This window comes from Silvimonas terrae, assembly GCF_014202765.1.
GTDB classification, from domain to species: Bacteria; Pseudomonadota; Gammaproteobacteria; order Burkholderiales; family Chitinibacteraceae; genus Silvimonas; species Silvimonas terrae.
The window spans coordinates 56,246-113,916 of the sequence record NZ_JACHHN010000012.1; the positions used below are offsets into that span (position 1 = coordinate 56,246).

Genomic DNA, 57,671 nt, shown 5'->3' on the forward strand with positions numbered 1-57,671 from the left:
CCTGAAACCGACTACGGAAAACTGCCAACACTGGCAGGGTGCCAGTTGTCGGATTGCCACAAATAAAAAGCCCCGCAGTGCGGGGCTTTTGCATTTTTGCCAGATATTTGCCGTGTCAAATAAATGCTCAGGCAGCGGCCTTGCGAGACGCCGTTTTGACGGCTTCAGTCGTCGCGTTGGTCGCCGCCTTGACCGAAGCATCGGTAAATTCAGCCACTTGCTTGGCGGCTTTGGTCAGGCTATCGACCGCAGCCGCGGTAGCCTGGGTGGTGGATTTGAATGCGGCAACGGCAACATCTGCACCCGCCGGGGCCGATTTGGCCACGCGATCCAGACCGCTCAACAAGTCCTTGTTGAAGGCAATGGCACGTTCTTCATACAGTTTGGAAATCTCGCCTTGCGCTTGCGAGGCAATTTCAAAAATGGCGCGCGAGAACGTGGTGGCTTGTTCTACACTGGTTTCAATAAGCTTCTGACGCAGAGCCAGTGCTTCTTGTGCATCTTTTACCGACAGCAGTGCGCGCGCATTTTTAACGTTTTCTTCCAGCGCGGTACGGGTGGCTTCAACCTGCACCTTGAACAGGCGCTCGCTGCTATCCAGCGAGAGTCGCGCAAAACGCAGCGCTGTTTCGATCTGGCCGGTAGCCAGTTCGGCAAATTGTTGTTGAGCTTGGGACATGATTCACTCCTGAATGATCCATCGGTGGTCGTGCAGGCGCTATAAACATTACTTGCTTCAAACAACCATGATGCGCTGCACCATTGATTTTATTGTGGAATCGTCAGAAAGCAATGTCAAACATTTTTTTGTGCAGTGCAGCATGACCGGTTGCGTAGCGGATAAACGGGCGCTACTCTTGGCAGCACTTTCGTAATATTGCGAAAATCACTACAACCCGCAGTCACCTTATCAGGGGAAATGCATGAGTGTTGAAAAACGGGTGATCAAGAAATATCCCAACCGGCGGCTCTACGACACGGCCACCAGCTGTTACATCACGCTGGCCGATGTCAAACAACTGGTACTGGAACAGATCGACGTTCAGGTGCTGGACGCCAAGTCGGGTGAGGACATTACCCGCAGCGTGTTGCTGCAGATCATTCTGGAAGAAGAATCGGGCGGTATCCCGATGTTTTCCTACGATGTGCTGACCCAGATCATCCGCTTCTATGGCCATGCCATGCAGGGCGTGATGGGCAACTATCTGGAAAAGAACATGCAGTTGTTCACCGAGATGCAAACGCGGCTGCAAGATCAGGCCAAAACCTCGCTCGGTGGCGAAAACCCCATGCTCAACCCCAATATCTGGGGCGATTTCATGAAGTTCCAGGGCCCCGCGCTGCAAAGCATGATGGGCAAATATCTGGAAAGCAGCACTGCGCTGTTTGTGGATATGCAACAGCAACTGCAGGATCGGGCCAAGCACCTGTTTACCGGCTTTGGCATGCCAGGCTATGGCCGTGATGGGGGCAAGGCTGATCCCAATGAACCCGAACCTTCCTCGCCGCCTGCCAGCGACGAGCCGCCGGAAAGTCCGGCACCCAAGCGCCGTACGACGCAGAAATAAACCATTGAAATAAAAATTGATTTAAAATACTCGGTTGTCCATGCGGGCGTGTTGTGGGAGCCCCTGAACAAATCCCTTCCTGGTGAAGTTTGCCTGTGGAAGACTTGTTCAGAGCCTCCTGACGACATGCCCGCTCTGTTTTGGTTTGAAGGCTGACGCCACTTTGCCGCAGCCTGCTGGAGAGTAAGAATGTCTGCTGCTGCGCCCAAAGTGGGTTTCGTAAGCCTTGGTTGCCCAAAGGCACTGGTTGATTCCGAGCAAATCCTGACCCAGTTGCGGGCCGAGGGTTATCTGATTTCTGCGTCTTATGACGATGCAGATATGGTCGTGGTCAACACCTGTGGTTTTATCGACTCCGCCGTGCAAGAGTCGCTCGATGCGATTGGTGAGGCGCTGGCCGAAAACGGCAAAGTGATCGTCACCGGCTGTCTGGGCGCCAAGGCCGATGGCGGCCTGATCCGTGACGTCCACCCCAAAGTGCTGGCCGTGACCGGCCCGCATGCCAAGGACGAAGTCATGGAGCAGATCCACGTGCATCTGCCCAAGCCGCATGACCCGTTTGTCGATCTGGTGCCGGCTGCCGGTATCAAGCTCACGCCCAAGCACTATGCGTACCTGAAGATTTCTGAAGGCTGTAATCACCGCTGTACCTTCTGCATTATTCCGTCCATGCGTGGCGATCTGGTGAGCCGTCCGGTGCATGAAGTGCTGCGTGAGGCAGAGAACCTGGCCAAGGCTGGTGTCAAAGAGTTGCTGGTGATCTCGCAAGACACCAGTGCCTATGGCGTGGACGTCAAATACAAGACGGGCTTTCACAACGGTCGCCCGGTGAAAACCCGCATGACCGAACTGGTAGAAGAACTGGGCCGCCAGGGTATCTGGACCCGTCTGCATTACGTGTACCCGTACCCGCACGTGGATGAGGTCATCCCGCTGATGGCCGAGGGCAAAGTGTTGCCGTATCTGGATATCCCGTTCCAGCATGCCAACCAGCGCATCCTCAAGCTGATGAAGCGCCCGGCCAGTTCTGCCAATGTGCTCGAACGCATCAAGGCATGGCGTGCCATTTGCCCGGATCTGGTGATCCGCTCGACCTTCATTGTGGGTTTCCCGGGCGAAACCGAAGCCGAATTCCAGGAACTGCTGGATTTCCTGGATGAAGCGCAACTGGACCGCGTGGGCTGTTTTACCTATTCGCCGGTCGATGGCGCTACTGCCAACGACCTGCCGGACCACGTGCCGGCGGATGTGGCGGAAGAGCGCAAGCAGCGCTTTATGGAAAAGCAGGCCGAAATCTCAGCCAACCGGCTGGCTGCCAAGGTAGGTCGCGAGTTCACCGTGCTGGTCGATGAAGTCGATGAAGAGGGCGCTGTTGCCCGTACCTATGGCGACGCGCCAGAGATCGATGGGCTGGTGTACTTTGAGCCCACGGCTGACGTGAAGCCGGGTGATTTTGTGAAAGTACGTATTACCGATTCGGATGAACACGACCTCTGGGCTGTCCAGATGTGAGGAGTGAGGCGTGAGGAGTGAGGTGATTCTTGTGCCATCGCTCCTTACGCGTTCAGCCGCCTGGATTTACACCTCACCCCTTACACCTCACGCCTCACGCAAAATGGATACCTCATTCGAACGCCGCTTTGGCGGCATTGCCCGCTTGTATGGCACAGCCGCGCTGGAACGCTTTCGCCGCGCGCATGTGTGCGTGATCGGTATCGGTGGCGTGGGCACGTGGGTGGTTGAAGCGCTGGCGCGCTCCGGCATTGGCCAACTGACGTTGATCGACCTGGACGACATTTGCGTGTCTAACACCAATCGCCAGTTACCTGCCCTGTCCGGCCTGTTTGGCCAGATGAAGGTCGTGGCGATGAAAGAACGCGTGCTGGCGATCAATCCGGACTGTGTGGTCAACACCATTGAAGACTTTGTGGCAGAAGACAATCTGGAAGCCATGCTGGGGCAGGGCTACGACTACGTGGTCGATGCCATTGATAGCGTCAAGACCAAGGCGGCCATCATTCATTGGTGCCGTCGCCGCAAAATCCCCTTGATGGTGACCGGTGGTGCCGGCGGTCAGACCGATCCCACCCAGATCAAGATCGACGATTTGTCCCGCACCACGCAGGACCCACTGGCGGCCAAGGTCCGCAACATCTTGCGCAAAGATTATGGTTTTCCCAAACCGGGCAAGAAGTTTGGCGTGGATTGCGTGTACTCGACCGAGGCGCTGGTGTATCCGCAGGCGGATGGCAGCGTGTGTGGCACCAAACCTGAGGCTGGCGACAGCCCGGTACGGCTGGATTGCGAGGGCGGCTTTGGTGCGGTGACGCCCGTGACTGGTACCTTTGGTTTCGTCGCCGCTTCACGCGTGCTGCGCAAGCTGGCGGATTCGGCCAGGGTTTGAGAGAGAAGGTGGCTTGACCAACAAAAAACCGCGCTCAAGGCGCGGTTTTTTATTTTCCACAATATCCAGCACCCATTCATTCAACGGCTGGCGTCGCCGCGGCGTCCTCTGCTTTTTTGACTGGTTTGCCGCACTGATGGCAGAACGGGAAAAACGCAAAATTGCGCCCGCCGCATGCGCAAACCCGAAACAGTTCCAACCCGCAGTGGATGCAGAAACTGGCCTGATCACCCGCCAGATTCCATGGCTTGTCGCAAGATGGGCAAATCTTTTTCTGATACGAGCTGATGGCTTTTTCATAGACCACGGTGCGGGCACGCTCGCTCTGGCTTTGCTGCATCTCCAGCCGTTTGCGTTCCACATAGCGCTGGAACGCCCGCAGCATGTACACACCGGCAAACACGGTGAGGATAATCCCCACCACCACCCGGATATAGCCACCAAAGCTGGGCAGATAAGGCACCAGTTCCACAAAGAACGCGGTCAGCGCAAACAGCCCAAAGCCATAGATAAACGGCCAGTAGCGGTGCTTGCGGAACTTGATAAACAGCCAGATCGCCAACAGCAACAGGGGCAGGGTGAAGGCCAGTCGCCAGAAGAAGATGCGCAGGTCATACTTTTGCAGGGCCTGCTCGTAGGTCTTGCTGCCCTGATCCAGCAAGAGGCCAAGGCGACCCTGGGTCTGTTCTTGCTGTTTTTCGACGGTGCGCAGCTGGTCGGCCAGTACATCACTCTGGCGCTGCCAGTTGCTGGCCCCGGCTTGCAGCGCATCCAGCGCGTGCGTACGGTTCAGGACTTCCGGGTCCTGGCTGCTGTTACCCGTCGCCTGGCGGGTTGCCAGCCAGTTGCGGAAGGTCTGGTTGGCGGCGTTGTATTCGTCATGCGCGCGACCAAGGGCGGTATCGGCGGTTTCTTTCTTGTCGGCCAGCACGGCATGTTGGCGTTCCAGCTGTTTTTGCTGCTGTTCCAGTTGTGTGCGGGCGTTCTGGTCAATGAAGGCGTCCGGCTGCGGCGGGCCGCCAGCGGGTGCGTAAAACAAGTCGCGCATGACCAGATCGCCTAGCGTATTCAACAGGCCGGCAAAGACCAGCACGACGATCCATGAGGCAATGCGCAACAAGCGTTCGGGGCGGGAGTGGGCTTGCGTGGTGGCCATCCGGTATTCCTTGATCGCGACAAAGATGATGCATCATTGCATGCCGTGGATATCGCTGCATTGTGTGAACCCCATAGACAACAAAAAACCGCCAGAGCGGCGGTTTTTCCGGGGTGAACGCAGGGGCTGCTTAATGGCGTTTGGGTTGCGGGGCAATGGCCAGCACCACGCCCAGCACGCACAGCGCCGCGACGTAGTGGGCGGGCGCCTGGTGGTCAAACTTCAACCAGGCGCTGATGGCAACCGGCGTCAGACCACCAAAAATGGCATAGGCCACGTTGTAGGCAAACGACACGCCAGAGAACCGCAAGGCCGGCGGGAAGGAGCGCACGATCAGGTAGGGCACCACGCCAACCACGCCGACGAAAAATCCGGTAATGGCGTAATTGAGCATCAGCGTATCTGGCGCCACCGGCTGGTTAAAGTAGAAGTTGTAACTGGTCAGCAGCAAGCCGACGCTGCCTGTGGCCAGCGTCAGGCGGCCACCAAACTTGTCTGCGCAAGCCCCGAACACCACGCAGCCGATGGTCAGGCAAAAGGTGGCCAGGCTATTGGCCTGCAAGGACAACGCCGGGGCCACGGCCTGTACTTTCTGCAGCCAGTTGGGGGTGAGCAAGATGACGACCACGATGGCCGCCGACAGCACCCAGGTCAGCAACATGGCTTGCACGGTGCCGCCCGGATGGTTGCGCACGGTTGCCGCGACAGGCAGACCCTCGGCCAGCGCCTTGCGTTGATGCAGTTCTTTGAAGATAGGGGTTTCTTCCAGGAAACGGCGCAGGTAAACGGCAAACAGACCAAACAGCCCACCCAGAATGAACGGAATGCGCCAGGCAAAACTGCTCACTTCATCCTTGCTGTAATGGGTATTGATGACGGTGGCAATCAAGGCCCCCAGCAAAATGCCAAAGGTGAGCCCGGCCGTCAGTGAACCTACCGCCAGACCAGTGCGACTGGGGGGGACGTGTTCAGAGACAAACACCCATGCGCCAGGTACCTCGCCACCAATGGCCGCGCCCTGCAGGACCCGCAACACCAGCAACAGCATCGGCGCAAATACGCCCAGCGTGGCGTAGGTGGGCAACAGGCCCATAAACAGGGTAGGCAGCGCCATCAGGAAGATCGATAGCGTAAACATGCGCTTGCGGCCCAGCTTGTCGCCATAGTGGGCAATGATGATGCCCCCCAGCGGGCGGGCCAGATAACCCGCCGCGAAAATGCCGAAGGTTTGCAGCGAGCGCAGCCAGTCTGGCTGTTCGGGCGGGAAAAACAGGTTGCCGATCACGGCAGCAAAGAACACGTACACCACGAAGTCGTAGAACTCCAGGGCGCCGCCGAGGGCGGAGAGGGTCAGGGTCTGGATGTCGCGGCGGTTCAGTGGCCGATGTGCGCCCGTCAGGGGCAAGGAATCCGTATTGGTTGTCATGTTGTTATCGGTCATGGGCTGAAATCACAAAAAGGCGCAATGCGCAGAGCAGAGCCGCTGTGACCGGGTGAGGACAGCATGCACATCACCCGGTCTTGATTGACTGGGTGATCCTCGCCAGACAAGACCGGACACGGATTGGTGTGCGGTAGACGGTCTGGGGCGGCGGATCGCGCCACCCTTACCGCTTAAGGCGATGGGCTCTTTTATCAGTTTGTGCCGTGTTGGGGCAAGCGGCATCTGCTTTTTGGGGTAAAACCCAGGCGGCCTGGCGGGCGTACCACGCCGGCTATGCCATTCGCCTGGATCGCTACCGGAAAAAGCCGACTTCTACCGTATAATCCGGCCACCAAAAACAGCTTCATTTTCAGGACTTTCAAGGACACCCGGACGGGAGCATGCGCAAATCCTGGATCATTGCACTGCTGGTTGCACTCTGGGCCCCTGCGGTGCTGGCACGCGACACCATTACCTGGGTCATTTTTGACTGGCCGCCGGTGTTCATCCTGCAAGATCGCAGTAGCGAGTCGGTGCAGCAATTGGGGGACGGCATTGGCGACCATCTGGTCAAGCTGTTGATACAACGCTTGCCGCAGTATCAGCACCGCGTGGTGGTCATGACGCCCAAGCGCGCGTTTGCGCAGATGAAACAAGGCGAGAACCTGTGTGTGCCCTCCACCCTGCGCACGCCAGAACGCGAAAACGTCGCGGTGTTTACTCCGGCGTTGATTACCATGCCCATCCAGCTGGTGACGCGGGAAGACCTGTTGCAAACGCATCCGGACTGGCGTGACGGCGTGGACCTGGAAACCCTGGCCGCAGATCGCACGCTGGTTGGCGGCTATGAGGGGACCCGTTCTTACGGTGCAACCATTGATAAAGTGCTGGCTGATCCAGCCAATACGGGTTTACGGCCGGTATCGGGCGGAGAGCCCGGCAGCCTTTATCAGATGCTGGCGCTCAAGCGTATTGATTACACCCTGGAGTATCCGCAGATTGTGACCTGGCTGGCCGAGCGCAAGCAGTTGCCGGCGGGGATCACGGTCGTGCCTTTGCGTCAGCCCGATCCGTGGCTATTGGGTAATGTGGCGTGTACCAAAAGTGTATGGGGCGGCAAAGCCATCCACCAGATCGACGAAGCCTTGCGAGAGGCGGCCCGGCAGCCGTCTTATCGTGATCTGATGACGCGTTGGGCACCGGTCCATTTGCGGGATGCCCAGCGCAGAGAGCTGGATCGGTTCCTGCATGATCGTTCGACCCACAACTACGTGCCGTGAGGCGACAACAAAAAAGGCAGCGACGGCTGCCTTTTTTGTTGTACCCAAGCCCTGCGCAGCGCTTAACCCAGCGCCGCCTTGAGCTTGTCCCGGTCCAGTTCTTTTTCCCAGTGCGAGACCACAATCGCGGCCACACCATTGCCGACAATATTGGTCAATGCACGTGCTTCGGACATAAAGCGGTCCACCCCCAGGATCAACGCCAGACCGACCACCGGAATACTCGGCACCACCGCCAGTGTGGCGGCCAGCGTAATGAAACCCGCACCCGTCACGCCAGACGCGCCTTTGGACGTCAGCATGGCCACAATCAGAATCGACAATTCCTGGCCCAGCGAGAGGTCGATATTCATGGCCTGCGCCACAAACAGTGCAGCCAGCGTCAGATAGATATTGGTGCCATCCAGATTGAAACTGTAGCCGGCTGGCACCACCAGACCCACCACAGGTTTGCTGCACCCGGCGTCTTCCATTTTCTTCATCAGTTGCACCAGTGCACTTTCAGAAGAAGATGTCCCCAGTACCAGCAGCAGTTCCTGGCGGATGTAGTTCAGGAACTTGATGATGCTAAAGCCGGTGAACCGGGCCACCGTGCCCAGCACAATCAGGATGAACAAAATGCAGGTCAGGTAGAAGCAACCCATCAGGCTGGCCAGCGGCAACAGTGCCTTGAGGCCGTATTTGCCGATGGTAAATGCCATGGCGCCACCCGCCCCCAGCGGGGCCAGCCACATGACGGACTTGACCATGCCGAAGAAAATATCCGACAAACCTTCGACAAAACGCAGCACCGGGGCGCCTTTCTCGCCAATCTTGTTCAGCGCAAAGGCAAACAGAATGGCCACCAGCAAGACTTGCAACAAATCGCCGCCACCCGTGAAGGCGTCTGAAAACGTCTTGGGGATGATGTGCAGCACAAAGTCGGTCACATGTTGTTCATGCGCCTTGGTGGCGTATTCGGCCGTCAGTTTGGGGTCCAGCGTGGCCGGGTCCACGTTAAAACCCTTGCCCGGTTTGAGCAGATTGGCGACCAGTAAACCAATGGCAAGGGCAAAGGTGGAGATGACCTCAAAGTACAACAGCGCCTTGCCGCCCACCCGCCCGACCTTTTTCAGATCGCCCGCATTGGCAATCCCCAGCACCACCGTACAGAAAATCACCGGGCCGATCAGCATCTTGATCAGCGCTATAAAGCCATCACCCAGTGGTTTGAGCGCGATGCCAGCCGCGGGGTCGACATAACCCAGGATGCCGCCGGCCACGATGGCCACCAGTACCCAGAAATACAGCGTTTTATGCATGCGTTTCATACAGTGTCTCCCCTTCGTATTTTATTTTCGAGCCTCTTGATCAGGCCCTGAACCGGTTGTTGCAATGCACAAAAACAACTTGTGCATCAACGTGTTGTGGCACTTGCTCAGCTAATCTAGAGCCGACTGCGATCAGCGTCGACCAGGGGATTCCGCGTCCGGTGTATCCCTTACGGCAAGTCCTTACGCATTGACGCCAGGGCGCATGAGTTCTAGCCTGAACCTCCTTGACCCTGGCAGGCAGCACCTCATGGCAAAACAAGAGACACCCGCGCACAGTGGCGTGCGCGTTGATAAATGGCTCTGGGCCGCGCGCTTTTACAAAACGCGCTCGCTGGCGACGGATGCGGTAGAGGCGGGCCATGTCCACTTGAATGGTCAACGCCCCAAACCGGCGCGTGAACTCAAGGTGGGTGACCTGCTGCGGGTGCATACCGAGCATGGCGAGTTCGAGGTCAACGTCACGGCGCTAAGTGACAAACGCGGCCCGGCCGAGGCGGCGCGCGCGCTCTACACAGAGACGCCAGAAAGCCAGGAAAAGCGTGAGCGGGTGGCAGAGGCTGATCGGCTGGCACCGCGCTTTGAACATCCGCAGGTCAAAGGCCGGCCAACCAAGAAGTTCCGCCGGCAGATGAACCAGTTCGAACGCGGCTGATTGGCCGCCTGGAGACCCGTATGAGCCAGTTCCGCAGCGAAACCGATTCCATGGGCGCCATTGACGTGGCGAACGACCGTTACTGGGGCGCGCAAACGCAGCGCTCGGTGGGTAATTTCCCCATTGGTGTGGCGCGTTTCAAGTGGCAACGGCCGGTGATCCGCGCGCTGGGTATCCTGAAAAAGGCCGCCGCGCAGGCCAATGCCAGGCTGGGCGAACTGCCCAAAGACGTGGCCGAACGGATTGTCAGCGCGGCCGATGAAGTGATCGCCGGCAAGCTCGATAGCCATTTCCCGCTGGTCGTGTTCCAGACGGGTTCCGGTACGCAATCCAATATGAATGCCAATGAGGTGATCTCTAACCGCGCCATTGAAATGGCCGGCGGACAGATGGGCAGCAAGACGCCAGTACACCCGAACGATCACGTCAACCGTGGGCAGTCTTCCAACGATACGTTCCCGACCGCCATGCATATTGCCGTGGTGGAAGAACTGCAACAGCGGCTGTTCCCGGCCATCGCCACCTTGCGGACCACGCTGGCAGACAAGGCCACGGCCTTTAGCGGCGTGGTTAAAACCGGCCGCACCCATTTGCAGGACGCCACCCCCATTACGCTGGGGCAGGAGATTGGCGCGTGGGTGGCGCAGCTTGATTTTGGCATTGAAGCCGTGCGCGCCACCTTGCCCGGTTTGTATGACCTGGCCATTGGCGGCACGGCGGTCGGCACCGGGCTCAATGCCCATCCGCAGTTTGGCGAGAAAGCCGCCGCGCAGATTGCCACCATTACCGGGTATCCATTCCGGGCCGCGCCCAACAAGTTCTTTGCCCTGTCCGCCCACGATGCACTGGTCCAAACCTCTGCTGCGTTGCGCACGCTTTCCGGCGGCCTGATGAAGATGGCCAACGATGTGCGCTGGCTGGCCAGCGGGCCACGTTGCGGGATTGGCGAGTTGCGCATTCCGGAAAACGAACCGGGTTCCTCCATCATGCCCGGCAAGGTTAACCCCACTCAATGCGAAGCCATGACCATGGTGTGCGTACAAGTGTTTGGTAACGATGCCGCAGTGGCGTTTGCCGGTACGCAGGGTAATTTTCAGCTCAATGTGTACAAGCCGGTGATGGTGCATAACGTGCTGGAAAGCATCGCCCTGATCAGTGACGCGGTGCTGGCATTCAATGATCATTGCGCGGTGGGGATTGAGCCTGATCTACCGGTGATTGAATCCAACCTCGCCAAAAACCTGATGCTGGTGACGGCATTGAATCGCCATATCGGCTACGACAAGGCGGCGAAGATTGCCAAGAAGGCGCATCACGAAGGGCTGACGCTGAAACAGTCAGCGCTGGAACTGGGGTATCTGACTGAGGAAGAGTTTGCGCAGTGGGTGGTGCCGCTGGAGATGACCAAACCGTCGGTTTGAATAGGGTTGGGTTGCTGTTCGGGCATTCTCACTGACTCGTCATTCCGGTCCTCGGCGGCCCCCTTGAGGCGCAATCCAGTCTGGCTGCCGCGGGTGGTCCTCGCCTGTGAGTGCGTGTTTGCATGCACACCACTTCGTCATTCCCGCGGAGGCGGGAATCCAGTAGGCCGCCGAAGGTGGCCTTTGCGAAAAAGAACCATCCCGTAGCCCGGATGGAGGCCATCAGGCCGGAAATCCGGGGGTGGCGGCATTGGTTCATATTGTTGTCGGGTGTTAGCGCCTTGCGGCGCAGGTTTGAAAGGCATTTGATACCGGGGGTGCCCGGACCACGTCACTTTCTTTTGCCTCGCCAAAAGAAAGTAACCAAAGAAAAGGCGACCCCTGCGACAGCGCCCTGCGGGTTCCCTGCGCTTCTCGCAAAGTCCGGCTGGCTCCAGGGAACTCGCTACGCTCAAACACCCTTGCGCCGAAACCCCGGACTTCGCTGCGATGCTCGGCGCTGCCGGAGGGGAGGAAAGTCAACGGCAACATCAAAAACAGCCTCAATCCCACAGCGCCTCCAGTTGCCACTCGCCTTGGTTGGGCTAGGCAGCGCAGCAATAAAAAAACGGCAGCCAAAGCTGCCGTTTTTTCACCAACCGCCACCCGCCAATTACTTGGCCGGTGCTGCGCCACCCACAATCTCCAGCACTTCCCACTTGCCACCCTTGACGGTGTAAATGGTGATCGCGCCGTTCTTGATGTCACCCTTTTCATCAAAGGTGATCGGGCCAGTGACGCCTTGATAGTCGATCTTGGCCAGTTCCGGCAGGTACTTGGCCGGTTCGGTGGAGCCGGCTTTCTTCATGGCTTCAACCATCACCTTCACGGCGTCATAGCAGTACGGGGCGTACAGCTGCACTTCCTGGCCGAAGGTCTTCTTGAACTTGTCCAGGAACTCCTTGCCGCCTGGCAGTTGATCCTTCGGTTGACCCGGGGAGGAGGACACCATGCCTTCAGAGTCATCACCCGCCAGTTTGATCAGTTCCGGGGTTTGCGTACCGTCGCCGCCCATCACCTTGGCGGTAATGCCCAGCTTGTGGGCTTGTTTCTTCAACGGCGCGGCTTGTGCGTCCATGCCGCCGTAGAAGATCAGGTCAGGCTTGGTGCCCTTGATCGAGGTCAGGATGGCGTTGAAGTCGGTTTCCTGATTGGTGGTGAACTCACGCTTCACCACATCACCACCGGCAGCCTTGGCGGCTTTTTCGAACTCGTCGGCCAGGCCCTGACCATAAGCGGTGCGGTCATCCACAATGGCGATCTTCTTGGCGCCCAGCTTTTGCACGGCGTATTCGCCCAGCACTTTGCCTTGTTGGGCATCGTTGGCCATCACGCGGAAGGCGGTCTTGAAGCCCTGGGCGGTGTAGGCCACGGCGGTGGCAGACGGGGAAATTTGCGGAATGCCGGCGTCAGAGTAAATCTTGGAAGCCGGGATGGTTGTGCCGGAGTTCAAGTGACCGATCACGCCAACCACGTGTTCATCGACAAAACGCTGGGCCACGGTAGTGGCGGTTTTCGGGTCGGCCTGGTCGTCTTCGGAATCCATCTCGAACTTGACCTTCTTGCCGCCAATATCCGCGCCGCCTGCAGCGTTGATTTCATCGATGGCCAGTTTCACGCCGTCTTCGTTATCTTTGCCCAGGTGGGCGATGTTGCCGGTGAGCGGTGCGGCGTGGCCGATCTTGACGGTGACCGTGTCACCGGAGGCGCCGCCAGCGGCCGCAGTGGCGGAAGCAGCCGGGGCCGAAGCCGCGGTGTCCGATTGGGCCGGCTCCTGCTTGCCACATGCAGCAAGGCCCAGTACGGCCGCGGCAATCAGGGTGTAACGCGCGATGGTCATGTCCAGATCCTCTCAGAAGAATGCGAATTATCGGGTTAGTGGGTGAACACGCGGCGGTCCGCCAGTGCTCTTATCCCGGTGTTGGCATGACGTCAGCAAAGTGTTTTGTAAACACCTTGCGAGTGTTATGCCAAAGCTACAGGAATCGATAATGAGGACGCGCCTTTCTGGCTGTCAAATGCCTGGCCGGGGTCTTTGACGAAGGGTGGTTTCTATGCAACAGGCGACAAATGGTGGTGCATTGATGCGGTGCACGCACTGCTTGCCGGCCTCAACTATGCCTCAAAATGGCTCTGCGCCTTGCGTTTACAATTGTTTGTGTTCGGCAAACGAGTAAATGTGATGACCTGCAATCACAAAATGATCCAGTAGCCGCACGTCGATCAACCGTAGTGCATCGCGTAAGGTGTGTGTGAGTTTGATATCTGCGGCTGACGGCTCCGCCCGGCCCGATGGGTGGTTATGGGCCACGATCACGGCGCAGGCATGTTGTTGCAAGGCCTGGCGCGCCACCTCCTGCGGGTAAACCTGGGTCTGGTTCACACTGCCCTGGGATAGCTCCACCACCGTCATGACGCGGTGGCCGGCATCCAGCATGAGTGCCACAAAGCACTCCACCCGGCGATTGCGCAATAACAGGCCAAGGTAGTCCCGTACTGCCTGCGGGCTGGTTAGCGCGTCCGCGTGCCGGATTTCTTCTTGCAATGCCCGCCGGGCCATTTCCAGTACGGCTTGCAGTTGCGCGTACTTGGCATCGCCCATACCTGCTATCTGGGAGAAGGCGCTGCGGGGCGCAGCAAATACATTGTTGAGCGAGCCAAATTGATTGAGGAGCAAGCGCGCCAGATCCACCGCCGAATACCCGACAATGCCGACGCGCAAGAAAATAGCCAGCAATTCAGCGTCTGAAAGGGTAGCGGCACCGCGCGCCAGCAATTTCTCGCGCGGGCGCTCGGCGGCAGGCCAGTCGTGGATGGACATGGGGACTCCGGCAAGGGTGACAAACGCCATACCCTGTTACACTTCTGGCCCATCAGCAATCTGTAAAACAGTCAGGTTTGCCATGAAACAAACACAGAAACGCATTGTGCTGGGCGTGACCGGCGGGGTGGCTGCTTACAAAGCCGCAGAGCTGACGCGCCTGATGATCAAGGCCGGTTGGGAAGTCCAGGTGGTACTAACCCAGGCGGGGGCGGCTTTTGTCACGCCGGTGACTTTCCAGGCCTTGTCTGGCAGGCCGGTGTTTACCGATCAGTGGGATGCGCGGCTGGATAACAACATGCCGCACATTGACCTGACCCGGGGTGCAGACGCCATTCTCGTGGCACCAGCCACGGCCGACATGCTGGCCAAGGTTGCCCATGGTCTGTGCGATGACTTGCTCTCTACACTGATTGCAGCGCGAGATTGTCCGTTGTTGATGGCGCCCGCCATGAACAAACAGATGTGGGAAAACAAACCCAATCAACGCAATGTGGCGCAGCTGAAAGAAGATGGCGTCACCATTCTGGGGCCGGATGCCGGCGACCAGGCCTGCGGCGAAGTGGGCATGGGCCGCATGCTGGAGCCGGCAGCCATCATGCAGGCACTGGAAGCGTACTTCCAGCCCAAGCTGTTGCGGGGCAAGCGCGTGCTGATTACCGCTGGTGCCACGTTCGAACGTATTGACGCCGTGCGCGGCATTACCAATACCAGCTCCGGCAAGATGGGTTTTGCGGTGGCGCGCGCTGCGGCAGAGGCGGGCGCAGAGGTGACGCTGGTTGCCGGCGATACCGTATTGCCCACGCCGGCAGACTGCCAGCGTATCAATGTGAAAAGCGCACAGCAGATGCTGGAAGCCGTCGAGCAGCATGTACCGGTGAGCGACATTTTTATCAGCGTCGCGGCGGTGGCTGACTATCATGTGGTCAACCCGTCTGAACACAAGATCAAAAAAGATGCGGTGACGATGACGCTGGAACTGGCGGCCAATCCGGATATCCTGGCGCGTGTAGCCAGCCGGGCGGACGCGCCGTTCTGCGTGGGTTTTGCGGCCGAGTCTGAAAAACTGCTGGAACACGCCGAGGCCAAGCGTCTGCGCAAACACTTGCCCTTGCTGGTCGCCAACCTGGTGCAACAGGCCATGGGGGCGGATGACAATGAAGTGATCCTGCTGGATGACGCCGGCCAGCACAAACTGGTACGTGCGCCCAAGCTGGATATCGCCCGGCAACTGATTGCGCACATCGCCAGCCTGTATCAACGATCAACAAAACAAGTTTGAGGGGACCGCAACAATGAGCACGCTCGATATCAAAATCCTGGACCAGCGCCTGCAAGACAACCTGCCGGCCTATGCCACGCCAGGCTCTGCCGGGCTGGACCTGCGCGCCTGCCTTGCGGCACCGCTGGAACTGGCCCCGGGCGCGACGGCGCTAGTCCCTTCCGGCATGGCGATTCACCTGGCAGACCCGAAACTGGCCGCGATGATCATTCCGCGTTCCGGGCTGGGTCACAAGCACGGTATTGTGCTGGGTAATCTGGTGGGGTTGATTGATTCGGATTATCAGGGGCAAGTGTTTGTCTCGGTCTGGAACCGTGGCAGTCACTCATTCACGATTCAGCCGCTGGAGCGGATTGCCCAATTGATCGTGGTGCCCGTGGTGCAGGTGGAACTCAATATTGTGGAATCGTTTGAAGAGAGTGAGCGCGGGGAGGGTGGCTTTGGCAGTACCGGCAAGCGTTAGTGTATTGCTCTGGCACCCGTGAAACTGCGCCGCTTTGACGGCGCAGTTTCTTTTTGCGGCCTTGATCAATGCAAAACACCTGATGCGGCGTCAGCAGCACCAAATGGCGTTGTGAACACCGTGTGCCTGGCCTTGGGCTGTGCTGCCATTCACGTGTCATGAGGTGTACCGAATACGCCACGATTTGGGTCGTAGTAATGGATAAGACACCACGCTGTTCAGCAATTATCAATAAGCAATAGTTTCTTTTGAAATTTCAAAGTCATGGCCCCAAACGGTCGCTGCTGCGCCATCGCGGCCAGAGCAAACCCCTGATGTGAATCAATTTTTCAGGTGTTCGTCGCTCCTTATGCTCCTCCCCGTCGATGCACTTGACGGTGCGTCCCCATCCCCAGGGAGGAACATCATGAAGAAAATCTTGAGCCTTGCGCTCGCTGCGGCATTTCTTGCTCCGCTGAGTTTTGCGGATGTCTCTATCTATGGCCAGATCCGGTTTGGCCTTGAATACGACCACTACAACGATGACGCCAATGGCGCCCGGAACAAATTTCGTCCGTGGGATCAAGGCTCGCGGCTGGGTTTTAAGGGTTCTGACCAGCTGGATAATGGCGACTCGGTGATCTGGCAGGTAGAAAACGCCATGAGCTCAAAAAATGGCGACAACAAGAATATGGGGGGCACGGTGTGGGGTGGTCGCAATACCTTTATTGGCCTGACCGGCAACTGGGGGACGTTCCGCTCCGGGGTGTACGACAGCGCGTACAAAACCATGCTGACCAGTTCAAAATTGTCTTCATTGTTTGACGATTATGCAGATACCGCCGATTACAAAGGGAAAGGCGCTGCATTTGCGCAGTTGGCCCAGCGCTATAGCACGACCGTCAACTATGATTCGCCAGTCTTCAATGGTCTGCAGGTTCGCGGGCAATGGGCTATTGATGGGGCTCAGGGTGGCAGCAATGGTGATGTCTACAACCTGGCGGCCCTGTACAACACGGGCGGCTTGAACCGGGGCGGCGCCTACCAGTACGCCAAAAACCGCACGTTCATGAACCTGTACAGCATGAAGTCGTCGGCTACCGGCGGCGCACCGGATAACTCATCGCAGGTGAATGCGCTAACGGATGGCGCGAACACCCAGGGGCTGGAACTGGTGGGGAGCTATAGTTTCTCCGGCGCAACACTTGGGGCCGGCTGGGAACATATCCGCAGCAAGGAAACCAGCCGTACCGCCAGCTGGAATAACTATGTCGTGCTGGGCAACTACTGGTTCAACCCCAAACTGGAAGCGCAAGGCTTGTATGCCTATTCACGGCATATGCTGAGTGAAGACAGCCAGAATGGTCAGCAAGGTTCTCTTGGCCTTGTTTATTACCTGTCCAAACGCACGCGCTGGTACAACTATCTCGTGTATCTGCGTAATAGTGGTGATACCGATATTGCCCACCCGTACACCTTTACAAACGTGTCCGGCTCGCTGGCGGCCGCGCCGGGGCAGACTGCAACCGGGTTTGTGTCCGGTTTGCGGAGCGACTTCTAGGTTGCCGTCTTGAGGCAGGTATTTGCGCGACGCCGGAACAGCACAACTGTTCCGGCGTGGTTTTTTGAGGGTCTCAAGGGTGGTGAGTGTGGCGGAGCGCTTCGTAATCCAGATGCAGGTCCTGTAGCAACAGGTGCATCTGCTCCAGGCTTTCCACCCATAGTTCTGCCACGGCCTCGCCGTTGTTGTTACGGGCGGCGTGTTCCAGCGCTTGCATGTGTTGCAGGTTGCCCATAGCGGCGATGGTGCCGCAGGCGCCTTTAATGGCGTGGGCTTCGTGCATGAGGGTGGCCAGGTCCTGGGCAGCGGCGGCGTTTTCCATTAGCCGCAAACGGGCCGGGACGTCAGCGAGAAAAACGCCCAGTAATTCGGTGAGCAAACCGGGGTCGCCAGCGACCATTTCCAGCGCGGCGGTACGCGAATATTCAGAAAGCCCGGTCATGTGTGCGCGCTCGCGGTGGGCGGTTGGTGGGTCAGCGCGTGCAGCAAGGTCTGTGCGGTCGAATCGGCGCGGGCCAGGGCATGGGCGCGTTGTTCCTGCCAGTATACGGTCAGTGCGGGCGAAAACCCGCTGCCAAAGTCGGCAGCCAGTACATCCAGATCATGCAGTTGCCCGAGAGCCTCTTGGGCCGGTTTGGCTGCGCTGGCCAGATTGCGCCAGCGACCTGGCAGCCAGGTGGCCAGATGCTCGTGCAAATAGCGCAGCTTCTTGACCGTGATGCGGGCGTCGTGCCAGCGTTCTGGTGCAGTTTGCGGGGTCAGTTGTTGTAGCCGGGCGGTGGACTGATGGCGCAATTGGCGCGCGCTATGCCGAATACGCTGGCGCAACTGGTGCTTGCCCGGCATGCGTCTTTTCAAAAGCAATGGCAGACGGCGCATGGTTTTGTCGAACCCCTTGAGGCGCAGGATCGTCGGGGCGTCCTCAGGGGCGGGTGTTTCCGCGTTGATCTGTGTGATCAGTGGTGCAGTCAGTTCAGGCGGCCAGTCTACAATCAAGCCGAGCAGGGCGTCGCGGTCACGCAAGGCGTTGGTGGCGTTGCCTGCGGCCTTCATGCTTGCCAGCGCCTCTTCGAGTTGCGGTGCGAGCGCAAACAACTGGATGCGCAAACTGCGCAGGCCGATGCGAAACTGGTGCAAGGCCGTTTCATCCGGCTTTTTACGCAACTGCCGATGTAGTTTGACCAGGTGAGTTGCTGCCTTGTCTTGCTGGCGGAACCATTGCTTGCGTTTGCCCAAACTGCCGCTCCTTCTGGGTTGAAAGAAGACCGCCGTTTCAGGCTGCGTTCAGACGCAACCAGCGATCCACAATCGGTTGCGCCGCAGTCAGGGAGGCCACAACCGGCACGCCCAATGCCAGCGTTTCTGCGGTCGGCGGGCGCAGGTCTGGCACCATGATGGCGCGACAACCCGCGCTGTGCGCAGCAGCAATGCCGAAATTGGAGTCTTCAAATGCCACGCATTCAGCCGGCAGCCGTCCCAGGCTGGAGGCGGCTTTGATATAGATATCCGGCGCGGGTTTGGGGTGCTCGATCTCATCGCCACACACGGCCAGTTCAAAGTACGGCCACAAGCCGGCTTCATGCAGATGATGTTCGGCCACGCTGCGGCGCGATGACGTCGCCACAGCGCAGGCAATGCCGTGCTCGCGCAGCCAGTCCAGCAGGGCAATCACACCGGGGCGGTGCGGAATGGCCTTGGCAGTGGCTTGCAGATAGCAGGCGTGGGTGGCGTCGATCAGTTGTTGCACCGGAGCGTCCGCGCCCAAGGCCTGAATGAGATAGGCCGGCACTTTGCTCATATGCATGCCCACCATGCCGTAGGGCACGTTGTCATGCATGGATACACCCAGTTCACGTGCAGCGCTGGCCCAGCAATCAATGGCAATGCGCTCGGTGTCCAGCATCAAGCCATCCATATCAAAGATGGCGGCTTGCAAAGGGGGAAAAGACATGACGTAAATAATTGATTTGATTAAGATGTAAGTCTACCCGATCCACCCCTTTGCGGACAGCGTACAAATTTGTCTGTATTGTCTGGCCGTTCATTTTTTCTGGCCTGCTGCTGTGAAACCCCGCTCCGTTGCGACCTCTGCCCAAACTTGCCCCTGCGGCTGCGCCCGCGCTTATGACGCCTGTTGCGGCGTATTTCATACCGGCACGCCTGCACCCACCCCAGAAGACCTGATGCGCTCCCGCTATAGTGCGTATGTGCTGCAACAGGGGCCGTACCTGCTGGAGACCTGGGCACAGCAGACCCGGCCGGCGGAGATGGATTTTGCGGGGGAGGGCGACATCAAGTGGCTGGGCCTGGAGGTCAAGCACACCTCTATCAGCATGGAAGGGGAGAGCGGCGTGGTGGAGTTCGTTGCCCGCTACAAGGTAGGTGGCCGGGCGCACCGCATGCACGAAACCAGCCGCTTTGTGCGCGAGGCCGATGGACGCTGGTATTACCTGGATGGCGAGGTCGATGGCGCCTGAGCCTCATCCTGCGCGGGCGCCAGGCCCCCAATTTTATGTAGTCTTCATTTCAGTTCTACGTGTTTTTGGGGCAAATGACGGGTGCTTGCTCACGGCAACCACCTTGTCCTGAATCAAGACTGTTTCATTCTGACAACTTTTTCCCTGTTTTCCCCGCTTCTGCGTGCTTTTACGCAACCCGCGCCAATGCTGGACCCTGGCGCACCGGGGAAATCCCTGACCGGTTTTTTCGATTGCCAATATTGACTTTGTTGTCGGGCTTCGTTAATTTCAAACAAACGTTTGAAATATCTAAAACAAAGCTACGTCACTGGAGTCAACATGGCCGAGTCCATCCGGGCTGTCGAAACGTCCACCCGCATTCTTGATGCCGCGGAACTCTTGTTCGTGGAGCATGGTTTTGATGCCACCTCCATGCGCCTGATCACGCAAGCGGCCGGGGTCAATATTGCAGCCGTGAACTATTACTTCGGCTCCAAGGACGGTTTGTTCAAAGCCGTGTTTGAGCGTCGCGCCGAGCCTTTCGTGCGCTTGTTTGTCGGGCATCTGGATCGCCTTGAGCGTTCCGTGACCGTGCCGGCCGCGGCACAAGTGGTCGAAGCCTTTGTGGCGGCCGCCTGTGAACTGGGTCGGGACACCACACTGGGCGGTCTTGTGTTTGTGCGCTTGCTGGCCCGCACCTTTGTCGAACCGCACCCCGTTCTGAAAGAAAGCATGCCGCGCCGTTACAGCGAACTCACCCGTCGCTATACCGATGCGCTGGTCCGTGCGCTGCCGCATCTGACCGCCGCCGAAGTTCACTGGCGTTTCCACTTTCTGGCCAACGCCATGTTCAACGCGTTTGCCGGGACCAACGTCCTGCGCCTTTTCATGGCGCAACCCATTGTCAATGCGCGTGACCCGCAAATGGTCGCGCGCATGCTCGTTCCTTTTGTCGTAGCAGGTCTGGACGCGCCCGCCGCTGATCCAAGCCTGAATAACTCGAATTCCTAAGGAGTATCAAGACATGACCGCGCTGATTTGTGTGGCTGTTGTCCTCATTGCTTTTCTGGCTGTTGCGTACTTGCGCGCGCCGCTGTGGTTGTCGTCCCTGCTGATCTTGCTGGGTACGGTTTATGGTGTGGCCACGCATGGCCTGAACGTCATTGTCGCGACCGTCATCATTGCTGTACTGGCCGTACTGAATATCAAGCCGTTCCGCCGCGCTTTCATCACCGGCCCGTTGTTCTCCATCTTCAAGAAAATCACCCCGGCCATGTCGCAGACCGAGCAAGAAGCGGTCGATGCCGGCACGGTGTGGTGGGATCGTGACCTCTTTTCCGGCAAGCCGGACTTTGACCGTCTGCACAGCTTTCCGGCACCGAAGCTGACGGCCGAAGAACAAGCCTTCCTGGATGGCCCGACCGAACAGTTGTGCGCCATGCTGGATGACTGGAAGATCACGCACGACACCAAAGATCTGTCGCCCGAAGCCTGGCAGTTCATCAAGGACCAGGGTTTCCTGGGCATGATCATCAAGAAACAATACGGCGGCAAAGAGTTCTCCAACCTTGCTCATGCCCGTGTTGTGACCAAGATTGCCACCCGCAGCGGTTCGGCAGCGGTGACGGTCATGGTGCCGAACTCCCTCGGTCCGGGTGAGTTGCTGCAGCACTATGGCACTGATGCACAAAAGAATTACTACCTGCCGCGTCTGGCCAAGGGCATCGAGATTCCGTGCTTTGCGCTGACCAGTCCGGAAGCCGGTTCTGATGCCGGTGGTATCCCTGACTATGGCGTCGTTGCGCGTGGCAGCTATACCGATCCGCGTACTGGCGAGCGTCATGAAGACGTGCTGGGTATCCGCGTGTCCTGGGAAAAGCGTTACATCACGCTGGGCCCGATTGCCACCATCCTGGGCCTGGCCTTCAAGTTGTATGACCCGGACGGCCTGCTGGGCGACAAGAAAGATATCGGCATTACCTGCGCGCTGATCCCGACTGAACATGAAGGCGTGAGCATTGGTCGTCGCCACTACCCTGGGACGTCGGTCTTCCAGAACGGCCCGAACTGGGGCAAGGACGTGTTCATTCCGATGGATTGGGTCATCGGCGGCAAGGATTACGTCGGCCAGGGCTGGCGCATGCTGGTGGAATGTCTGTCGGTGGGTCGTTGCATCTCGCTGCCGGCCATGTCCGTCGCCTCTGGCAAGCTCTCTTCCTTCACCACTGGCGCCTATGCCCGTATCCGTAACCAGTTCGGTCTGGCTATCGGCAAGTTTGAAGGCGTGGATGAAGCACTGGCGCGGATTGGTGGCTTTACCTACCAGATGGATGCCGCGCAAAGCCTGGCCCTGACCGGTCTGGATATGGGCGAAAAACCGTCCGTCCTCTCTGGCATCCTGAAGTACCACAACACCGAACGCATGCGTAAGTCCATCAACGATGCGATGGATGTCCACGCGGGCAAGGCCGTGTGTATTGGCCCGAACAACTACCTGGCGCACGGTTACCAGGCCATTCCGGTGGCCATCACCGTGGAAGGCGCCAACATCCTGACCCGTTCGATGATCATCTTCGGGCAAGGCGCCATCCGCTGCCATCCGTTCGTGCTCAAAGAATTGCGTGCCGCCATGAGCAACGATGGCGCCGCATTTGACAACGCAGTGATCGGTCACATTGGCTTCACCATCAGCAACGCGGTGCGTTCGCTGGTGATGGGTCTGACTTGCGCCCGCTTTGCCGGCAGCCCGAAATCCGGCCCGACGTCCGTGTTCTATCGCAACACCATGCGTATGTCTTCCGCGTTCGCCTTTGTGGCCGATATGGGCATGGCCTCGCTGGGCGGTAGCCTGAAATTCAAGGAAAAGCTGTCGGCCCGTCTGGGTGATGCGCTCTCCAACCTGTACATCGCCACCGCCGTGCTGAAGAAATACCAGGACGAAGGGGCCACGGCAGAAGACCTGCCGCTGGTGCAGTGGGCCGCCCAAACTGCACTGTATGACTGCCAGACCGCACTGGATGGTTTCCTCAATAACCATCCGAACCGTGCCCTGGCCTGGTTGATGCGCCGCGTGGTGTTCCCGTTTGGTCTGACCCAGCGTGCCGCGTCTGACAGCATTGGCACCAAGGTGGCACGCCTGCTGATGGAGCCGTCCGCCAGCCGTGATCGCCTGACCGAATACATGTACAAGCCGACCGCCGAGACCGATCCGGTGGGCGTGCTGGACCATGCACTCAAGGCCGTGATCGCCACCGAAGCCGCCGAAGGCAAGCTGCGCAAGGCTGCGCGCGGTGGTCAGGTATCGGGCTGGACCTCTCACGCCCAGTTGGCCGATGCCCAGGGCAAGGGTCTGATTACGCAAGAAGAATTCAGCGCCATTACGCGTGCCCGCCAACTCAAGCGCGCCGTGATCATGGTCGACGACTTTGATCAGCAACTGAACAACCCGGACCCGGAGGTCACCACCCGCGTGGTCTTCTGAGCGACACCAGAGCGGCTTTTCCCGGGGGCACATATCCGGGAAAAGTCATGAACAGGCTCTGACGTCAAGGCTCCGTTGTATTTGAGCCCGGTGGCTTGCCGCCGGGCCAGTCGGAATAAAAAATTCAGCAGGTCGTTTTTTTCAGCCTCAAAAACTGATCAAACGCTTGACTGAAATTGAGTGAAGGCCGTTACAAGGCCTCCGATGAAAAACCCGCCAGGAGCGGCGGGTCCCAAAAAGATCGCAGCCAAAAACTGCGTTTGAAGGAGAGTACGATGAAGAAGATGGTCTGCGCTTTACGCATGATTGGTGCCGGTTCGCTGGTGGCACTGTCAGGTCATGCCCTTGCTTCCGGTTACAGCTTTGGGGTGCAAAGCATCAGCGCACAAAGCGTAGCCAACGCCAACGGCGCGGAAGCCAAAGATGCGTCGGTCCTGTTTTTTAACCCGGCTGGCATGACGCATTTGCAAGGGGACAACATTGCAGGCGGCGTGGTGGTGGTTGATCCTTCCATCAAGGTATCCAACGCCAGTTCCAGCACCGTCAATGGTGTGCCGGTCCAGGGTAATAACGGTGGCGATCCGACTGAAGCCGTTGCAGTACCGCAGCTGTACTACACCCATCAGATCAATGATCAGATGTTTGCCGGTATCGGCTTCTTTGTGCCGTTTGGTGACTCGGTCAAGTACGACAGCGGTTGGGTAGGTCGTTACAACTCCACCCGCCTGGATATGCGTACTTACACCTTCAACCCGTCGTTTGCCTACAAGTTCAACGACCATCTGTCGCTGGGTATTGGTGTATCCGCCCAGTACATGGATGCCTCGTTCAAGAAGAAGGCTGACTTCGGTTCGCTGGCTGCGCAATCGTTGCAAACCCAGTTGTCCACGCCGGCAGGTCAGGCGCAGATCACCAACCTGGTGACCCAGATGGTGGCCCAGGGTCTGTTGACCAGCGCGCAAGCAGCGCAAGTTCAGGCGGCCTTGCCGACAGCCATTGCCAGCATGCAAGGCAACCCGAAGTATGACGGCGAGCTTTCCTACGAAGGCACCGACTGGGGCTTTGGCTGGAACATCGGCCTGATGTACGACGTGGACCCGACCCTGCGTTTTGGTGCTGCTTACCGTAGCAGCATTCACCAGAACCTCTCGGGCGATGCCGACTGGAATGACCCGCAAAACTTCAATCTGGACGGCCTGAACCAGTTCGGTACTGCTGGCACCATCCTGAACAAGGCCCTGAACACCGCTGTGCAAGGCGCGTTCTCGGCATTTGAAGATGGCAACGGTAAGGTTTCGGTCGATACGCCTGACACCCTGTCGCTGAACTTCTTCAAGAAAATCAATGACAAATGGGCTGTAATGGGTGACTGGACGCACACTTGGCATTCCAAGTTTGACCAGTTGAGCCTGCAGTTCGACAACGGTCTGCCCAATGCGGTGATCCAGCAAAACTGGAAGAACACCAATCGTTATTCGCTGGGTGCAACCTACCAGTGGAGCGACCCGTTCCAGCTGCGTTTCGGTATGGCGTACGACCAGTCGCCAGTGCCGAGCGATACCTACCGTATTGCCGCACTGCCGGATAACAACCGCATCTGGTATTCGATCGGCTTTAACTATGCCTTTACGCGCGACCTTTCGGTTGATGTGGCCTACACCTACGTAAATATCCAGGATGCCCACATGAACAATAACGAAGGCTGCGTGCTGCCCAGCTGCACGGGCAGCGGTACGACCACGGTGGCAGATTTCACCAGCAACGCCAACATTCTTGGCGCGCAGATGAACTACCACTTCTAACGAGGTGGGCCGACATGGTGGCTTGCCACCGTGTCGGCCTGTTCAGGGCCTATCCACGGGCCCGGTTCTATTGGGGATATATTTCTTATGGTCCAGACAGCCAACATTCGCCGCGTTGCCGTACTTGGCGCCGGGGTGATGGGTGCGCAGATTGCCGCTCACCTGGTGAACGCGGGTATTGATACCGTGCTTTTTGATTTGCCGGCCAAAGAGGGCGACGCCAACGGCATCGTCAAAAAGGCAATCGACAATCTGAAAAAGCTCAAGCCAGCGCCGTTTTCCAGCGCAGCCCGCGCTGAACACGTTGCCATGGCCAACTACGGCACCGATCTGGAACAACTGGCCAGCTGTGATCTGGTGATCGAAGCGATCGCCGAACGTCTGGACTGGAAACTTGACCTTTACGCCAAAATTGCCCCGCATCTGGCAGCGCATGCCATCCTGGCGACCAATACCTCCGGCTTGTCCATTGGCAAGCTGGCTGAAGGTGTACCGGCAGAACTGCGTGATCGCTTCTGCGGTATTCACTTCTTTAATCCGCCGCGCTACATGTATCTGGTCGAGCTGATCCCGACCGCGCATACCGCTGGCGCACAACTGGACGCCCTGGAGACTTTCCTGGTGACGCGTCTGGGCAAGGGCGTGGTTCGCGCCAAAGACACGCCTAACTTCATCGCCAACCGTATTGGTGTGTTCTCCATGCTGGCGACGATTCATCACGCCGAACGCTTCGGCATCCGTTTTGATGTGGTGGACGACCTGACCGGCCCGCGCCTGGGCCGCCCCAAGTCCGCGACATTCCGTACCGCTGACGTGGTGGGCCTGGATACCTTCGCCCACGTGGTCAAGACCATGACCGACAACCTGCCGAACGACCCGTGGCACAGCCACTATCAGGCACCGGCATGGATGCAGGCACTGATCGAGAAGGGCGCGCTGGGCCAGAAGACCCGCGCTGGTATCTACAAGAAAGAAGGCAAGGACATCCTGGTACTGGACCCGAAAGCGGGCGAGTACGTGGCCTCCGGCCAGAAGGGCAGCGACGAAGTCAAAGCCATCCTCAAGATTGCCGACCCGGCCGAGCGCTTTGCCGCGCTGCGCGCCTCCGCGCACCCGGAAGCCCAGTTCCTGTGGGCTTGTATGCGCGATGTATGGCAATACATTGCCTACTGGCTGGGCGACATTGCCGGTTGTGCCCGTGATGTGGACTTTGCCATTCGCTGGGGTTTCGGCTGGAAGCAAGGCCCGTTTGAAATGTGGCAAGCCGCTGGCTGGAAAGCCATTGCCGCCGCCATTAACGAAGACATCGCCGCAGGCAAGACCATGAGCAGCGCCGCGTTGCCGGCCTGGGTGGCCCAGCGCGATGGTGTACACACGCCACAAGGCAGCTACAGCGCCGCTGACAACAGCCTCAAGCCGACCTCCAGTCTGCCGGTGTACCAGCGCCAGATTTACCCGCCAACCGTGTTTGGCGATGCCGAACCCAACTACGGCGAAACCGTGTTCGAAAACGACGGCGTGCGCATGTGGCTGCGTGCTGGCGACGACGTACCGGTACTGACCTTCAAGACCAAAGCCCATTGCGTGGGTCCGGATGTGCTGGCTGGCGTGCAAAAGGCCGTCAAGATTGCCGAAGAACGCTTCCCCGGTCTGGTGATCTGGCATCCGGAAGCACCGTTCTCGGTGGGCGCCGATCTGGCCAGCATGGGCCCGGCCTTCATGACCGGTGACTTTGCCTCGATCGAAAACATGGTGCACGAGTTCCAGAAGACCTCGATGACCATCAAGTACAGCCAGGTACCGGTGGTTGGCGCGGCGCAAGGTTATGCGTTTGGCGGCGGTTGCGAATTCCTGATGCATTGCGCCCGCGTGGTGGCTGCGCTGGAAACCTATGTGGGCCTGGTGGAAGTAGGCGTCGGCCTGCTGCCGGCTGGTGGTGGTTGCAAGGAGTTTGCCCTGCGCGCCGCTCGCGAAGCCAAGGGCGGCGACATCCTGGCCAGCTTGAAGGACTACTACATGGCCATGGCGATGGCCAAGGTCGGTACTTCGGCAGAAGAAGCCAAAGAAATCGGCTACCTGCGCGAGTCCGACATCATCGTGTTCAACGCCAACGAAATCCTGCACGTGGCCCAGTCGCAAGTGCGCGCGCTGGCTGATGCCAACTACAAGGCCCCGATCAAGCCCAAGGCGTTCCCGGTGATGGGGCGCAGCGGTGCCGCCACCATTCGCGGTCAGTTGGTGAACATGCTCGAAGGCGGTTTCATCAGCAAGTACGACTACTTCATTGGTTGCCAGATCGCTGATGTGGTGAGCGGGGGTGACGTCGAAGCCGGTACGCCGGTGGATGAAGAATGGATTCTCAAGCTGGAACGTGAGCGCTTCATGGGGCTGTTGAAGAAGGGCAAGACCCAGGAACGCATCATGTACATGCTCGAAAACAACAAGCCTTTGCGCAACTGATTGCGTGTGAGGAGTGAGGGGGGAGGAGTGAGGTGTGTCCTTGCTCCAGTCCCTTGCTCCTTGCGAACAAGACTGAATATTGAAGCGAAGTGATGGTGCCGGTGCACAGCGTGGGTTTTCCCCTCACACCTCACCCCTCACTCCTCACAGGAGTTCCCCATGAGCAAACAAGTTCAAGAAGCCTACATTGTTGCTGCGACCCGCACGCCGGTAGGCAAGGCCCCGCGCGGCATGATGCGTCATGTGCGTCCGGACGACATGCTGGCCCACGTCATCAAGGGCGCGCTGGCCCAGGTGCCCAATCTGGACCCGTCGCGCATTGAAGATGCCGTCGTGGGTTGCGCCATGCCAGAAGCCGAACAGGGCATGAACATCGCCCGTATTGGCGTGCTGCTGGCTGGCCTGCCCAATACGGTCGGCGGCGTCACCATCAACCGCTTCTGCTCGTCCGGCATCAACGCCGTACAAATGGCCGCTGACCGCATCCGCACTGGCGAAGCCGACATCATGATTGCCGCCGGCACGGAAAGCATGTCCATGGTGCCGATGATGGGTAACAAGGTCGCACTGAACCCGGAAATCTTTGCCAAGGACGAAAACCTGGGCATTGCCTACGGTATGGGTCTGACCGCAGAAAAGGTCGCCAACCAATGGAACGTCAGCCGCGAAGATCAGGACGCGTTTGCGGTCGAATCTCACCGCCGTGCGCTGGCCGCCATTGAGGCCGGCAAGTTCAGCGATGAAATCACTCCGCTGGAAGTGACGTACCGCGTGCCCAATCTGGCCACCGGTGAAGTAGAACTGATCAAGAAAACGCTGACCACAGACGAAGGCCCGCGTCGCGATACCAGCCTGGAAGGCCTGGCCAAACTCAAGACCGTGTTTGCCGCCAAGGGCTCGGTCACGGCCGGTAACAGCTCGCAGATGTCTGACGGCGCTGGCGCGTTGATTCTGGTGTCAGAACGCATCCTCAAGGAATACAACCTGACGCCGCTGGCGCGTTACGTGAGTTTCGCGGTCAAGGGCGTACCGCCGGAAATCATGGGGATCGGCCCGAAAGAAGCCATCCCGGCCGCACTGCGTAACGCCGGTCTGAGCAAAGACGATCTGGCCTGGATCGAACTGAACGAAGCCTTTGCCGCACAAGCACTGGCGGTGATTCGTGATCTGGGTCTGGAGTCCGCCAACGTCAACCCGCAAGGGGGCGCCATTGCCCTGGGTCACCCGCTGGGTGCAACCGGTGCGATCCGTGCGGCCACGCTGGTTCATGGCATGCGCCGCGAAGGCATGGCCGGTAAATACGGCATGGTCACCATGTGCATCGGCACCGGTATGGGTGCTGCCGGCATTATCCAGGCGCTGTAATTGTTGGAAGGCCCGCAGCGATGAGGCAACCGGCGTGAGGTTGCAAGGGATCAAAACGGCAAAGGATGCTGGCTGCGGCCAGCGTCTGGCCCCGTTCGCCCTGCAACTTTGTCCTGCACAGGTCGCCGCCATCGTTACGGGTCGGTTTTACCGTTTTCTTCACGCTCTGCCTTTTGTACCCGCGGTCTGACACTGCGGGTTTTTTTTGCCCGCCGTTCTTGAAATGTCAGCCGCAGCACATCAGAACAAAACAAAGATAAGGAACGTACACGATGATCAAACAATCACGCATTGCAACGCTGGCCCTGGCCGCCGCACTGACACTGGGTGGCGCGCAAGCGCTGGCGGTCGAGGTCTCTGGCCAGACGGTGGCTGATCATGCAGACGTCGGTGGCCAGAGCCTGCAACTGGATGGCGCGGGCATGCGCAAGAAGCTGATTTTCAGCGTTTATGTGGCCGCGCTGTATACCGCCAGCAAAACGGGTGATGCTGCCGCCGTCGTCAATGCAACGACGCCGCGCCGTATGGAATTGCATATGGTGCGCAGCGTCTCTGCCTCGACCATGCATGAATCCTTTGTGGAAGGGCTGACCGCCAACGTGACCGATGCGCAGCTTGCCGCACTCAAGCCGCGTATTGGCGCGCTGGAAAAAATCTTCAATGAGGTCAAATCGGTGGAGAAGGGCGATCTGATCACGCTGGATTTCATTCCGGGGCAGGGTACCAAAGTGTCCGTGCGCGGCAAGGCGTATCCGCTGATTGCCGGGGATGATTTTGCCGCGGCCATGCTGTCGATCTGGCTGGGACCCAAGCCGGTACAGGACAATCTGAAGGCGGCATTGCTGGGGAAGGCAGAGTAACGACTCCGGCAATCAACCCATCAAAAAAGGAGGCTTTGGCCTCCTTTTTTCTTGCCTGTGCATTGATGCACCTCAAGGATGCTTTGAATGCTCCGCCATAGTGCGTAGTGAGGTGTATCACTTATTTCCGTAGTTTGGCTACGTCTTTTTTCTTAGGCTGTTTTACGTTTTGCAACATACTAAGTACATGATATTTATGTATAAATAATGAAATATGCGTAGCTTTATTCCTCGATGTTACGAAGTTATTACGTAGTAATTCTACGAAAATGCTTGCACCAGTTTTGTAGTCGGGGTACTATTTGTCCATGCCGAGCCACAAGCCGGATCCACCGAAGTTCCAGATTCACAAGGAGATGGAAATGCGTACTTTCAACCTGATGATGAAAAACGCTCAACGGATCAGCCGCTTGATGGTCAAGTCTCACGGTTGGCAATCAATGCAGTGCCCGCGTTGATCTGACAACCTTGCGCAGAGGCTGATGCCTCTGGTGCAAAACCGGTTTTAAGCTCTCCTAGGCTTAAATACTGCGGCGCGAGCCGCTTAGCTTTATCGACTCCTCCATCCTCTGATGCCCGTGGAACATGACCGCCCCTGGTGGTTTATGTCCCGGGCTGTTTTTTTGCCTGTTTTCCGGCATTTCCCATGCTTTTGGCATCTGTAATTCTCAAATCAGCCACGATTTGCGCTTTTTTACTGTGGATTTGTAATGTTTCTGATTCACCGCAAGGACACAGTTCTGTAGAGTAGCGGCTTGATTTGTTGCCTTCTGCCTTCCATCAATGTCCTTGCCGGTGCGCTTTCTCTGCCTGTGCCTTGTCGCCCTGTTTTTACAGGCGGCCTTGGCATCCGAGCCAGAGCCGCAAAAAATAGATAGTTACAAGATCGACCTCACCGCACCGGGCGAGGTCAGCGATCTGCTCAAGTCCTATCTGGACGTCTATAAATGGCGCAGCCAGAAAGGTTTGTCCGTCGATGAACTGCAGGCCGCGGTGGATCGCACCCCGCAAGACGCCACTTCCTTGCTCAATACCGAAGGCTATTTCAAGCCGGATATCCAGGCGCGCATGCAGCCAGAAGGCGATAGCTACCACGTCTTTGTCACCGTTGACCCCGGCCCGGAAATTGAAGTGCGCAAGGTGGACCTGCGGCTGACCGGCCCCGTTAATGATGACGCCACTTATCGCGACGCCTTGCTGGCACGGCTGGCGCGCAAGCCGCCGCTGGCAACCGGCGACATCTTTACCCAGTCGGACTGGGATCTCTACAAACGCACCATGCTCAACGGCCTGCTGGTCCGCCGTTACGCCGGCGCGCGCATCAGCCAGAGCGAAGCGCTGGTGTCGGAAGACAAGCTGCACGTTGATCTCACGCTGGTGATTGATAGCGGACCGGCTTATCACTATGGGCCGGTGAAAATCAGCGGCATGCAGCGCTACCCGGAAAAAATCGTGCGCGATCAGGTTCACCTGACTGAGGGCGACGAGTACCGCCGCTATGAAATCCTCAACCTGCAAACCGATCTGCAAGAAATGCCGCAGATTGGCACGGCGGTGGTGGATGCCCAACTGGACAACACCCCTCCCTACAACGCGCCAATCGATATTGCCGTGCAGGAAGCGCCGCTGCAAAAGCTGGGCCTGGCGGCCGGTTACAGTACCAACACGCGTTATCGCGGGCAGGTGGACTACCGCTATAACAATATTGCGGATCGCGGCTGGGTCTGGAATACCAAGGCGGTGTACGAGGGGCTGGAACAGTCGCTGACCACTGATCTGTCTTTCCCCAAGCAGCCGGATGGTTACTCCCACAAGATTTATTTCACCGGCGACCATAGTGTCGTGCAGGGTTTGTCGACCACCAGCTACAAGGGCGGTGTCTCACGCACGGTGAGCGATCGCAATATTGATCGCACGCTCACCCTGGAATACCTGGTTGAACGCCGGGATTCCGGTGACGGCAATATTGATCACCCGCATTCGCTGACGCTGAACTATCAATGGATACGCCGTGATCTGGATAACCAGCGCGACCCGCACAAAGGCACGATCTGGCAAGTGGAAGGCGGCGGGGCCTCTGGCGATATTTTGTCCACGCAGACCTTTGTGCGGCTCTACAGCAAGGGCGCGTTGTACTGGCCAGTGGGCGAGGAGGGTATTTTCCTCGGCCGTCTGGAAGCGGGGCAGACCTTTGCCCGTACCGCCGCCGAAGTGCCTACCGACTGGTTGTTCCGGGCCGGTGGCGCAGGCAGCGTGCGCGGTTACGATTATCAAAGCCTGGGTGTGAAAGCGGATGATGGCACGGTGAACCCGGGCCGCGTGCTGGCGACCAGCAGTGTGGAATACCAGCACCCGGTGTACAAAGCCTGGCGCGGTGCGGTGTTTGCTGATTATGGTGATGCGGCGGATACCTGGCAGACTTGGCAAGGTCATACCGGCGTAGGCGTGGGCGCGCGCTGGATCAGCCCGGTGGGCTCGATCGGGGCGGATATTGCTTATGGCCTGACCGAGAGTCAGTGGCGCTTTCACTTTGCCATGGGGCTGGCGTTCTGAGCATGGACGACATTCAAGACCAGACCCCATCGCCAGCGCCCGTCAAAAAGCGCCATCACTGGTTGCACTGGTTCTGGCGCGGTCCATTCTGGCTGCTGGTGGGGCTGGCGCTGGTATTGGCGGGCGCGCTCTGGTGGCTGGATACCGAGGCCGGGCATGCGTGGATTTTGCAAAAGGCTAATGCCACCGGCATGGTGCGCATCGGCAAACTGCAAGGCTCGCTCTATAGCAACCTGGTGGTGAACGATCTGGTGGTCGATACGCCAGAGGTCCATGTGACGGTGGACCGGATTGATCTCTCCTGGCGCCCGCAAGAACTCATCTACGAGCGGGTGGGGATTGACGCGCTGGATGTGGGTTCTGTGCGCATTACCAGCAAACCGCAACCACCCAACAAGCCGGCATCGCCGCCGCCGACCAGCCTTGATTTGCCGATCGCCATCCGTTTGGATCAACTGCAACTGGCGCGGCTGGAAATTGTGGATACGCCGCTGATCTTTACCAGTCTGAAAGCCAGCCTGCACAGCGATGGCGAGTTGCATCAACTCAAACTCTCCCAACTGTTGACGCCGCGCGGCAGCGTCGAAGGTGATCTGCAACTGGATGGGGATGCCCCCTTCAAGACCGTGGGCCAATTGCAGTTCCATGGGCATCTGGATGGCAAAAACGTCCAGGCCGGTTTGCAACTGAATCACAATCTGCGTGATCTGGAAGTGCAAGGCCGGTTGCAAGGCGAAATTGCGCAGGCCAGCGTGTCGTTGCGGGCCGATGTCTTTGCCGATTACAGCTACACCATGCTGCGCGAATTGCGTCTGACGGCAGAACGGGTAAACCCGAAGCAACTGATGGGTAGCTTGCCGCAGGCCTCGCTCTCGGCACAGATGACGCTGGTACCACGGGCCAAAGATCGCGCTGACGGCACCCTGGTGATCAGCAATAGTGCGGCGGCTACGCTGGATGAAGAGGCCATTCCGCTGACGGACCTGAGTTCCAGCTTTACCGTCACCAATGACCGGCTGGACTTGCTGAGTTTTGAAGCACGCTTGCTGGGCGGCGCCAAAGTGACCGGCAAAGGCGAGTTCCGCCAGGACAAGTTGAATGCGACCTTCAAGCTCGATGCGCTGGACATTGCCAGCCTGATCAAGCGCCAACCCCCGACGCGTTTGTCAGGGGATATCGCGCTGTCCGGCCCATACAAAGCACCCGATGTGCTGGCCAGGTTGACGGATACCCGCTACCGGGCGTCCGCCAATGTCGATCTGGGCTGGATTAATCCAGCCAAAGAGCGCCGGTTGGCGATCCGCAAACTGGATTTGACCCGGGGTGCCGCCAGCGTCGCGCTGGCAGGCGAGTTTGCGCTGGATGGCAAACAAGACTTCAAGGCCACCGGCAAGTTCGCCAAAGTGAACCCGGCCGAATATGTCGCTGCGCCCGTGGGTAGCATCAGCGGGGATTTTTCCGCGTCGGGCCAGTTGCAACCCACCTGGCAAGGGCAAGTGCAATACAAGCTGGTCAACAGTATGTTCAGCGGTCAGCCGCTGGCCGGTCAGGGTGAGGCCAGGCTGGATGCCAAACGCATGGTGACGCCGGGCTTGTGGCTGCAACTGGGCACCAATCGGGTCGATGCCAAGGGCGCACTGGGCGCGCCGGCAGATCAACTTAATCTGCATATAGAGGCACCTCATCTGGCCGATATCGGCCAGGGTTTTGCCGGCACGGTCAATGGCGATGCCAGCTTGCGCGGGGGGTTCAAACGGCCGGAAATCCAGGGCAAGCTGGCCGCGCATGGCTTGAAAACACCGTTTGGCGTGCAGGTGGAAGAGGCACGGGTCGATGCCCGGTTGTTTGCCGATCTCAACAGTCCCATCCACGCAGATGTCGAACTGATGAACGCGACCGGTTTTGATGCCAGCGTCAGCAACCTCAAATTCAACCTGGAAGGCACGCGCGGGCAGCATCACGTCACGCTGGCGATGCAGGGCAAATATCAGCAGCAACCGGTTTCGGCGGACTTTGCCGCCAGCGGCGGACTGGACGCACAGTGGACATGGCAAGGCCGCATTGAACGGCTGCTGGCGCAAGGCCCGCTCAAGGTCGAACTGATGGCGCCGACCATGCTGACCGCCGGCACGGAGCGCGTCGCACTGGCCGATACCCGGCTGAAAGTGGGCAACGGGCAGATTCATATTGCGCGCCTGGATATGAATGGCAGCCGCCTCAGTACTGCGGGCGAACTGCAAAAAGCGCCGTTGTCGGATTATCTGGTGCTGGCCGGGGTCAAAAACCTGAGCAGCGATATGCTGTTGTCGGGTCGCTGGGATCTGACTGGCGCAGATGTGCTGGATGGTTTTGTGGAATTGCAGCGAGACTCCGGCGACATCCGCCTGCAAAGTGGTGGCGCGCCGCAGGCGTTTACGCTTAGCGCGTTGCACGTTCGCGCCGATGCCAGACAATCGCGCATCGCCTTGTCCGGTCTGGTCTCCAGCGAGCGCTTTGGCACCATCAATCTGGATGGCAACACACAGATAGACTGGCACGACAAACGCATTGCGCCGGGCGCACCGCTGGCCTTTAACGCCGTGGGCAATATTGAAAAGCTGGACAAGATTGCCCCGCTGATCAGTAGCAATATTGCGCTGGCCGGGGCGGTGCGTTTTGAAGTCCATCGCACGGGCTCGCTGGAAGAACCCAGAATCTCCGGTCAGGTCGACGGGCAGAATCTGGATATCCGCGATACGGCTACCGGCTTGACGCTGCGCGAGGGCACGGTTCATTTGTCGATGCTGGATAACCGGCTTACGCTCAAACAGTTTGAGTTCCACGGCGGGCAAGGCACCTTGCGCGCCGACGGGACGATGGATATTGGCAAGGAAGGCCCGCATGCCGAGGCCAATATCACGGCCGATCGCCTGACCCTGATCAACAAGCCGGACATGCAACTGATCGTCTCGGGCAAGGGCCTGGTCGGCTATGACAAAGACGGGATTTCGGTCAAGGGCAATATGCGGGCAGATCATGGTCTGGTGCGTTACCAGGCAGCGGGTGAGCCGCATCTGTCTGATGACGTTGTCCTGACGGGAGCGCCGCAGCGGGAAGACAAGGCCAACGTGCCGCTGGCGGCCCTGCAGTTTGACGTGGACCTGGGCGATGACTTCACCTTCAAGGGCTACGGGCTGGATGCCCGTCTGACCGGTGCGTTGCGCTTGCGTGCCAGCCCCAACCAGTCTTTGTCGGCCCATGGCACGGTGAGCGTGGAAGACGGCAAATACGCCGCCTACGGCCAGAACTTGTCGATTGAGCGGGGCGTCTTGTCGTTCTCTGGTCCGCTGGATAACCCGGGTCTGGATATCCTGGCCATGCGGCGTGGGTTGTCGGTAGAAGCTGGGGTCTCGGTCAAGGGCACGGCCAGTTCACCGCGCGTCACGCTGTATTCGGAACCCGCCGTGCCGGATAACGAGAAGCTGGCCTGGCTGTTGTTTGGTCACGGTACAGACAGCATGGACAAGGGCGATGCGGCCGTGATGGTGCAGGCCCTGAATGGCTTGCTGGGCGGAAGTTCATCCGGAGAGGGGTTCTCGCAGGAACTCCTGGGTAGCATCGGGATTGATGAAGTGGGCATGAGCACCGACAAGCATGCCGATGGCACGACCACGCAGATTGTCTCGATCGGCAAGCGCCTGACCGACAAGGTTTCCATTGCCTTCGACAAGAGTCTGGACGGGCTGGAAGACGCCATCAAGCTCACACTGCGGCTTTCACGCAACTGGTCACTGGTGACCCGCTTTGGCGCCTACGAAAGTACGCTGGACGCCACCTACAATATCTCTTTCGATAAAGTCCCCTGGTAACCAGTATTGGCGCGGGTTACCGCCTTGCCCGCCGCCGCCTGACGGCGGGTTTTTCCCTTCTTTGGTGCATCGCCGCGACAGCCGGCCGGTTTAAACGGCCGGCTTGCTGAAAATGCTTATTGTTAGGCCTGTTGCGGGATTATTACGCTGCACCATGTAGTACGAAATAAAGCACTACAAATCAGGTACACTCTGTGCCCCGTTCCGCTCGGGGTGCCGGCGAGTGCTGGCTGGCAAGTCAAACAAACGAATAATTAAGGAAGGAGATGCGCATGCGCACAAATGGAATCGGCGCACTGTCGGCGCTGGCAGCAGCCGTATTGCTGGCCGCTTGTGGTGGTGGCAGTGATGGTGGTCATGACTTTGACAGCAACAACGCCAACCAGGCCCAGGCCAATATCCAGCAAGTGGTTGTGTTCGGTGACAGCCTGAATGACGTAGGCACCTACAACCCCACCACAATTTCCTTGACCACCGCCGGTCCCACGCCGCCGTCTCCGGGTCTGGCTTTCACGACCAAGCCGGGCGCACCGTGGACCTCTTACGTGGCCCTCAATTACAACTTCTACCTGCAACCGTATGAGCGCGTGGATTTTGGTCTGCCAACCAGTCTGGGCGGTCCGGGTCAGGTGGTTACCCTGGGCGGTACGGACTACGCCCAGGGTGGCGCAACGGTACAGACTGATGCCACAGGTGGCGGTGTCGTGAACACGACCGTCAGCGGTCATACCGTGCCACTGCAAGAAGCCACTGCGCTGTCCGTGAAAACCCAGATTGATACATACCTGGGGGCCAAGAGCGGCTTTAACGCACACCAACTGGTGCTGATCAACGGCGGTGCCAACGATATTCTGAATTACTTCCAGAATGCCAACACCAATGTTGTACCGCTGCTGACCTCGATCGCCACTACTAGCAGTCTGACAGCCGCCACGGCCAGTGTTACCGCCCTGGGCAAGGCCACTGCAGACAATATGGTGGCCCAGCTGCAACGTCTGCCGAACGGCGGCGCGACCAATGTGGTCTATGCCAACGTGCCGGACATTGGCGCGACACCGTTTGCCGGCTTCCTGCAACAAGCCATCACCGCGCAATTGAACGCGACCGGTGGTCAGGCGCTGGGGCTGCTGCCGACGGTGCAGTACGTACCTACGCTGATTACTGCCATGGTCACGGCCTACAACCAGGAAGTGGCGGCAGGGATTGCCAGTACCAAGATCATCACGTTTGATGCCAATGCGCTGCTCAAGAGTGTGCAAGCTTCGCCAGCCACCTACGGCATGATCAACGTCTCTTCGCCGGCATGTAACTCGGAAACCACCGCAGGTGATCCGACCACGCTGACTTCGCTGATCTGCACGCAAGCCACCCTGGTGTCTGGCGCTACTGACAGCAACTACCTGTTTGCTGACTACGTGCACCCCACCAACGGTGCTCACAAGATCTGGGCTCAGGCCGTGATCCAGCAGATTCAGGCTTCCATTCCGAAGTAAATCCATACCCATCCGGCGCGGGCTTACCTGCCAGTGCCCAGAAAAGCGCAGCCACAAGCTGCGCTTTTTTTTGCCTCACCAAAAGACGGCTGAGTGAACGGCGCGCACCGCCTCTTGCCGGGATTGCTGACCGCTGCTGCCCCCTACGGGGCGGGTGAAACGGTTGCCCAGGACAGTGGTGTTCATTGGCGCGTTATGGCCGCCGGCCTAGAGGGTGCGTGCCAGCACCCAGGCATCCACCCTGCGCACGCCCGCGCGCAATAACGTGCGGGCCGCCACGTGCAAGGTGGCGCCGGATGTCATCACATCGTCCACCAGCGCAATATGGGTCCCGGCCACAGTTGGCGTGGTGACAAAGGCGCGCCGCATGTTGCGCTGGCGAGCGTCCAGATCCAGCCGTAGTTGGTGCCCGGTATCGCGCACGCGGTCCAGCCAGCCCGCACTCAACGGCACTTGCAGATGGCGGCCCCAGATCTGCGCCAGCAGGGCACTTTGATTGAAACCCCGTTCGCGCCAGCGGGCCCCGTGCAACGGCACCGGAACAAGGTAGTCCGGCCGTGCAACGCCCTCGAACCGGTGGGCTGAGGTCTGTGCCAGCAAGGTAAACAGACTCCAGCGACCAGAAAACTTGCCCGCAGGGATGCAACGGGCCAGCCAGCCTTCATAGCTAAATGCAGCCACGGTCTGGTTGAACGCGGGTGGGTTGTGCTGGCACTGGGGACAATCTGCGGGCAGGGCCGAGGGCATGGCGCAACGCGGACAAACCGCCTGATTCAGCCAGGGCAGGTCTTGCTGGCAGGCGGGGCACAGACCCGAGCGTGCCGCCTGACCGCACAATATGCATTGCGCCGGTGGCAACAGCATGCGGACTGAGTTTTGTAGTTTGTTCAAAAAATTGATCTGATAATTTGACAATTGAGATGCCTCCCTACCAAAATGCAATCAACCATCTAGCTTAGGGAAAGCCATGAATCATCCTGCTGCGTTAACGCAACCTGTGACCTTCAAAAAGCTGGAGCCGCATCCAGAAACCCAGGCCTGGGATGCCGCCGATGTTGAAGCGCTGCTCAATCTGCCGTTCAACGATCTGTTGTTCCGCGCGCAGCAAGCCCACCGTGAACACTTCGACCCCAATCGCGTGCAACTGTCCACGCTGTTGTCGGTAAAAACCGGCGGCTGTAGCGAAGATTGTGGTTACTGTCCGCAAGCCGCGCGGTATCACACCGGCGTGGATAACGAAGCCATGATGAGCGCTGACGAAGTGATCGATGTGGCGCGCATTGCCCGTGAAAACGGGGCCAGCCGCTTCTGTATGGGCGCCGCCTGGCGCGGCCCCAAGCAGCGCGATCTGGATGAAGTCAAAAAGATGATTGCCGGCGTCAAAGCGCTGGGTCTGGAAACCTGTGCCACGCTGGGCATGCTCAAGGAAGGGCAGGCCGAACAACTGCGTGACAGCGGTCTGGATTACTACAACCACAACCTGGACACCGCGCCAGAGAAATACGGCGATATCGTCTCTACCCGCCAGTACGACGACCGCCTGGATACGCTGGGCAAGGTGCGCAAGGCCGGTATTCATGTGTGTACCGGCGGTATTGTTGGCATGGGCGAAACCCGCGAACAGCGTGCGGGCCTGATTACGCAGCTGGCTAACCTGGACCCGCAACCGGAATCCGTACCCATCAACAACCTGGTGCAAGTGGAAGGCACGCCCCTGCACGGTACTGATCCGCTGGACTGGACCGAGTTTGTCCGCACCATTGCAGTAGCGCGCATTACCATGCCGCAAAGCTATGTGCGCTTGTCCGCCGGCCGCCAGCAAATGCCGGAAGCCATGCAAGCTTTGTGCTTTATGGCCGGGGCCAATTCCATTTTCTATGGCGACAAATTGTTGACCACGGGTAACCCGGATGTGACGCGCGACCGGGCCTTGTTTGAGAAGCTGGATATCAAACCGTTGTAATCGGCGGCTGCGGTTAAACAACAAAAAGGGACGACATGGGTCGGCCCTTTTTTGTTGTTGGTTGTGGTGAGCGCGCAAAGCCATGCCGTAGCCCGGATGAAGCACGCCCTCGGCGGGTGCCCCCACAAAACCGCTGAGCGTTTCGGATGGCCGTTGCAGCGGGGCAGCGGCAATCCGGGGTGACAATGGGTGTCGGGGTGTGTTCTTTTCCTCTGTCGCTACCCCGGATTCCCGGCCGTTGGCCTCCATCCGGGCTACGGCACTCCGGTAGATCATGGTTTGACTCCGGATTCACCAAAAAGCGCGTGCGCGCTGCGGCTGGATTCCGACTCAAGGCAGGAATGACGAGTCAGTGGAATACCTGCTAAACAGGTCGTGGCCGTTGGCCCGCGTCTGGCTATTAAAAAACCGGCCCATGCAAAACAGGGGCCGGTTTTCTCTCATCCGGAAAAATCCGGAAACCGCATTAGCCCGCTGCTGCCAGCCGGGTAATGTTGGATGACACGGTCGGTTTCTCCTGGCGAGCGTCGGAGATGGATTCAATTTCGCCAGAGATGGTGCCGCCAGATTCAATCAACAGCTTGCCATAACGAATGGTGCCTTTGACGCGGCCGGTGGCGTGGATGATCAGTTGTTCACGTGCGGTCAGTTCGCCATCAAACGTGCCGTGTACTTCGGCCACATCAATACTGACTTTGCCAGAGAAAGAACCGCCTTCGGCAATGCGGATGACGCGGCTATCCATGGTGGCTTCGACCCGGCCTTCGACCACCAGCGTATCGCAGTCGAGAATTTCCGCGCCGCGCAATTTGACGTCCGGGCCGACAATCAGGCGATTGCCGCCGTGATCGGCCGGCGCCTGCGGGGCAGCGGGGGCTTTGGTTTCAGCCTGGACGCTAACCGGTACATGTTCCGCCCGCAGGCCATCTGTTGCACTGGCGTGGTTGCTGCCCGGTTCTGCATGGGTGGGTGAGGGCTGGTTGTTGCGGTTGCCCAGCACACCCTGGTTACGGTTGAGGATCGGGCTTTGCTGTTTGGACGAGAACATGGGTACTCCTTGGGAATGACGTCATCAAATGCGCGAAATATCAGGATTTCCGCGTCTGGCCCTTTACTGCAATTGCCGTGCCATGTTTGATAAATCGTTCATAAACAAGGTGTTGCGGTTTTCTTGTAAGGTATTGCGGCATATTTGTGACAGCGCGTGTCGCTGTCTGGCGTCGCGCTGGCAGCGCGTTTGCCGGCAGGCCCTGTGAAAACAGGTGTTTGGGCCTGTCGTCGATGGGCGACGGGGTTGGGCGGCAATAGCGGGGGCGGGGGGGTAATGTGGGGCGGATAGAACCGGCAAAACTTGCCGTCGGCATATTCCGCATAAAAACAAAATCCTTGTAAATCAAGGTGTTGAATTCTGGCATGCTTCCTGCTTTTGTGATTGCAGTCACACGTGGGGAAGCCCGGAATCATGATGAACGCACTGGACAGTTACTTCCAGACACAACAAACCGCGATGAAGTTGCGCGATTACCGTCAGGAAGTGTTGTCGTCCAATATCGCCAACGCCGATACGCCGCAATACAAAGCGCGCGATTTTGATTTTTCGTCAGCGTTCAATAACGCACTGGCGGCTCAGCAGTCTGGCGGCGCGTTGCACACCACCGATGCCCGCCATATGCAACCCGCCGGTGCCAGCGCGGCGGATGCGCTTTCCCCCAAACTGCAATATCGCGGTGAAGTACAGCCATCCATTGATGGCAACACGGTAGATATGACGTCTGAAATGCGTGATTTCGCCGACAACACGCTGCGCTACGAAGCGGCCATTACATTCATGCAGAACCGGATGACGACCTACCGGACTGCGCTGTCTTCTACCTCGTCCTGATAGCGGAGCTGTCTGACCATGTCTCTGTTCAGTACCTTTGATATTTCGGCTTCGGCCATGCAGGCGCAGTCCATGCGCCTGAATGCCGTGGCGAGCAATCTGGCCAACGCGGAATCGACCACCAGCTCCAACGGCCAGCCGTACCGCGCCAAACAAGTGGTGTTCCAGGCTACGCCGGTGGGCCCGGCCGGTGGTGTGGGCGTGAAGGTGGCGCAAGTGGTGGAAGACCAGGCACCGCCCAAATTGGTGTATGACCCGCGTAACCCGGTGGCCGATGCCAATGGTTATGTCGCCATGCCCAATGTGGATGTCGTGGAAGAAATGACCAATATGTTGTCGGCATCGCGGTCTTATCAGACCAATGCCGATGTGATGAACACTGCCAAGACCCTGATGCAGCGCACGTTGCAGCTGGGTTCGAGCTAATTGATAACCCGGCTTGAGGGAATAGCATCATGACGACTTCAGTAAACAACGGCTCCGGGATCAACTTCGGCGCACTGAACTCTGCGCTGAGTGGCTCGTCCAGCAGCAGCGGCGCCAGCGGTAGTGCGCAGGCCATGCAGGATCAGTTCATGAAGCTCCTGGTCGCGCAGTTGCAGAACCAGGATCCGACCAACCCGATGGATAACTCCCAGATGACCTCGCAATTGGCGCAGATCAGCACGGTGAGCGGGTTGCAGCAACTGAACTCCACCATGAGCTCCATGTCGTCGCTGTTTAATTCCAGCCAGGCGTTGCAATCGGCCTCGCTGATCGGCAAGCAGGTGATGGCACCGACCAAGTCCTGGGCTTATGACGGCACCAACAACCTGCAAGCGTCGGTCAGCGTGCCGGCCGGGACGACCCAGATGCAGGTGTCGGTGGTTTCGCTGTCTACCGGCAAGATTGTTGACCAGATGACCACCACGCCGACCGCCGGCCAGGCCAATCCGATCAACTGGGACGGCACACTGGCTGATGGCACCAAGGCGCCGGCTGGCAATTACGCCATCGTCGCCCAGGGTGTGGATGCGTCCGGCACCCAGACTGCACTGACGGTGGATGGCTGGCAAACCGCATCCAGCGTGATTCTTAATGGCAGTAACGTACAAGTGGTGCTGGCTAACGGGACGACCGTGAACCTGAGTGATGTCACCCAGGTGAGCGGGGCGGCCAGCACGTCTTCCAGTTCTTCTACCTGACCGGCAGCAAACGTCGCAACATCAACGAACTAACGAATAATCTGCCCGGGGAGGGCAGGCATGAATTGCCGCAATAGCGGCAAGGATTGCCGGGAGGGTAAATATGGGTTTCCAGCAAGGTCTGAGCGGTTTGAATGCAGCGTCCAAGAACCTGGACGTCATCGGCAACAACATCGCTAACGCCAACACCGTGGGTTTCAAGGATTCGCGTGCCGAATTTGCGGATATCTACGCTTCGACCTTTGCCTCTTCGTCCAATGTGGCGGGGATTGGCGCACGGGTGATGGATATCGCCCAGCAGTTCGGTCAGGGTAACGTGGAAAGCACCAGCAATCCGCTGGATGTGGCCATTACCGGTAACGGTTTTTTCCGCATGTCCGATACCTCGGGCACTATCTCTTACAGCCGTAACGGCCAGTTCCAGCTCGATAACCAGGGCTACATCGTTAACGATGGCCAGCGTCTGACGGGTTGGGGGGTTGATCCAAACAGCGGCCAACTGCTCAAGGGCGGTAACCCGGTGCCGTTGCAGATCACCGTCGGAAATATCGGCGCGCGCGCTACCGGTTCATCCGGTACGTCCAACGCGGGTCTGCAAGTGGGTCAGATGAACGTGAACGCTGCGGCGCCGATCATCAACCGCGCTGCCCCGCCGACCGGTATCGGCCCGTTGAATGTGACCGACCCGACCACCTTTACCAGTTCGACCACCGCACAGGTATACGACGCACAGGGCGTATCGCACAACCTGACGTTCTACTTCACCAAGGTCGCCACCAACCAGTGGGAAGTGCAAACCTCGTTTGACGGTGGCACGCCTACCACGACGGGTTCGCCGGCCGGCACCAATGGCTATCTGATGTACACCGGTAGCGGGACCCTGGACGCCACCACCGTGCCGACCGATCCCTTGACCGGCACCGCGGCATCCAATGTGTCCGGGTTTACCTTCAGCACCACGCTGACCGCCCCGAACGGCGCGACCAGCCCGTTTGCCTTTAACGTCAGCTTCCCGAACTCCACCCAGTACGGCAGCCCGTTTGTGGTGAACGCGCTCAACCAGGATGGTTATGCCGACGGCACGCTGACCGGCATGAGCATTGGCAAGGATGGCGTGATCCAGGGGAGTTATTCCAACGGCCAGACCAAGACGGTCGGCCAGATTGTGCTGGCCAACTTTACCAACGTGCAGGGTCTGCAGCCGCTCGGTGACAATCGCTGGTCGCAGACTTTTGCTTCCGGCCAGCCGACTGTGGGTGATCCGGGTACGGGTAGTCTTGGTTCGCTGCAATCGTCCGCGGTGGAAGATTCCAACGTCGATCTGACCTCCGAACTGGTCAACCTGATTACCGCGCAGCGCAACTATCAGGCCAATGCCCAGACGATCAAGGCGCAGGACACCATCCTGCAAACCATCGTGAACCTGGGTTAATCCGTTTTTCGGGGTTTGACCGGATGTTTGATGTCATCGACGTACAAGGGTAATCGAGCTTAATGGACAGACTGATCTACGTGGCCATGACCGGCGCCAAGCAATCCATGCAACGGCAAGCCACGGTTTCCAGCAATCTTGCCAATGCGGCCACGCCAGGTTTCCGGGCTGACCTTGATGCGTTCCGGGCAGTGCCGGTGCTGGGCGAAGGCGCCCAGACCCGTGCCTTTGTAGTAGCGCAGTCGACCGGGGCAGACCTCTCGCCGGGCGTGATCCAGAGCACGGGTCGTGATATGGACGCCGCCATCAACGGCGACGGCTGGTTTACGGTGCAAACCGGCACGGGCGAAGCCTATACCCGCAATGGTGGTTTCGAGATCGATTCTTCCGGCTTGCTCAAGACACGTTCCGGGCTGGTGGTGATGGGCGAAAACGGCCCGATCACCGTACCGGACAACACCCGGATCTCGTTCGGTTCTGACGGCACCATCAGTGGCACACCGCTGGATAACCCGTCTGCCACCACCGACCTGGGCCGGCTCAAGCTGGTTAACCCGGCCGGTACGGATGTGTACAAGGGCAGCGATGGTCTGTTTCGCATGCGGGATGGCTCGGCCGCCCAGCCGGACGACAGCGTTGAAGTCGCCCCGGATGCGCTGGAAAACAGCAACGTCAACACGGTAGATGAACTGGTGAACATGATTGGCTCGCAACGGCATTACGACATGCAGGTGCAACTGATCCAGACCGCAGATACCAACGCCCGCGCCGTGGCCTCGGTCATCCAGTTCACAAGCTAATTGGCAGTAACAGGTCATGAGGGACGGTCCGGGATCACCCGCCAGAGCGTACCCAGGGTTGTACCGCAGGATTAAAACAAGGAAGAACACACAATGATGCGTTCACTGTGGATCGCCAAGACGGGCATGGATGCCATGCAGAACAACGTCGACGTGATCTCCCATAACCTCGCCAACGTGGCTACCAACGGCTACAAGCGAGAGCGTCCGATTTTTGAAGATTTGCTGTACCAGAACCTGCGTCAGCCGGGCGGCGCCACCAGCCAGACCACCAGCCTGCCCACGGGCTTGCAACTGGGTACCGGTGTGCGTACTGTCGCCACCGCGCGGATTTTTGAGCAAGGCAGTTTGCAGAACACGGAAGGTCAGCTGGATCTGGCGATCAACGGGGTGGGTTTCTTCCAGATTACCCAGCCGGATGGCACCACGGCGTACACGCGGGATGGTTCGTTCCAGCTGGATAACCAGGGCAACGTGGTGACCGCCGGCGGCGAAGCGCTCAACCCGGGGCTGCAAGTGCCAGCGGGGACGACCTCGGTCACCGTAGGTAAAGACGGTACCGTCACCGCCATTGTGAACAATGTCGCCAGCGCACCGATCACGCTGGGTGTGATCCAGTTGGCCACCTTTATCAACCCGGCCGGTTTGCAGGCGATTGGCGACAATCTGTTCCTGGAAACCAATGCCTCTGGCGCGCCGACCGCAGGCCAGCCAGGCACCAACGGTCTGGGGGCGATCAACCAGGGTTATGTGGAAACCTCTAACGTCAACGTGACGGAAGAGCTAGTCAACATGATCCAGGCGCAACGCGCGTATGAAATCAACTCGCGCGCGGTGACGACATCGGATCAGATGCTGCAAAAGCTGGAATCGATGTAAACGGCATCACGCCAGCCACACACTAATGCGGTAAACCCCGCGGCCACCCCGGCCGTGGGCAGCAAGACGGTATGAGAGAAGGGCATGAACATGGCAGTGAGCAAATCATCCTGGGTGCGACTGATGCTGGCAGCGATCACGTTGTCGCTGGGCGCCTGCGCGGTGGTGCAACCCAAATCGATTGTGACGGCGCCGACCACAGTGCGGCCAGAGCCTTCCCTGCAATCGAACTACAACCAGGGTTCGATTTTCCAGACCGCCAACTCCCGCCAGTTGTTTGAAGAGCGCACCGCCAAACGCATTGGCGACGTGCTGACCATCACCATTGCGGAAAACCTCTCGGCCACCAACAAGGTCGATACCTCGACCGATCGCAAGGGTTCGCTCAGCCTGAGCGGCAGTGGTTCCTTGCCGGGCATGCCAGGCTACCTGCGTGAGTTCATGGGCGCCACCATGAGCACCAGCAACGAAAACAAGTTTGCCGGTAATGGTTCGACCGACAACACCAATACCTTTACTGGCTCGCTCTCCGCGACGGTGATTGAGGTGCTGGCCAACGGCAATCTGCAGGTGGGCGGCGAAAAACAGATCGCCATCAACGGCCATGTGAACACGCTGCGCCTGACCGGCATTGTGAACCCGACCGATATTCAGGCCGGCAATACCATCCCCTCGACCAAAGTGGCCGATGCGCGGATCGAACAACTGGGCGTTGGCGCACTGGCTGACGCCACCACCATGGGCTGGCTGCAGCGCTTTTTCCTCAGTGTGATGCCTTACTAAGAGTGCGCGTGAAAACCATGACCATGACGAATCTTTTCCAGCGCTTCTTCCTGTGTGCCCTGTTGCTGCTGGCGGCGGGTATCGCCCAGGCCGACAAGGTGCGCGACATTGCCAGTATTGCTGGCGTGCGGCCCAACCAGCTGGTTGGCTACGGCCTTGTGGTCGGTCTGGATGGCAGTGGCGACCAGACGACTCAGACCCCGTTCACCGTGCAATCGGTGATCAACATGCTCAATAACCTGGGTGTGCAAGTGCCCACCGGTGGCAACCTGCAATTGAAGAACGTGGCGGCGGTGACAGTCACGGCCAATCTGGCCGCGTTCTCCCGCCCCGGTCAGCCGCTGGACGTCACGGTCTCGTCGATCGGTAACGCCAAGTCTTTGCGTGGCGGCACGCTGGTGCTGACCCCGCTCAAGGGTGTGGATGGGCAAATCTACGCCATGGCCCAGGGCAACGTGGTCGTGGCCGGTGCAGGCGCATCGGCAGGCGGTTCCAGCACGCAAGTCAACCAGTTGGCGACCGGGCGGATTCCGGATGGCGCTACGGTGGAACGCTCGGTGCCAGGCGGTGTGGGGCAGGGGGATTTTGTGCAGCTGGAACTGCTACACACTGACTTCACCACCGCCAGCAACCTGGTGACCGCCATCAATAGCCAGTTTGGCCCGATTGCCTCCGCGCAGGATGGCCGGGTGATCCAGGTGCGTGCGCCAGAAGACAGCAACCAGCGGGTGGCGTTTCTCTCCCGGCTGGAAGGGCTGGATGTGACGCCAGCGGAAGTCGCCGCCAAAGTCATCATCAATGCCCGTACCGGTTCTATTGTGATGAACCAGACCGTGCAGGTTGACCCCTGCGCGGTGGCCCACGGCAATCTGACCGTGACCATTGCCGCCATGAACACGGTGGTGCAACCGCAACCGCTGGCGGGTGGCCGTACTGCCCGCGTGCAGAATGCGGATATCCAGATTGAAGCCGACAAGGGCAATATCGTGCGCCTGCCCAAGGCCTCTAACCTGCGTGACGTCGTGCGCGCCCTCAACGCCGTTGGCGCAACCCCCCAGGATTTGCTGGCGATTTTACAAGCCATGAAGGCGGCCGGCAGCCTCAAGGCTGACCTTGAGGTGATTTGACGCGGTATCCCCCTGCCGCGTCACGTCAGCCCGACCCACCCCCGGGGTCGGGCGTTTTTTTTGGGGGGTTGAGGTATTTGTATTGGCGCCTTGCGGCGCGGTTGGTTTTTGATACCGGCGGTGGCCGGAGCACGTTACTTTCTTTGGGGCCGCCGAGGTGCTTCGCCAGCCTCGGCGGCCCCAAGAAAAGTAACCAAAAGAAAGGCGACCCTGCGACAGCGCCCACTGCGTGGGTTCCCTGTGCTTCTCGCCTGGCCCGGCGGGCTCCAGCCCCGCTGCAACGACCATCTGGTGCGCCTGTGTCTTTGCGGGGGTACCCACCAAGGGGCAGGAACTCGCCCTGCGGGCTCAAACACCCTTACGCCGAAGCCCCGGGCCCCGCTGCGATGCTCGGCGCTGCCGGAGGGGAGGTACGTCAAAAGCAACATCAAAGACCAAAGCCACCCCTGCCAACCTCCTGCTCGCAAGAATGATTTACCTTGCCCACCACCTCGTCATTCCCGCGAAGGCGGGAATCCAGTGCGCAGCCCCACGGGCTGCTTGCGGTGGAGGACCACCATCACTCCGAACTCACCTTGGCGGCATGCAAACATCGCAGCTGGATTCCGGCTCAAGGCCGGAATGACGAGTTAGTGGGACGCGCGTTGAATTGGCCGTTGCCGTTGCTTTTGACTTTCTCCCCCATTAAAGCCAAGCGCCGAGGGCGTGGAGGGAGACCTTGGGCTCCCGACCAACCGAGGGCAGCCCGGAGGGCCGCCACCCCGCTGCAACTGTCATCTGGTACACCAACGCCTTTGTGGGGGTACCCACCAGGGGGCAGGCTGGGGTCGCCTTTCTTTTGGTTACTTTTCTTTGGCGAAGCAAAGAAAAGTAACGTGCTCCGGCCACCGCCGGTATCAAACGATTTTAAAACCCGCGCCGTCAGGCGCTAACCCCCCAAGACACCCCTGGCACGCCGATTGCTTCATACAGCTACAAAGACACCACCGTGTATACGACCCCATGACGTTAGACAGCCCGGCCAGCCGCAGTAATCTGGCGCAAGCCTTAGCCTCTGATCCGAACAGCATCACTGCTTTGCGCCAGACTGCCAATACCAATTCGCAGGCCGGGGTCAAAGCCGTGGCGCAGCAGTTCGAAGCGCTGTTGATGCAGCAGATGCTCAAGTCCATGCGCGACGCGACGCCGCAGTACGACACGCTCTCAAGCTCGCCGGCGTCCAGCATGTTTCGCAGCATGTATGACGAGCAGATTGCGTCGAACATGTCGGCGCATGGTGGGGTTGGGTTGGCAGATGCCATCGTGCGGCAGATCAGCATTCAACAAGATCCGTCTTTGCTGAAGCAGGCCTGGCACACTCCGCCCAATCCGTTTGGCAAAAGCAGCACGCTGACCACCAAACCGGCAACAGCGGCAGCGGGGGCGGCAAAAGATGCCGGTGACGGCGGCAATACCTCGTCGTTTATCGACAAGATTGGCAATGCAGCCAAATCGGCCAGCGCCACGTTAGGGGTTTCGCCGCATGTACTGGTGGCCCAGGCCGCGCTGGAAACCGGTTGGGGCCGCAAGCCGCTCACCGATGCCGCCGGCCAGGATACGCATAACTTGTTTGGTGTGAAGGCCGGCAAGGATTGGCAAGGCAAGACGGCAGATGTCACCACCACGGAATACGTGAATGGTGTGGCGCAAAAGAAGACCGAGACATTTCGCGCGTATGACTCTTATGCAGATGCCATGAGCGATTACGCCAGCATCATCAAGAAGCGTTTTAGTGATGCGGTGGGTTCGGGGAGCGATGCAAAAGGGTATGGCACGGCGTTGCAGTCCAAAGGCTATGCCACAGACCCGTCTTATGCGGGCAAGCTGGCTCTGGTGGCTGCCCGCGTGCAAAGACAGATGGCCGGTGCGGGTGACGCCTGAACGGGCAAAAGTTGAACGCGACCGGGCGGTTGACCGGTCGATGCGGTCAAGAATCGGGCTGGCTGGCCGATATCAGGTGAAAGCGGTGGTTGTGGGTAAACCAGCTGCCGCGAACAAGTATGGAGCAGGACAATGAGTGTTTTCAGTATCGGCGTATCGGGTCTGAACGCGGCGAATCTGGGCTTGGTGACGACCGGCCACAATATCGCCAATGCCAGCACGCCCGGCTATTCGCGCCAGAGCATCGTGCAAAGTGCGCCTTACCCGCAGCAAACGGGTAGCGGCTTTGTGGGCATGGGTGTTCAGGTCGATACCATCAAGCGCGCATATGACCAGTTCCTGACCAAGAATCTGCAATCGGCCACGTCGCAAAACAGTTATTTGACTTCCTATCTGTCCCAATTGCAGGACATCGACAACATCGTGGCAGACCCGACCGCGGGTGTGTCGCCGGCACTGCAGGACTTTTTTACCTCGGTGCAGGGGGTGTCCAGCAATCCGTCAGATGTGCCTTCGCGCACGGCAATGCTGACGTCGGCCCAAACGCTGGTGGCCCGTTTCCAGACGTTCAACACCCAGTTGCAACAGGAAGCGACCACCACCAACGGCCAGATCAGCGATACCGTCAACAGCATCAACGCCATCACCACCCAGATTGCCAATCTGAATTCGCAGATTTCCGTGCTGGGCAACTCCGGGCAGCCGCCCAACGATTTGCTGGATCAGCGCGATGAACTGGTACAGAACCTGAACCAGTATGTGAAAGCCACCACCGTCACCAATAGTGATGGCACCTTGAACGTGTTCATTGGCAATGGCCAGAACGTGGTCGTGGGTGGGAGTGCGTTTCAGTTGGCGGCGGTGCAATCGCCAGCCAATCCGGCCAATATTTCGGTGGCGTACAAACTCAATAACACCACGGTCTATTTGCCGGATAACTCGCTGGCCGGTGGCAGCCTGCAAGGGCTGCTGGATTTCCGCAACAATTCGCTGACGCTGGCGCAGAACACGCTCAACCTGACGGCCATTGGTCTGGCGCAAACCTTCAATGCGCAGCAAAAGGCCGGGCAGGATCTGAACGGCAACATCGGGCAGAACATTTTCTCTTACCCGAGTGCCACCAATTTCACAGCCAGCGTCAATGGCGTGAATGTCAACGTGAGCCTGCCGACGGCATCCTCGCCAACGCCGCAGTCTGACTTCTCGCTGGCATATGACAGTGCCTCCGGCAATTACACGCTGACGCGGCTGACCGATAATTCGACCGCGACCATTACCGGCGCACAGATGACGGCCGGCTTTACCGGATTGGGTGTGACCTTGCAGTCGGGCAGCACGCCGGCGGCCAGCGGTGCCGGGACGTTCTCGTTCCCGCCCGCCTTGGGTTCGGTCAATGCCAATTCGCTCAATACCGGTAACGCGCAACTCACCGGCTATATCAGCGATGCCACCAAGCTGACCACCAGCAATTACAAGTTCAGCTACGACGGCACCAATTACACCATGACGCGTTTGTCCGACAACACGCAGACCACGTTTACCGCTGCACAAGTGGCGGCGGGTCCGGTCGGGGCGGATGGTTTCCTGGTCAGCATTGCCAGCGGCACCATGAATGCGGGCGACAGTTTCAATGTGCAACCCGTGGCCAATTTGATTTCCGGCATGTCGGTGGCGACCTCTGACCCCTCGCTGGTGGCAGCGGCAGCACCGATTACGGCGAATGCCAACATCAACAATACGGGTTCGGTTACGCTGACGCAGCCGACGGTCACCACCCCGCCGACCAGCACGACCAGCGGCTCGATCAACCCGGCTTTGAAAGACCCGGTGACGCTCAATTTCACGTCCCCAACTACCTACACGCTGACGGATAGCACAACCGGCGTGACCACTGCCGCGCAGACGTATACCGCCGGCATGACGGTCAGCTACAACGGCTGGAACATGGTGCTCAATGGCACGCCGGCGACGGGTGACTCCATTACGGTCGGGCCGACGGTGGCCGGCACTTCGGATAACCGCAACGCTTTGGCGCTGGGTAATCTGCAGACCTCCAAATTACTGCTGAACGGTACGGTGACTTATCAGGACGCCTACAGCAATATGGTGTCCAATATCGGGACCGAGACAAACCAGGTCAAGGTGATGTCGCAGGCCCAGACCACGGTGTTGACCAATGCCCAGACAGCACGGGATTCGCTGGCTGGCGTCAACCTGGATGAGGAAGCCGCCAATCTGCTGCGCTACCAGCAGGCTTATCAGGCCGCCAGTAAAGTGATCCAGATTGCCCAGGAAGCGTTCCAGTCGATCGTGAATATCAGTTAAGTCTGGCCGTTTTCTGCCGATATACAGGTAGACAGACAGAATTGATGTGCCGGCCAGCGCCGGCGCGATGAACTTCCAGTTAATGCCAGTTGTCGGCGAGAGCCGCCAGGATCAACCTGGTGGGTCGGCGGCGTCAGGGGTTTGAAACATGCGTATTGCAACCAGCACCATCTACAATCTGAACACGCAGAATCTGGATATGCTGACCTATCAGCAGAATCAGCTGCAACAGCAGCTTTCTACGGGTCGCAAAATCCTGACGCCGGCAGATGATCCGGTGGGTTCTGCGCGCCTGTTGAATGTGACCCAATCGCAGGATCTGACCACGCAGTACAACACCAACGCCCAATCGGCGGATTCGGCGTTGCAACTGCAAGGCTCCAATATCAGCTCCATCATCACTGCGATCCAGAATATCCAGTCGCTGGCCATTGAGGCGGGTAATGCCTCGCAAACCGGTTCTGACAAGCAGGCGATCAATGCGCAATTGCTGGGCAACTACCAGCAACTGCTGGGCCTTGCCAATGCTACGGATGGCAGCGGTCAATATCTGTTCTCGGGTTACAAGGGCAGCGTTAAACCGTTTACCGAAACCAGTTTCGGCAACGTGACCTACAACGGCGACCAAGGCCAGCGCCAAGTGCAGATTTCCGGCTCGCGCGCGCTGCCCACGTCGCTGGCAGGTTCGCAAATCTTCCAGCAGATCAAGAACGGTAACGGGACATTTAACGATACCGCTGCAGCCACCAATACCGGTACCGGCCTGATTGGGGCGGGGACGGTGCTGGACAAATCGCAATGGAATTCGACCACTAACGATCAGAATTTCAACATCGTTTTCCAGACCCAGCCTAACACCACAGACCCCAGCGCCCCGCCCACAGTGACCTACGACATTGTGGACAACTTGCAGACCTTGCCTAACGGCACGGCTAACCCCAATTACAACAAGTCACTGCTGGATGGCTATGACTACACCACCTCCGGCGCGCGTACCGGTGCTTATCCGCGCGCTTATAACGATGGTGGTGACATCCAGTTGTCGCAGCAACCGGGTGATCCGGCCACACCGTTGATCGCCAACTGGAACTTTGGCGCCAGCATCAACATGACTGGCACACCCAAGGCCGGTGACAGTTTCAATGTGGCGGCCAGTACCAATCAGGATGTCTTTACCACCATCAAGAATTTCTCTAACGCACTGACCAATTACGCCACCGATACCTCCGGCACGGCGCAGGCTGCGTTCCAGAACCAGCTCAACAGCGTGATTTCTGCGCTGGGTAACACGCTCAATACGGCCGTGACGGTCAACGCCAACATTGGCGCATGGCAGAAAGAATCGACCCAGCAACAGAGCACCAACTCCAATCTGAATCTGGCGTATAGCTCGACCATTGCCGACCTGAACGGGCTGGATTACGCGCAGACCATCAGTGACTTCACGCAGAACCAGACCACACTGGAAGCGGCGCGCCAGACGTATTCCAAAGTGGCTGGCCTGAGCTTGTTCCAGTACATCTCCTGATCATCCGCGCTGCGGGTGCTTCGCCAACGGGCTCTGCGGAGCCCGTTTTTGTTTTGGGCGCAGCGCCCAGGGCGGCGCTCATGTTCTAATAGCGGGCATGAGCAAAATCAAATCCCTGTTTGTTTGTCAGTCCTGCGGCGGTACTTCACCCAAATGGCAGGGCCAGTGCCCGCATTGTGGGGACTGGAATTCGCTGACCGAAGCGGTGGCGCAATCCACGGCGCCTGCGCGGTTTCAGTCTTTGGCGGCCGATGGTGCCATTCGCCAGTTATCGGATGTGGAGGCCATTGACCTGCCCCGCACGCCGACCAGTCTTGCCGAACTTGACCGCGTGCTTGGCGGGGGGTTGGTGCCCGGTGGCGTAGTGCTGATTGGTGGCGATCCGGGGATTGGTAAATCCACGCTACTGTTGCAGGCCCTGACCCAGATGTCGGCGGGGGTCCGCGTGCTGTACGTCAGCGGCGAAGAATCTGCCGAGCAGATCGCCTTGCGTGCGCGTCGTTTGCAGCTGGCCAACGGGCCGGTCGGGCTCTTGCCAGAAATCAACCTGGAAAAAATCCTTGCCACACTGGATCGGGAAAAGCCGCAGGTGGTGGTGATTGACTCAATCCAGACCTTGTATTCGGAAGCGCTGAGTTCGGCGCCTGGCAGCGTGGCCCAGGTGCGCGAGTGCTCGGCCCAACTGACCCGTGCTGCCAAGCGTAGCGGGATCAGTATTTTGCTGGTGGGTCATGTGACCAAGGAAGGCGCACTGGCCGGGCCGCGCGTGCTGGAACACATCGTCGACGCCGTGTTGTACTTTGAGGGCGACACGCATTCCAGCTTCCGGCTGATCCGCGCCATCAAGAACCGTTTTGGCGCGGTGAATGAGCTGGGCGTTTTTGCCATGACCGATCGTGGCCTTAAAGAGGTCACCAATCCATCAGCGCTGTTTCTGAGCCAGCATCGCGAACCGGTACCAGGTTCTTGCGTGCTGGTGACGCAAGAGGGCACCCGACCCATGCTGGTGGAAATCCAGGCGCTGGTCGATGACACCCATGCACCCCAGCCCAAGCGCCTGGGGGTGGGGATTGAACAAAACCGGCTGGCCTTGTTGCTGGCTGTACTGCATCGCCATGCCGGCGTTGCGGTATTTGACCAGGATGTCTTCATCAATGCCGTGGGTGGCGTGCGCATCAACGAGCCGGCGGCCGATCTGGCGATCTTGCTGGCCATCGTTTCATCGCTCAAAGACCGCCCCTTGCCAGAAAAACTGGTGATCTTTGGCGAGGTTGGCCTCGCAGGCGAGGTGCGCCCGGTGCAACGTGGTCAGGAGCGCCTGCGTGAGGCGGCCAAGCTCGGTTTTACCCATGCCATCGTCCCGCATGCCAACCGTCCGCGCCAGCCCATTGAAGGCATGACCGTGACCGCCGTAGAGCGATTATCCGACGCGGTGGAAGCCGCACTATGATGTTGTGGAAAAAGTGACAGCGGTGTGACCGGGCAGGGCGCTTGAAATCGACTATTGCGGCCCCATAGTATTTTTGTATCAACCAGACGAATCAAATTGATTGGGATTTTGCGACAGCATCCGTTAGCATAGTCGCCAATGACCGGTTGCATGGCGCCACCGGTGGTCTGTTTATTGATATCGCACCGTTACCCGCAACGCCTGGAGAACCTTATGAGCGAGCACATCTCTTACGTCACCGACGCTTCGTTTGATACTGAAGTGTTGAAATCGCAAACCCCCGTTCTGGTCGATTACTGGGCCGAATGGTGTGGTCCTTGCAAGATGATCGCCCCGATCCTGGACGAAGTGGCCGGCGAATATGCAGGCAAGCTCAAAGTGGCCAAGCTGAACATTGACGAAAACCAGGGCACCCCGCCGAAGTACGGCATCCGTGGTATCCCGACCCTGATGCTGTTCCAGAACGGCGAAGTGAAGGCCACCAAGGTGGGCGCACTGTCCAAGTCGCAACTGACCGCATTTCTTGACAGCAACCTGTAAGCTTTTGCCGGGTCGGGATGTTTTCCGGGCCCAAGCGTATTGAACACGCAACACCAGCGACACCCTTGTGTCGCTGGTTGCTTGACAGTGCAAGTTTACGCCGTATACCCTTACGGCGTTACTGCGCGTGCCAGAGTCCTTCTGCCACGGCGCAATTCGTATTTATCGGTACGTCTCTCTCTCTCCCTTATTTTTCTTATTGCTTCACAGCAACGGCCCAATCGCATGCATTTGTCCGATCTAAAACATCACCATGTCTCTGAACTTGTCGACATGGCTATCGCCAACGAAATCGAAGGCGCCAGCCGTCTGCGCAAGCAGGATCTGATCTTTGCGCTGCTGAAAAACCAGGGGAGAAAGGGCGAGAGCATTTTCGGTGATGGTACGCTGGAAGTGCTGCCCGATGGTTTTGGTTTCCTGCGCAGCCCGGATACCTCTTACCTTGCCGGTCCGGATGACATCTATGTCAGCCCGTCGCAGATTCGTCGCTTCAATCTGCACACTGGCGATACGGTTGAAGGCGAGATTCGTACCCCCAAGGATGGCGAACGTTACTTCGCGCTGGTGAAGGTCGACAAGGTCAACGGCGAGCCGCCGGAAAACGCCAAGCACAAAATCCTGTTTGAAAACCTGACGCCGCTGTTCCCGACCCGACGCCTCCAGCTGGAGCGCGACGTCAAGGCAGAAGAAAACGTCACCAGCCGTATTATTGATCTGATTGCGCCGATTGGCCGCGGTCAGCGCGCATTGCTGGTGGCGCCGCCGAAATCCGGTAAAACCGTCATGCTGCAAAACATTGCGCATGCCATTACCAGCAATCACCCGGACGTAGTCATGATCGTCCTCTTGATTGACGAGCGTCCGGAAGAAGTGACCGAAATGCAGCGTTCGGTGAAGGGCGAGGTGGTTTCCTCTACCTTTGACGAACCGGCAACGCGCCACGTGCAAGTGGCTGAAATGGTCATTGAAAAGGCCAAGCGCCTGGTGGAACACAAAAAAGATGTGGTGATCCTGCTGGACTCCATCACCCGTCTGGCCCGCGCCTACAACACCGTAGTGCCGGCCTCTGGCAAGGTGCTGACCGGTGGTGTGGACGCCAATGCACTGCAACGTCCCAAGCGTTTCTTCGGTGCCGCCCGGAATATCGAAGAGGGCGGTAGCCTGACCATCATTGCCACCGCGTTGATCGACACCGGCTCGCGTATGGATGATGTGATCTACGAAGAGTTCAAGGGCACCGGTAACATGGAAATCCACCTTGACCGTCGCATGGCGGAAAAGCGCTTGTTCCCGGCCATTAACATCAACCGCTCCAGCACGCGTCGTGAAGAGTTGTTGATTCCGCAGGAACAACTGCAAAAGATCTGGGTGCTGCGCAAGTTGCTCTACCCGATGGATGATCTGGAAGCGATGGAGTTCCTGCAGGACAAGATCAAGGCAACCAAGAACAACTCCAATTTCTTCGACTCCATGCGTCGTTGATTTGGCGCGGCGCATAAAAACGCCCTGACAGCGTTAAACCAGCTTGCCGTACTTGCATGTACTGTCTGCGCTGGTTTGCCTTGTCGGGGCGTTTTTCTGCACCGCTTCCGCTGCTTGTGTGGATGAATGAAAAACCGGCGTTTATACCGCCGGTTTTTCATTGGCAGTAACACCTTGGGACTGTTTTGCGGGTTCGGGCTTCAAAGTCTTGAACTGCTTGCGTATTTTGTGCCTTTTTCTGTCCGGTTTACTGCGGTTTTCCTTGCGGTGAATGGGTGGGACTGACATAATGCGCGTTTTGCGTCGGCACAACCCCGGCGCGCTCATGTAAAAAGGAAAGTAAAATGAAAGACGGTATCCATCCCGAATACAAAGACGTTATCTTTTTTGACGCCAGCGTTGATTTCAAGTTTCTGACCCGTTCCACCATGACTGCTCGTGGCGGCGAAACCATGAAGTGGACTGATGGCAAGGAATACCCGGTTGTGCGTCTGGACGTTTCGTCCGAATCGCACCCGTTCTACACCGGCAAGCAAAAGGTTCTGGATACCGCTGGCCGCGTCGAGAAGTTCCGTCAGAAATACGGCATGTACACCAGCAACAAGGGCTGATTCAGCACCGCTGTTGTGTGTATCACAAAAAAGGCAGCTCTCAAGGCTGCCTTTTTTGTATCTGTCCTTTCCCGCGCTTTGG

48 protein-coding genes (1 of these 48 cut by a window edge) are annotated in these 57,671 nt (G+C 58.6%); 36 read left to right on the forward strand and 12 right to left on the reverse strand.

The features are described 5' to 3' along the window. Positions 1-5, forward strand: the final stretch of a protein-coding gene (gene zapE / locus HNQ50_RS21150) for a cell division protein ZapE (RefSeq protein ID WP_184103318.1). The gene continues 1,147 nt to the left of window position 1, outside the view; only the last 5 of its 1,152 coding nucleotides appear in the window; its start codon lies beyond the left edge, outside the window; it ends in the stop codon at positions 3-5. Positions 6-127: 122 nt separating this feature from the next. Here zapE and HNQ50_RS21155 read toward each other — a convergent pair whose 3' ends face one another. Next, positions 128-679: a phasin family protein gene (locus tag HNQ50_RS21155; RefSeq protein WP_184103320.1), complete on the reverse strand. Its 552-nt coding sequence runs from the start codon at positions 677-679 to the stop codon at positions 128-130. A 244-nt stretch (positions 680-923) separates the two neighbouring features. Between HNQ50_RS21155 and phaR the strand changes: the two genes are divergently transcribed. From phaR to tcdA, 3 genes are all read left to right on the forward strand, one after another. Next, a complete protein-coding gene (gene phaR / locus HNQ50_RS21160; RefSeq protein ID WP_184103323.1) occupies positions 924-1,568 on the forward strand; it encodes a polyhydroxyalkanoate synthesis repressor PhaR in 645 nt (214 codons plus the stop codon). A gap of 189 nt (positions 1,569-1,757) precedes the next feature. Further along, the gene (gene rimO / locus HNQ50_RS21165; protein WP_184103325.1) at positions 1,758-3,080 is read left to right on the forward strand and encodes a 30S ribosomal protein S12 methylthiotransferase RimO; all 1,323 of its coding nucleotides are present in this window, start codon (positions 1,758-1,760) and stop codon (positions 3,078-3,080) included. A gap of 103 nt (positions 3,081-3,183) precedes the next feature. After that, positions 3,184-3,972, forward strand: coding sequence for a tRNA cyclic N6-threonylcarbamoyladenosine(37) synthase TcdA (gene tcdA, locus HNQ50_RS21170; RefSeq protein ID WP_184103327.1), 789 nt, complete (start codon positions 3,184-3,186; stop codon positions 3,970-3,972). 76 nt (positions 3,973-4,048) lie between these two features. Here the strand turns inward: tcdA and HNQ50_RS21175 are convergent, their stop codons facing one another. Beyond that, positions 4,049-5,128, reverse strand: a complete 1,080-nt coding sequence (locus HNQ50_RS21175) for a zinc ribbon domain-containing protein (protein ID WP_184103329.1) — start codon at positions 5,126-5,128, stop codon at positions 4,049-4,051. A gap of 130 nt (positions 5,129-5,258) precedes the next feature. After that, positions 5,259-6,554 carry an MFS transporter gene (locus HNQ50_RS21180; protein ID WP_184103332.1) on the reverse strand — a complete coding sequence of 432 codons (1,296 nt, stop codon included), beginning with the start codon at positions 6,552-6,554 and terminating at the stop codon, positions 5,259-5,261. A 398-nt stretch (positions 6,555-6,952) separates the two neighbouring features. Here HNQ50_RS21180 and HNQ50_RS21185 point away from each other — a divergent pair, with 398 nt between their 5' ends. Further along, entirely contained in the window at positions 6,953-7,831 is an 879-nt protein-coding gene (locus HNQ50_RS21185) for a TIGR02285 family protein (RefSeq protein WP_184103335.1), read from the forward strand. A gap of 62 nt (positions 7,832-7,893) precedes the next feature. Here the strand turns inward: HNQ50_RS21185 and HNQ50_RS21190 are convergent, their stop codons facing one another. After that, positions 7,894-9,141 carry a dicarboxylate/amino acid:cation symporter gene (locus HNQ50_RS21190; protein ID WP_184103338.1) on the reverse strand — a complete coding sequence of 416 codons (1,248 nt, stop codon included), beginning with the start codon at positions 9,139-9,141 and terminating at the stop codon, positions 7,894-7,896. Between the two features lie 250 nt (positions 9,142-9,391). Between HNQ50_RS21190 and HNQ50_RS21195 the strand changes: the two genes are divergently transcribed. Both HNQ50_RS21195 and fumC read left to right on the forward strand, forming a co-directional pair. Then, positions 9,392-9,796: an RNA-binding S4 domain-containing protein gene (locus tag HNQ50_RS21195; RefSeq protein ID WP_184103341.1), complete on the forward strand. Its 405-nt coding sequence runs from the start codon at positions 9,392-9,394 to the stop codon at positions 9,794-9,796. A gap of 20 nt (positions 9,797-9,816) precedes the next feature. Beyond that, positions 9,817-11,217, forward strand: coding sequence for a class II fumarate hydratase (gene fumC, locus HNQ50_RS21200; RefSeq protein WP_184103344.1), 1,401 nt, complete (start codon positions 9,817-9,819; stop codon positions 11,215-11,217). A gap of 652 nt (positions 11,218-11,869) precedes the next feature. Here fumC and HNQ50_RS21205 read toward each other — a convergent pair. Beyond that, entirely contained in the window at positions 11,870-13,096 is a 1,227-nt protein-coding gene (locus tag HNQ50_RS21205; protein ID WP_184103347.1) for a branched-chain amino acid ABC transporter substrate-binding protein, read from the reverse strand. 306 nt (positions 13,097-13,402) lie between these two features. After that, positions 13,403-14,077 carry a RadC family protein gene (gene radC / locus HNQ50_RS21210; protein ID WP_184103350.1) on the reverse strand — a complete coding sequence of 225 codons (675 nt, stop codon included), beginning with the start codon at positions 14,075-14,077 and terminating at the stop codon, positions 13,403-13,405. Positions 14,078-14,159: 82 nt separating this feature from the next. Here radC and coaBC point away from each other — a divergent pair, with 82 nt between their 5' ends. The 3 genes from coaBC to HNQ50_RS21225 all read left to right on the forward strand — a co-directional run bounded on the left by coaBC (position 14,160) and on the right by HNQ50_RS21225 (position 17,362). Next, positions 14,160-15,359, forward strand: a complete 1,200-nt coding sequence (coaBC, locus tag HNQ50_RS21215) for a bifunctional phosphopantothenoylcysteine decarboxylase/phosphopantothenate--cysteine ligase CoaBC (protein WP_184103353.1) — start codon at positions 14,160-14,162, stop codon at positions 15,357-15,359. 13 nt (positions 15,360-15,372) lie between these two features. Next, positions 15,373-15,822 carry a dUTP diphosphatase gene (gene dut, locus HNQ50_RS21220; protein ID WP_184103356.1) on the forward strand — a complete coding sequence of 150 codons (450 nt, stop codon included), beginning with the start codon at positions 15,373-15,375 and terminating at the stop codon, positions 15,820-15,822. A gap of 406 nt (positions 15,823-16,228) precedes the next feature. Next, a complete protein-coding gene (locus HNQ50_RS21225; RefSeq protein WP_184103359.1) occupies positions 16,229-17,362 on the forward strand; it encodes a porin in 1,134 nt (377 codons plus the stop codon). A 73-nt stretch (positions 17,363-17,435) separates the two neighbouring features. Here HNQ50_RS21225 and HNQ50_RS21230 read toward each other — a convergent pair whose 3' ends face one another. From HNQ50_RS21230 to HNQ50_RS21240, 3 genes are read right to left on the reverse strand one after another with little or no spacing between them, the layout of a single operon-like run. Further along, a complete protein-coding gene (locus tag HNQ50_RS21230; RefSeq protein ID WP_184103362.1) occupies positions 17,436-17,804 on the reverse strand; it encodes an Hpt domain-containing protein in 369 nt (122 codons plus the stop codon). After that, on the reverse strand, positions 17,801-18,598 hold the full coding sequence (locus HNQ50_RS21235) for a CHAD domain-containing protein (protein WP_184103365.1): 798 nt from the start codon (positions 18,596-18,598) through the stop codon (positions 17,801-17,803). The genes HNQ50_RS21230 and HNQ50_RS21235 overlap by 4 nt, the downstream gene beginning before the upstream one ends. Positions 18,599-18,635: 37 nt before the next feature. Further along, positions 18,636-19,313, reverse strand: a complete 678-nt coding sequence (locus HNQ50_RS21240; RefSeq protein ID WP_184103368.1) for an HAD family hydrolase — start codon at positions 19,311-19,313, stop codon at positions 18,636-18,638. Positions 19,314-19,425: 112 nt separating this feature from the next. Here HNQ50_RS21240 and HNQ50_RS21245 point away from each other — a divergent pair, with 112 nt between their 5' ends. The 10 genes from HNQ50_RS21245 (at position 19,426) to HNQ50_RS21290 (ending at position 37,683) form a co-directional block, all read left to right on the forward strand. After that, a complete protein-coding gene (locus tag HNQ50_RS21245) occupies positions 19,426-19,839 on the forward strand; it encodes a YchJ family protein (RefSeq protein ID WP_308419194.1) in 414 nt (137 codons plus the stop codon). A 321-nt stretch (positions 19,840-20,160) separates the two neighbouring features. Further along, on the forward strand, positions 20,161-20,832 hold the full coding sequence (locus HNQ50_RS21250; RefSeq protein ID WP_184103374.1) for a TetR/AcrR family transcriptional regulator: 672 nt from the start codon (positions 20,161-20,163) through the stop codon (positions 20,830-20,832). 13 nt (positions 20,833-20,845) lie between these two features. Continuing rightward, positions 20,846-23,302 carry an acyl-CoA dehydrogenase gene (locus HNQ50_RS21255; protein ID WP_184103377.1) on the forward strand — a complete coding sequence of 819 codons (2,457 nt, stop codon included), beginning with the start codon at positions 20,846-20,848 and terminating at the stop codon, positions 23,300-23,302. Positions 23,303-23,577: 275 nt separating this feature from the next. Continuing rightward, a complete protein-coding gene (locus HNQ50_RS21260; RefSeq protein ID WP_184103380.1) occupies positions 23,578-25,104 on the forward strand; it encodes an OmpP1/FadL family transporter in 1,527 nt (508 codons plus the stop codon). An 87-nt stretch (positions 25,105-25,191) separates the two neighbouring features. Then, positions 25,192-27,564, forward strand: coding sequence for a 3-hydroxyacyl-CoA dehydrogenase/enoyl-CoA hydratase family protein (locus HNQ50_RS21265; RefSeq protein WP_184103383.1), 2,373 nt, complete (start codon positions 25,192-25,194; stop codon positions 27,562-27,564). Positions 27,565-27,723: 159 nt separating this feature from the next. Then, positions 27,724-28,929 carry an acetyl-CoA C-acyltransferase gene (locus tag HNQ50_RS21270; protein WP_184103386.1) on the forward strand — a complete coding sequence of 402 codons (1,206 nt, stop codon included), beginning with the start codon at positions 27,724-27,726 and terminating at the stop codon, positions 28,927-28,929. A gap of 272 nt (positions 28,930-29,201) precedes the next feature. Then, positions 29,202-29,789: a chalcone isomerase family protein gene (locus HNQ50_RS21275; RefSeq protein ID WP_184103389.1), complete on the forward strand. Its 588-nt coding sequence runs from the start codon at positions 29,202-29,204 to the stop codon at positions 29,787-29,789. A 783-nt stretch (positions 29,790-30,572) separates the two neighbouring features. After that, positions 30,573-32,342, forward strand: coding sequence for an autotransporter assembly complex protein TamA (locus HNQ50_RS21280; RefSeq protein ID WP_184103392.1), 1,770 nt, complete (start codon positions 30,573-30,575; stop codon positions 32,340-32,342). A 2-nt stretch (positions 32,343-32,344) separates the two neighbouring features. Further along, positions 32,345-36,190 (forward strand): translocation/assembly module TamB domain-containing protein, encoded by a 3,846-nt coding sequence (locus tag HNQ50_RS21285; RefSeq protein WP_184103395.1) that lies wholly within the window; start codon positions 32,345-32,347, stop codon positions 36,188-36,190. Between the two features lie 272 nt (positions 36,191-36,462). Further along, positions 36,463-37,683, forward strand: a complete 1,221-nt coding sequence (locus tag HNQ50_RS21290) for an SGNH/GDSL hydrolase family protein (protein ID WP_184103399.1) — start codon at positions 36,463-36,465, stop codon at positions 37,681-37,683. A gap of 207 nt (positions 37,684-37,890) precedes the next feature. On the opposite strand, the gene HNQ50_RS21295 is transcribed toward HNQ50_RS21290, so the two are convergent. Then, on the reverse strand, positions 37,891-38,547 hold the full coding sequence (locus HNQ50_RS21295; protein ID WP_184103402.1) for a ComF family protein: 657 nt from the start codon (positions 38,545-38,547) through the stop codon (positions 37,891-37,893). A gap of 103 nt (positions 38,548-38,650) precedes the next feature. Here HNQ50_RS21295 and bioB point away from each other — a divergent pair, with 103 nt between their 5' ends. Continuing rightward, positions 38,651-39,646, forward strand: coding sequence for a biotin synthase BioB (gene bioB / locus HNQ50_RS21300; protein ID WP_184103405.1), 996 nt, complete (start codon positions 38,651-38,653; stop codon positions 39,644-39,646). A 466-nt stretch (positions 39,647-40,112) separates the two neighbouring features. Here the strand turns inward: bioB and HNQ50_RS21305 are convergent, their stop codons facing one another. Further along, on the reverse strand, positions 40,113-40,694 hold the full coding sequence (locus tag HNQ50_RS21305; RefSeq protein ID WP_184103408.1) for a bactofilin family protein: 582 nt from the start codon (positions 40,692-40,694) through the stop codon (positions 40,113-40,115). 40 nt (positions 40,695-40,734) lie between these two features. After that, on the reverse strand, positions 40,735-41,061 hold the full coding sequence (locus tag HNQ50_RS21310; RefSeq protein ID WP_184103411.1) for a hypothetical protein: 327 nt from the start codon (positions 41,059-41,061) through the stop codon (positions 40,735-40,737). 47 nt (positions 41,062-41,108) lie between these two features. Between HNQ50_RS21310 and flgB the strand changes: the two genes are divergently transcribed. The 15 genes from flgB to HNQ50_RS21385 all read left to right on the forward strand — a co-directional run bounded on the left by flgB (position 41,109) and on the right by HNQ50_RS21385 (position 57,589). After that, positions 41,109-41,528 (forward strand): flagellar basal body rod protein FlgB, encoded by a 420-nt coding sequence (flgB, locus tag HNQ50_RS21315; RefSeq protein ID WP_184103414.1) that lies wholly within the window; start codon positions 41,109-41,111, stop codon positions 41,526-41,528. 18 nt (positions 41,529-41,546) lie between these two features. Then, positions 41,547-41,954, forward strand: a complete 408-nt coding sequence (gene flgC, locus HNQ50_RS21320) for a flagellar basal body rod protein FlgC (RefSeq protein ID WP_184103417.1) — start codon at positions 41,547-41,549, stop codon at positions 41,952-41,954. Positions 41,955-41,983: 29 nt separating this feature from the next. Next, on the forward strand, positions 41,984-42,712 hold the full coding sequence (locus HNQ50_RS21325) for a flagellar hook assembly protein FlgD (protein WP_184103420.1): 729 nt from the start codon (positions 41,984-41,986) through the stop codon (positions 42,710-42,712). Between the two features lie 103 nt (positions 42,713-42,815). Continuing rightward, positions 42,816-44,144, forward strand: coding sequence for a flagellar hook protein FlgE (gene flgE / locus HNQ50_RS21330; protein ID WP_184103423.1), 1,329 nt, complete (start codon positions 42,816-42,818; stop codon positions 44,142-44,144). 62 nt (positions 44,145-44,206) lie between these two features. Continuing rightward, on the forward strand, positions 44,207-44,944 hold the full coding sequence (gene flgF / locus HNQ50_RS21335; protein WP_184103426.1) for a flagellar basal-body rod protein FlgF: 738 nt from the start codon (positions 44,207-44,209) through the stop codon (positions 44,942-44,944). A gap of 93 nt (positions 44,945-45,037) precedes the next feature. Next, on the forward strand, positions 45,038-45,823 hold the full coding sequence (flgG, locus tag HNQ50_RS21340; protein WP_184103429.1) for a flagellar basal-body rod protein FlgG: 786 nt from the start codon (positions 45,038-45,040) through the stop codon (positions 45,821-45,823). A 90-nt stretch (positions 45,824-45,913) separates the two neighbouring features. After that, positions 45,914-46,606 (forward strand): flagellar basal body L-ring protein FlgH, encoded by a 693-nt coding sequence (locus tag HNQ50_RS21345; protein ID WP_246428818.1) that lies wholly within the window; start codon positions 45,914-45,916, stop codon positions 46,604-46,606. A 23-nt stretch (positions 46,607-46,629) separates the two neighbouring features. After that, positions 46,630-47,733: a flagellar basal body P-ring protein FlgI gene (locus HNQ50_RS21350; protein ID WP_184103432.1), complete on the forward strand. Its 1,104-nt coding sequence runs from the start codon at positions 46,630-46,632 to the stop codon at positions 47,731-47,733. A 1,002-nt stretch (positions 47,734-48,735) separates the two neighbouring features. Further along, positions 48,736-49,653 (forward strand): flagellar assembly peptidoglycan hydrolase FlgJ, encoded by a 918-nt coding sequence (flgJ, locus tag HNQ50_RS21355; protein ID WP_184103435.1) that lies wholly within the window; start codon positions 48,736-48,738, stop codon positions 49,651-49,653. A gap of 132 nt (positions 49,654-49,785) precedes the next feature. Then, the gene (gene flgK / locus HNQ50_RS21360; RefSeq protein WP_184103438.1) at positions 49,786-51,978 is read left to right on the forward strand and encodes a flagellar hook-associated protein FlgK; all 2,193 of its coding nucleotides are present in this window, start codon (positions 49,786-49,788) and stop codon (positions 51,976-51,978) included. Positions 51,979-52,126: 148 nt separating this feature from the next. Continuing rightward, positions 52,127-53,506, forward strand: coding sequence for a flagellar hook-associated protein FlgL (gene flgL, locus HNQ50_RS21365; RefSeq protein ID WP_184103441.1), 1,380 nt, complete (start codon positions 52,127-52,129; stop codon positions 53,504-53,506). Between the two features lie 97 nt (positions 53,507-53,603). Beyond that, positions 53,604-54,956, forward strand: coding sequence for a DNA repair protein RadA (radA, locus tag HNQ50_RS21370; protein WP_184103444.1), 1,353 nt, complete (start codon positions 53,604-53,606; stop codon positions 54,954-54,956). 213 nt (positions 54,957-55,169) lie between these two features. Then, positions 55,170-55,496, forward strand: coding sequence for a thioredoxin TrxA (trxA, locus tag HNQ50_RS21375; RefSeq protein WP_184103447.1), 327 nt, complete (start codon positions 55,170-55,172; stop codon positions 55,494-55,496). A gap of 225 nt (positions 55,497-55,721) precedes the next feature. Next, a complete protein-coding gene (gene rho / locus HNQ50_RS21380; RefSeq protein WP_184103450.1) occupies positions 55,722-56,978 on the forward strand; it encodes a transcription termination factor Rho in 1,257 nt (418 codons plus the stop codon). 344 nt (positions 56,979-57,322) lie between these two features. Next, a complete protein-coding gene (locus HNQ50_RS21385; RefSeq protein WP_184103453.1) occupies positions 57,323-57,589 on the forward strand; it encodes a type B 50S ribosomal protein L31 in 267 nt (88 codons plus the stop codon). The last annotated feature ends 82 nt before the right edge of the window (positions 57,590-57,671 follow it).

Coding starts and splice junctions, on each gene's coding strand:
- HNQ50_RS21155 (WP_184103320.1), bottom strand. CDS start 679: ATGTCCCAAGCTCAACAACAATTTGCCGAACTGGCTACCGGCCAGATC.
- phaR (WP_184103323.1), top strand. CDS start 924: ATGAGTGTTGAAAAACGGGTGATCAAGAAATATCCCAACCGGCGGCTC.
- rimO (WP_184103325.1), top strand. CDS start 1,758: ATGTCTGCTGCTGCGCCCAAAGTGGGTTTCGTAAGCCTTGGTTGCCCA.
- tcdA (WP_184103327.1), top strand. CDS start 3,184: ATGGATACCTCATTCGAACGCCGCTTTGGCGGCATTGCCCGCTTGTAT.
- HNQ50_RS21175 (WP_184103329.1), bottom strand. CDS start 5,128: ATGGCCACCACGCAAGCCCACTCCCGCCCCGAACGCTTGTTGCGCATT.
- HNQ50_RS21180 (WP_184103332.1), bottom strand. CDS start 6,554: ATGACAACCAATACGGATTCCTTGCCCCTGACGGGCGCACATCGGCCA.
- HNQ50_RS21185 (WP_184103335.1), top strand. CDS start 6,953: ATGCGCAAATCCTGGATCATTGCACTGCTGGTTGCACTCTGGGCCCCT.
- HNQ50_RS21190 (WP_184103338.1), bottom strand. CDS start 9,141: ATGAAACGCATGCATAAAACGCTGTATTTCTGGGTACTGGTGGCCATC.
- HNQ50_RS21195 (WP_184103341.1), top strand. CDS start 9,392: ATGGCAAAACAAGAGACACCCGCGCACAGTGGCGTGCGCGTTGATAAA.
- fumC (WP_184103344.1), top strand. CDS start 9,817: ATGAGCCAGTTCCGCAGCGAAACCGATTCCATGGGCGCCATTGACGTG.
- HNQ50_RS21205 (WP_184103347.1), bottom strand. CDS start 13,096: ATGACCATCGCGCGTTACACCCTGATTGCCGCGGCCGTACTGGGCCTT.
- radC (WP_184103350.1), bottom strand. CDS start 14,077: ATGTCCATCCACGACTGGCCTGCCGCCGAGCGCCCGCGCGAGAAATTG.
- coaBC (WP_184103353.1), top strand. CDS start 14,160: ATGAAACAAACACAGAAACGCATTGTGCTGGGCGTGACCGGCGGGGTG.
- dut (WP_184103356.1), top strand. CDS start 15,373: ATGAGCACGCTCGATATCAAAATCCTGGACCAGCGCCTGCAAGACAAC.
- HNQ50_RS21225 (WP_184103359.1), top strand. CDS start 16,229: ATGAAGAAAATCTTGAGCCTTGCGCTCGCTGCGGCATTTCTTGCTCCG.
- HNQ50_RS21230 (WP_184103362.1), bottom strand. CDS start 17,804: ATGACCGGGCTTTCTGAATATTCGCGTACCGCCGCGCTGGAAATGGTC.
- HNQ50_RS21240 (WP_184103368.1), bottom strand. CDS start 19,313: ATGTCTTTTCCCCCTTTGCAAGCCGCCATCTTTGATATGGATGGCTTG.
- HNQ50_RS21250 (WP_184103374.1), top strand. CDS start 20,161: ATGGCCGAGTCCATCCGGGCTGTCGAAACGTCCACCCGCATTCTTGAT.
- HNQ50_RS21255 (WP_184103377.1), top strand. CDS start 20,846: ATGACCGCGCTGATTTGTGTGGCTGTTGTCCTCATTGCTTTTCTGGCT.
- HNQ50_RS21260 (WP_184103380.1), top strand. CDS start 23,578: ATGAAGAAGATGGTCTGCGCTTTACGCATGATTGGTGCCGGTTCGCTG.
- HNQ50_RS21265 (WP_184103383.1), top strand. CDS start 25,192: ATGGTCCAGACAGCCAACATTCGCCGCGTTGCCGTACTTGGCGCCGGG.
- HNQ50_RS21270 (WP_184103386.1), top strand. CDS start 27,724: ATGAGCAAACAAGTTCAAGAAGCCTACATTGTTGCTGCGACCCGCACG.
- HNQ50_RS21275 (WP_184103389.1), top strand. CDS start 29,202: ATGATCAAACAATCACGCATTGCAACGCTGGCCCTGGCCGCCGCACTG.
- HNQ50_RS21280 (WP_184103392.1), top strand. CDS start 30,573: ATGTCCTTGCCGGTGCGCTTTCTCTGCCTGTGCCTTGTCGCCCTGTTT.
- HNQ50_RS21285 (WP_184103395.1), top strand. CDS start 32,345: ATGGACGACATTCAAGACCAGACCCCATCGCCAGCGCCCGTCAAAAAG.
- HNQ50_RS21290 (WP_184103399.1), top strand. CDS start 36,463: ATGCGCACAAATGGAATCGGCGCACTGTCGGCGCTGGCAGCAGCCGTA.
- HNQ50_RS21295 (WP_184103402.1), bottom strand. CDS start 38,547: ATGCTGTTGCCACCGGCGCAATGCATATTGTGCGGTCAGGCGGCACGC.
- bioB (WP_184103405.1), top strand. CDS start 38,651: ATGAATCATCCTGCTGCGTTAACGCAACCTGTGACCTTCAAAAAGCTG.
- HNQ50_RS21305 (WP_184103408.1), bottom strand. CDS start 40,694: ATGTTCTCGTCCAAACAGCAAAGCCCGATCCTCAACCGTAACCAGGGT.
- HNQ50_RS21310 (WP_184103411.1), bottom strand. CDS start 41,061: ATGCCAGAATTCAACACCTTGATTTACAAGGATTTTGTTTTTATGCGG.
- flgB (WP_184103414.1), top strand. CDS start 41,109: ATGATGAACGCACTGGACAGTTACTTCCAGACACAACAAACCGCGATG.
- flgC (WP_184103417.1), top strand. CDS start 41,547: ATGTCTCTGTTCAGTACCTTTGATATTTCGGCTTCGGCCATGCAGGCG.
- HNQ50_RS21325 (WP_184103420.1), top strand. CDS start 41,984: ATGACGACTTCAGTAAACAACGGCTCCGGGATCAACTTCGGCGCACTG.
- flgE (WP_184103423.1), top strand. CDS start 42,816: ATGGGTTTCCAGCAAGGTCTGAGCGGTTTGAATGCAGCGTCCAAGAAC.
- flgF (WP_184103426.1), top strand. CDS start 44,207: ATGGACAGACTGATCTACGTGGCCATGACCGGCGCCAAGCAATCCATG.
- flgG (WP_184103429.1), top strand. CDS start 45,038: ATGATGCGTTCACTGTGGATCGCCAAGACGGGCATGGATGCCATGCAG.
- HNQ50_RS21345 (WP_246428818.1), top strand. CDS start 45,914: ATGGCAGTGAGCAAATCATCCTGGGTGCGACTGATGCTGGCAGCGATC.
- HNQ50_RS21350 (WP_184103432.1), top strand. CDS start 46,630: ATGACGAATCTTTTCCAGCGCTTCTTCCTGTGTGCCCTGTTGCTGCTG.
- flgJ (WP_184103435.1), top strand. CDS start 48,736: ATGACGTTAGACAGCCCGGCCAGCCGCAGTAATCTGGCGCAAGCCTTA.
- flgK (WP_184103438.1), top strand. CDS start 49,786: ATGAGTGTTTTCAGTATCGGCGTATCGGGTCTGAACGCGGCGAATCTG.
- flgL (WP_184103441.1), top strand. CDS start 52,127: ATGCGTATTGCAACCAGCACCATCTACAATCTGAACACGCAGAATCTG.
- radA (WP_184103444.1), top strand. CDS start 53,604: ATGAGCAAAATCAAATCCCTGTTTGTTTGTCAGTCCTGCGGCGGTACT.
- trxA (WP_184103447.1), top strand. CDS start 55,170: ATGAGCGAGCACATCTCTTACGTCACCGACGCTTCGTTTGATACTGAA.
- rho (WP_184103450.1), top strand. CDS start 55,722: ATGCATTTGTCCGATCTAAAACATCACCATGTCTCTGAACTTGTCGAC.
- HNQ50_RS21385 (WP_184103453.1), top strand. CDS start 57,323: ATGAAAGACGGTATCCATCCCGAATACAAAGACGTTATCTTTTTTGAC.